Consider the following 54,318-nt stretch of genomic DNA (forward strand, 5'->3'; position numbering starts at 1 on the left):
CTCACTTTCACCCCCGAACAGCCACTGGACTCCAGTGGCCGTCGGGGGTTTCTGCATTTATAGCGTACTTCGATCCGATACAAGTGCTGATCCGTACCGCTATGCTTAAACGAACGCAGTAACAACGCTAAAACGCGCCAAGGTGGCAGAGTCCGGCCGAACGCAGCGGCCTGCAGAGCCGCCCACCGCCGGTTCAAATCCGGCCCTTGGCTTTTCCGTTTTCAACGATGGCAGCTATCGGTTCGACCCGTTCATATGACGAGTGATTTCCTTCGAACAGTCGGGTCTCTCGTACTCGCTTCACGCAGAAGACTACGATCACTCTACATACAGAGCCGTCGGTCCAGTTGTTAGTAGCAAAACACCTCACAGTCTGGGCCGGGCACGATTTGAACACACGATCCCCGCTCCGCTCGTCACGAACTGTTCCTCGCAGAAGCGGGCCGGGCGCGATTTGAACACGCGACCGTCTGGTTAAAAGCCAGACGCTCTGCCAAACTGAGCTACCGGCCCTGTGTTCCCTACTTTCGGTGAGGAGCGGTTAAACGTTTCTTTCTTCGTCGCGCGGGACTGCTATTCGAAGTACTGTTCGAGTGCTTCGGTGACGATCCGGCCCGGATCGACGTCATCGACCGATGCACGACGGCGGAGGTCGCGATAGGTCGTTGGCGAGAGGGTAAGACTGAGTTCGCCGAGGGTAACACCGTGATCCGCGAGGGCATGTTCGATGGAGTCGCCGTCGTTGATCATACTGGCGACGCTTCGGACGTCGCGGACTGTAAGGTCGCCATCGAGTGTTGCCCAGGCCAGAAGCAGCCGTGCTTCGCCGCCGACGCGGGCAATGTGTTTGGCAGCTGTCGGCGCGATTTGTCCGATCGCGACCTGTTTACGTACCGAGCGCGGCAGATCGTGGACTCGAGCCCACTTCCGAATAAAGGAGACGGTCGCTTCGCCGCCAGCACGTTCGGCGGCTGCCTTGTAGGATCCCTCGCCGCGAACGAGTGCCGCGCAGGCGGCTGCCCCGCGGAGCATGTACAGGTGATCGTCATTGGTTGCACCGCCTGCAAACTGGCGGACGATCTCGGCGGCGTCCGCGAGGCTCTCGGGATCCTCGGGATCGAACTGGACGGCCTCGCGAGCGTGTGTTCCCGCGACCGACTCGTCGCCCCGGATGACCGGTGCGCCGACGGGTGATTCTCGGTCCGTTGGGATCGAACGACCGTTTTCACCGCGGCGGGAGGAACGATCTCCGGACCGGTTGTCAGTCATGCACCTGAATACGGGAGTGACGGTCAAAAAGGTCGTTGCCGTGGCGAAATTCTCGCACTACTCTTCGCGCTTCTCGGCGAGGTGTTCCCAGATTTCCGTACAGCCGGCTCCTTCTTCGATGTCGTCGAGGTGGGCGTCGTCGCGCTCTTTCGTCTCCTGCTCGAGCAGCTCCGGTTTGCATTCGGCTGCGTCTGTCATGGGACCCCCTTTGGACCACGACGGGATAAGTATCGCTTCGGCTGCAAGCGATACCCGCGCTCTGTCTTATGGGGTGATTATGCCGCTATCTCCGACGGGTCGGTCGATCGAAACCGATCGTGAGTCACCGAGCGATGTGGTGCTGCGGGGCGATGATGTACTCGTCTTATCCCGTGGCTCGAGTCACCACCAGTGCGGAAGGGGAACTAACGGCTCCGCACTGGGGCCACGAACGCGAGTCTAGGCGGTCACAACGAGAGCGATAGCCGTCTCGGATGGGAACTCCCGGATCTCGACAGCGGCCGAGCGGCGGCCGTCGTGGACCGTCGGCCGCAGTATCGCTCGTTTCTAACCGAGTCGGCGTCGAGTTCTCTCGAGCCGTTTGGGGCAAAAACGGCCGGTAGGTGAGGCACGAACGCCGTCTCTGGTCGATGGTTCGTGGTCGGGCTGGTGGCTTTGGCACTGTTCGGCATTCGATCGAGGTCGACGACCCGGCTGATCCGTCGGGCGGTGGCTCCCAGCAGCTCTCGCGCGCGGTGGGTACGCGGCCGGATGGAACGGTCGGTGAGTGGGTTCGGTTCCGGCCCTTCGGAGGCGGTGGCCGAACCCCGAGATCGATACGGTGGACGAGTAGTATAAGTCGACTCGGCGAATTGACCCGACTGACATGTCCGATCGATTGCTGTCGGTCACTGAACGCACGACGCTCGATTACGTCGAGGGGAAGGCAGTGGGCGAGACGTTCGAGTGGGAGTCGGTCGCCGTCGTCGACGCGACGGCCGATCGGGAGGATCCCGGGCGCGTCCGGCTCCGGTTCGAATTCGACAACCTCTCGGAGGAGTACCTCCCGAAGCATATGGTGGATCTCGAGTTGACGGCCGAACAGGCCCGGACGCTGGCCGCGGACCTCGAGAAACACGCGACTCGGGTCGAAGAGGCGACGAAAACGGAGTCGTGAGCGCCTGCCGTCGCAGGCTCTCGGCTTTTTCGCCCGGCGGGTGAACGAGCGACTGGTTCACGATGAGTATGGAGACGATCCACGACCTGTTCGAACACGGCCTCGAGGACATCTATCACGCGGAACACCAGCTGCTCGACGCGCTCGAGGAACTGGAGTCGAATACCGATCGCGACGAGATCGCACAGGCGTTTGGGGATCACCGCGAGGAGACACAGGGACAGATCGATCGGCTCGAGGAGGTCTTCGACAGTTTCGGCGAGCCGCCGGAGAAAGAGGAGTGTGAAGGGGTCGAAGGGCTGCTCGAGGAGTACGAGGAGTTCACGGCGATGGAGCCGGACCAGGCGGTGATGGACTATCACAACATGGCGGCCGCCGAGAAGACCGAACACTACGAGATCGCGGCCTACGGGAACCTGATCCCGCTGGCCGACCAGCTCGGGATGGACGAGGCGGCCGATCTCCTCGAACAGAACCTCCGTGAGGAACAGGAAGCTCTCGAGGAGTTGAAAGAATTGACCGAGGAGTTCGAGATGGGTGCGATCCCAGCGGAGTGAGTCCCGTGACGGACGACGCCGCCGCGGACGACGAGCAGACCCAGTACGGCGGTACCGAAGACGCGGAACCGACGACCGATTTCGACGGGGACGACGAAGACGCCGAGGAGTAGGCGGTCGGCCCCGGCTCGAGCCGGTCGTATCGTCGGCTCGCTTCCGGGACGCGTACGGCTTTTACTGTTCGGCGTGTAACTTCTGGTTGTGACGACGTTCGCGCCGGAGGACGGCGAACGGGTATCGATCCGGCCCGCGGAGCGGGCGGACCTGCTCGCGGTCGTTCGCATCGAGAACGACTCGTTTTCCCAGCCCTGGCCCTACGACGCCTTCGAACGCTTTCTCGGTAATCCCGGGTTTCTGGTCGCCGAAACCGACGGCGAGATCGCTGGCTATATCGTGGCCGACGTGACCCAGCAGATCGGCCGCGCACTGGGTCACGTCAAGGACATCGCCGTCCATCCCGACCACCGCGGTGCCGGCGTCGGTTCCGCACTGTTGTCCCGATCGCTCGGCGTCCTCGCGGCCCAGGGGGCAGGGACGGTCAAACTCGAGGTGCGCCGGTCGAACGACGGGGCGAAACGACTCTATCGGGAGTTCGGGTTCGAGCCGCTCCGCCGGGTGCCGGCGTACTACGGCGACGGCGAGGACGCGATCGTGATGATCCGGAAGGTGGAGTGAACGGCGGAGTGTAGCACGGCCCTCCCCCGAAATCAGTGGTTGACAGATCGTTCTTCGTCTTGTGTCGCGGTGATTTCGAGGGATTCATCGAGTTCGAGCCGCCGAGTCGCATCACCACACGATAATTCGACTGTGAGCGACCACGGCCCTGTCGACCGTACCGAAACCGCTTCCGGATCGACGCAAACGTCCACTTCCCACAGAGGCCGATCCAGAATGTCGATCCCGTTGTTGTGATAGAACGCGATGACGGCAGGGTGGAACAAGAGTATTTCCCCCACGGTCGTCAGGATATACGATCCGCATCGATCGCAAACGTGTTTGACGAAGACATCGTGTGCGAGTTCTGCGTCTTCTTCGAGATCCGTTTCGGCGTCCACTAACTCGAACGAAGTCGGTCCGACACACCATCTGCAAATTCCGTTCGCCACCAGCCATAATTGCGCCCGAGTTCGTTTCTCGAACGCTTCGAATACGCCGTCTGGATCGCGATGAGCTACCTCCGTCGGGGGAAAGGCAAGGTGGTAGAGGAGCGAGTCACAGGCGTTGCACTTGATTGTGAGAACCTGATCCTCGTACGCACCGACGAGTTCACCGTCACACCGTCCACAGGATCCATTGACTGATCGCGTATTCATTGTCACATTCTCTTCGGAGAACAGCGATAGATACCGTAGAAAGAGGAGATTAGCGGACGGGAGAAGTTTGTACATATCCTGTTCCGGCGCGTAGACGTAGACGTTCTCGAGGTCTTCGAGGCAGTCTCGAACCGTCTCGGTCGAGTGGGGAACAGCTGAGATGAGTTCATCCTCGGTGAGTTGAACTCCGGACGCTTCCCAGAGCGTATAGAGCGTATCACGGACAGGGCGGGAAGAGAGTAACGAGAGGGCGCGTTCGACGTGTCGGACATCGTCGGTTAGTTCGTCTGGATCGTTCATACCGGTACCACCACGTCTTCAACAACAGAGTATAAAGTTAATCCATCTCGGAAAACATATAACTAACTTAAGTCCACACATAAAATACTCATTTCGAAATTACGGATAATATCTGGTTCGGCAATAGTTATTACGGTGGGAAGGTATGATGAAAACGCATGTCGATAGAGAATTCGACAGCGTTAGACGCGTTTAGTGCCGGAGACCTACCAATCGCAATCAATATCGGTGGAACCGGTGAAGTGAACGATACTGCGTTCGAGATGGACGGGGTCGGGAAAATCGTCTCACCCGGTGTGTATCAGGCCTCGATTCACTTCAGTGAGATTCCGGACGGACTGTATCCGACGCCCATCGCAACCCTGGCGATCAGCTCGTCCTGCGTGGGCGTCGCTTCCACCCGAAACGGTGCGATGAACATGGAAGAGCGCGGCGTCACCGGTTACGAGTCCACTCGAACGATTACCGCCGACGACGTCTCGCTGAAGGTCGGCGCTAAATCGACGTACGGTGCCGACTGCCTCTCGATGGACGTCCGCGTTGACGGTGAGGCTGACCTCCCCGAGGACATGATCGGCCATTCCTCTTATTTCGTCAAACTCGAACCGACCGAGGCTGGGGTCGCGGGTGTCGGTGATCTCACGCTCTCCCGCGATGAAAATCTGAACCTCGAGACGCGACTCGATTCGGAGTATACAGACCTCGAACCCGAAAAACTTCGACATCCGTTCACGGACACGCAATACCGCGTTGTTACCGAAAGTGGTAACCTCGACGGGAACACGTACACGTCGACTATTCATACGACGCTACAGGGCACCGATCCGATCGAAGCCATCGAAGACCTCGAGTCGGAGTTCGTGTAGCTGTCATCTTCCTATATTTTATATCAAGGGTAATGGATAACCGAACGAATGAATCTCGAACCGATCGAGGACTTTTCGCGGTCACGCGTCGAGGAACTTCACGGGTTACTGACCGGGTTTTCCGGCTGGGAACACCGCGAACTCGCCGATGTCGAACGGGCCGTTGAACACAGCGATCTCGTCGTTGGTCTCGTCGACGTCGAGACCGATACGCTCGTCGCGGCAGCCCGGGTACTCACTGACCGGACGTACTACGCGAAGATTTACGATGTCATCGTGAGTGATGACCACCGTCGACAGGGGATCGGCAAACGGCTCATCAGCGAAGTCGTTGAACATCCCGCGGTTGCGAACGTGTCAGTGCAGCAGCTGGCGTGTCGGGACGGGCTAGTCCCTTTCTATCGTCAGCTCGAATTCGAACCGGTCGACACGGTAGCCACGGTCAACGGTGATGCCGAGCGATTCCGCGTCCTGCAGCGGTCACCGTGAGTCCGGCGTCGCCACGACCGATCGCGGTGTGGAACCACTCCGGCGGTAGCGAGTCACGAAACTCCGCCTCACCGGTGAGAATTCACCCTCCCGCCGATCGGTGATGCGAGAACCGGGATGGAACGGTGTTTGCCGGCGCTGAGATTCAGCCGGCCGTATGTTTGATCGCAGTTAGCGAGTCCAGTCGGCGGAGTTCCGAATGAGCCGCGAAGAACACGGCAACGAACCCGAAGCCGGCACTGAGCGCAAGCAGCGTCGGTCGAGTCCCGATAACGCTCACGACCATACCACCGAGTAGGGAGCCGATCGGTAGTGAGAGCATCGAGATACTCATCGTGAACGATCGAACGCGACCGATGGTGTCCTCCGGAACCGTCTTGAGGAGAATCGTATCTTCGATGACGTTGTAGATTCCGGGTGAGATCCAAGCGATACCGAACAATACGACCGTGACTACTGTCCAGGGGACGATCATAGAGAGAACCCAAGCGATGGTACTGCAGCCGAACGTCCAGATAACCGTGATCCCGGACCGACGCTCTTTGAGGAACGGAGTCACGATAGACCCTATCAGCATTCCCGCACCCATCGCGCTATAGAGGAATCCGTACGATATCGCAGACCCATGTTCGGCAGCAAACGCCGGAAGTATCGCGGCGGTGGCTCCAATCGCCAGATTCGCGACGATCGCCGGGATCATCAGCGGGAATATCACCGACGAGCGCAAGAACTCGAATCCTTCTCGCAGGTCCTCGAGATATCCTGAAAGATCGAGCGTATTGTTTGGGGATGAGTCCGTCTCGACGTCCAGATCACGGATACTGAGGAACAGAACCATGGCGAGGACGAACGTGAGAGAGTCGACGAGGTAAACGGCGGTGACTCCGATGAATGCGATCAGGAGCCCACCAATCGCGTTGGCAACGAAATCGATCGCTTCGGAGGCGGTTGCGAACGCTGAACTCGCGCTAGTGTACTGTGATTCGCTTGTGATTCTCTGTAGCGCCTTCGTCTGTGCTGGTCCTGTGACCTGATTCAGGAACGCGAGCGTCGGCAGGATGGCCAGGATGATCCAGACGGAAAAGACGCCCGCCCAGATCGAAATCGGAACAAGCAGAACCACGACCGCCTGAACGAACTGGCTCGCTCCCAAGAGGGAGCGGATGTCTGCCCGATCGACGAGGGGTCCGATAGCGAACTGAAGCGTGGTCGGCAGAAAAAATGCTGCGCTGGCGACGCCGGTGAGAAATCCGGATCCACTCACTTCGTAGACCAGCCACATCGACGCGATGAAGTAGAAACTGTCCCCGATGTTCGTAATTATTCGTCCGCTGTACAGCTTGAGGAAATCAATGTTATAAATCAGTGGGTTCATGACACCACTCATCAATCACTTACAAACTCCATTATTGTAATATAGTATAAAACTTTTCTAGATGAAACAAACTGGTCGGTTGGGGATCGACTGGTCAACTCTTGACCGACCGTGGTCACGTCCCTGAGTCGGAGCAAGGGGACGGCGTTTTAGAGTTCCGGTTCCAATGAATAGATATGGGATACGCCTGTCCGGTCTGTGACGCCGAGGAGGCCGACGCGGTCCATCTCGCGAACCATCTCGCGATCACCGCGTCGCTGGGCCGCGAGGAACACCGCGAGTGGCTCGAGGAGTACGCGCCCGACTGGGCCGACTGTAGCCCCGAGGAACTCGGGGCGCGTGTCAGTCCGCACGCCGAGGAGATCGACACGCCGGCGTTCGAGGGTCACGATCACGGCCACGGTCGCGAACCGGGCCGTCCCGACTCGCTCGAGGGGGCGGTGAGTCGACAGAGCCGCGGCCCCGGTCGCGGCGACCTGACGGCCGAAGCGGCGGGCGTTCTGCAGGAGGCCGCCGAGTTGACCCGCGAGATGCAGACCTCGGACGGGGACGAGGGGGCCGACTCGGCGGACGGCGCCGACGGGAACGAAAACGCGTAACTGCCAGTCGGTCGACCGTCCGAATATGCACTCCGAGGGGACGTTCAGTTTCGAGTCGGCCGCCGAGGCGCGGGAACGCTACGAGTCGGTCGGGCCCGCGGCACAGACGGTCGTCCGCGAGGTCGCGAAGGCCATGGAATTCGATCGTGAGGAGTACGACGACCGGGTCACCGGCGACGTCGTCGAAACGGCTCGAGACGCTCTCTTCGCCAATCTACTCGAGGTTCACGTCGGATCTCGCGAGGAGTACGAGGAGTGGCGCGAGGGGTACGACGGCGAGGTGACTGAAGTCGGCCACGAGGACGTCGACCGCGTCGTCTGGCACGCGGGACCGGACGGTACGGCCGTCGCCGCGACCTTCCAGAACGAGCCCGAGGCGGCGGTCGCGACGCTCCGTCGGCAGGCGTTCGGGCGGGTGTACCGGGACGTAGTCGACCGGTCCTGAGACGGTTCGTGGCTCGACGAACGACCATCTATTACGGCCTCGAGTCCGCAGTGGTAGCCGATGACTGTACCCGACGAGTGGGCGTTGCTCGAGGAGCGAACCGAGTACGAGACGAGTTGGTACGACGGCGGTTACGACTTGCTCGAACAGCCCGACGGAACCGAAAAGCGCTACTACTGGGCCCAGCTGCCGGACGCGGTGGTCGTGGTCGCGCGGGTCGACGGGAGCGTTCTCGCCGACGCGGACGGCGACGGCGATCACCTCCTGTTCGTCGAGCAGTACCGGCCGACGATCCGCGAGACGCATCTCGAGTTACCGGCGGGGATCGTCGAGGACGGCGAGTCCTACACGACGGCGGCGGCCCGCGAACTCGAGGAGGAGACCGGCTTCCGGCCCTCGAGTACGGCCCTGCTACAGGAGTACGCCGTCGCGACGGGCGTGTTGCGCCACGACCGCGGAATCGTCTACGCCGAGGGACTCGAGCCGGGTGAGCGGGAACTGGACACCAACGAGTTCCTCGACGTCCGGACGATCCCGGTGAGCGAGGCGCTCGAGCGCGTCCGCGAGGGACCGACGAACGACGCGACCCTCTCGGGGTTGTTGTTGGCGAAGGAAGACGGCGTCCTCTGAGACGGCCCGTCGAAATCGGTACGACGGGCGATTGCCGGGGATCTGTCGGGCCGTCGAGGGCCCAAACCCCGGTTCTTATTCGCGTCGACGCCTATCGTTCCGGTAATGGACGGCGAAATCTCCCCGGATGAGGTCAAGGAACTCGTAGAGGACGACGCGGACGTTCGGATCGTCGACATCCGCGACGAGCGGAGCTTCGACCACAGCCACATCCCCGACAGCGAGAACATTCCGTTCGATCGGCTCATGGACCGGCTCGAGGAACTCGAGGGCGAGGATCACATCGTCACGGTCTGTCCACACGGGAAGGCGAGCGTCCAGGCGGCCCAGCTCATCGGCACCTACGAGGGGACTGCCGACGCTCGCGTCGAGAGCATGGCGGGCGGGCTGGACAAGTACGGGATGAAGTTCGGGCTCGTCCGCGAGGACGACGGCGAGGACGACGAGGCCGAGCGGGAATCGCCCTTCTAACGCGGTCTCGATCGTCTCGACTCGACCGATAGCGGTGGCTCTCAGTGGAGCGACGCGAAAAACGGATACTGAAGCGGCGACGCGGTCGTGGGTTCGGAAGTCGTCTCAGAGCATCGCGGGCATCAGGCGACGTTGAAGCCGCGGTCCCGAAGGAACTCCTCGATGCGGCCGGTGTGGTTGCCTTGGAGTTCGATCTGGTCGTCCTCGACGGTGCCACCACAGGCGAATTTTGATTTGAGATCCGACGAGAGACTGTCCAGATCGACGTCCTTCGGATCGAATCCTTCGACGATCGTTACCTCTTTCCCGTATCTGCGCTCGTCAATGCGGATGTTGAGTTGCTGTTGGCCCTTGGCCACGTCCTCGCAGACGCAGAGTTCCTCGGGCAGCCCGCACGTCGAGCAGACTTCCGACATTACGTTCGTTGGTATGAAACGGGCATATTAAACACTATCGGGACCCGCATGCCTTCGCGTGGTTCTTTTTGAAGGGGCGAGCCGGAGACGCGGGGAAATCGCGGTCGCTCTCCCCGCTTCCGGAATCATCTGACCGTGGACTCCCGGAGACGCTGTCACTCTCGACGGCCGATCACCGGGAGCCGATCCCGGGCGAGATCGTCGACGACTGCGATCGCTGCGTCGGCCTCCGCCCTGTCGACGCCCCCGCCGTAGGTCGCCCGTTCGTAGGCCTCGAGGACGCGCTCGAGGCGCGGATCCGTCGGTGGCTCGCCTTCGGCGGCGGCCGCGGCAAGGGCCGTCAAATACGCCCGGGCCGATTCCGAGCGTCGTCGGGGCCGGTACTGTCGAGCCAGCAGGCGCTCGAGGCGCTCGAACGCGCGTTCGGCGTCCCGGTCGGGATCGCGCCGGGGGCCGTGCCAGTAGACGCCGACCCCGCGCCGGAGTCGCGCCAGCGCGCCGGTCCGACGCGCCCCCGCAGCGAGGCCGACGAGCGCCACCACCCCGAGCGCGACCGACTCGCGTGCGATCGCCGAGAGGCGCTCGAGCCAGGATCGCTCGTCCCCGCCGTCGACGGTGGTGCCGTTGAACGACGTCTCGGGGTCATCGGTGTCGTTCGTAGCGTTGTTCTCGGGTTCCGTGTCGTTTTGGGGCTCCTGCACGTCGGACGGGTCGTTCGGTTCGGTTCCGTTCCCGTCGAAGGGGTCGGATCCGTCCCCATCTCGCGGCTCCTCGTCCGTTCCGGGATCGTTCCCGTCGATTGGCACGTCGGCGCTCTCGTCGGTGTCGGCGTCGTCGTTCCCGTTTGCGCGGGCCTCCTGCAGGCGGTCGGTGTGGACGTCGCTCCGAGTACTGCTCGGCGTCGGATCGAACCGGACCCAGCCGTGGTCGGGGAAGTAGGCCTCGACCCAGGAGTGGGCGTCGAGCCCGCGAACGACGTAGGTGTCGTCGTCGACCTGCTGGCCGGTCGTATACCCCGTGACGTAGCGGGCCGGAACCCCCTCTTCACGGAGCATCTGGGTCATCGTCGTCGCGAAGTAGACGCAGTAGCCCGCATCCATCTCCAGCAGGAACTTCTCGGCGACGTTGCCCGAGGGCTGGGACACCTCGAGCGAGTAGCGCTTCGTCGACTCGAGGGCGTCCTCGATCGCGACCGCTTTGTCGTAGGGGGTGTCGGCGCCGGCAGTGATCTCGTCGGTTCGGCCGCCAAAGGCGCTCGAGGTGTCTTCGGGCGTCTGGAGGTACGTGTCGGTGATTCCGTCCGGGTAGTCGGTTCCCGCGGCTCGAAGCGCCGCCGGGCTGGGGTCGACGACAGCGCTCTCGACCGTGTAGCTCTCGCCCGGCTGGAGTGGCGTTTCGGGTCGGGGTTGGCCGTGTCTGGAGACGGTCGTCCGCCGCGCGATCTCGCCGCCGAGTTCGACCGGCTGGGGTGCGACGGGCATGATCCCGAGTTCCGTTTCGGCGGTGACGGTCTGTTTGACGGTCTCGGTGCTGTCGGGTGGCGAAGCCAGCCGTCCGTCGTACCGCTCGTCCTGTCCCGTCCGGACCCACTCGTCGCCGGTGAACCGGTCGTAGACTCCCGTCCGCCAGTAGGCGGGCTCGTCCGATTCGACGGTAAAGCGCACTTCCGGCGAGAGATCGACCTGGCCGGAGATCCCCGAGCGCTGGGGTGCCGAGTCGATCGTCGCCTCGAGGGTCCCGGGTTCGCCCTGTGTCAGGTGTGTCGGCCCCGTCGGCTCGCCGGGGACGACCGAGACCGACAGCGAGAGCGCGACGGTCACCGCGAACAGGACCGCGAGCAGGTCCGCCTGTGCGATCGAGCCGCCACGGTGGCGGAGGTCGCCGAAGGCGACGGCACCGATGGCTGCGAGAGTGCCGGCGAGCGCGGCCGGTGTCCCCGCGTCCCCGGTCAGAACGAGAAAGCCCAGCGCCGCGCCGCCGGGGACGACGCTGGCGGCGTACCGGCCCCGGGCGGCGAGATACCACGAGAGGAACACGGGGGCGGGCGCGAACCCGAGCGTCCAGGTCCCCGCCTGTACCATTCGAAGCAACGGGAGCCCGGTCGCGAGCGCGACGGTATCGGAAACGAGCTGGTCGGTCGCCGTGAGAACGGTACCGAGTTCGACGCCGGCCGACGTGAAGTAGTAGGCGAACCCGATCCCGGCCCCGACCGCGGCGACCATCGCCGCGGTCCGTGGGCGGATCAGCCCCGCGAGGACCGTCGCCGCGGCGAGGCTCAGGCCGACGATCGCCAGCAGTGATCGACTACCGCCGACGACCTGTGTCACGCCGTACAGGACCGAGACGTACGACGCCGTCAGGACCAAGACACAGCCGAGTGCCAGCCAGCGGGCGACATCGACCGTCCCGTCGGTATCGATCGCGACTGTCCGCTCGCCGGCGTGGCTCGCGGTCTCCGTCCTCATACGCTCACCCCCGATCGATTGCCGGGGTCGGGATCGACCGGCCCGTCGTCTCCCATCCGGTCCGAACGATCCGTGCCGAACAGCCGATCGAAGGGGATCTCCCGGCCGTCGACCGTGATCGTCGTCCCGGTCGACTCGGTCCGGACCACGACGTCGGCGTCTCGGCGCTCTTCTTCGGGGAGTTCACCCGGTTCGGCGACGGCGAGCAGTCCGAGCAGGTCCCGGTGATGGGCACGGCCCGTTCCCGGTGGCTGTGTCGCGTCGGGCGTGACGAGCCCGACCGTCGCCCCCTGCTCGAGGAGGGCGGTCGCGACGCTGGCGGCGGCCGACGCCATCTCGTCGACCCCGTCCTCGCGGTCGGTCGGGTAATCGGCGGCGATCGTGATGGCACCGACCGCGTCGTCGTCGGCGTACTCCGTGACGACGAGGTCCTCGTCGGGGCGTTTGGCCGCGCTCTTCCAGTGGACGTCGGCCATCGGATCGCCCCGTTGGTACGTCCGGAGATGGTCGAACTCCTCGCGGGTCCGTCGGTCGGCGACGCTGGCGAGCGTCCGCCGATCGACCGCGGGGCCGCCGTCGAGGGCCCGAACCCGGGGATAGACCAGGACCGTCGCCGTCTCCTCGTATTCGAACCGCCGTTCGACCAGGCCGACGACGTCGCTGACCACGATCGAGAGCGGCCCGACCCGATGGCGGCCGCGCGCCTCGAGCCGCAGGTCGTAGGCGAACGTCGCCTCACCGTCGAGGGTCATCTCGGCGTGGGGTGCCGTGATCGCCGAGAGGCCGTCGCCGACGGTATCGGATACCGTCGCTGCGACGGCCCCGTCGGTTTCGATCGCGACCGAAACCGTTCGTTCCTCGCCGATGAACCCCTCGGCGAGCGGACGGCGAGTCACGCGGGGCCGTTCGGCGCGGGCGACCACGACGGTGCCGGCGAGGAGGACGACGAGCAGCGGGACGACAACGGCGTTCAACGCACGCGGTCCGAACCGCCAGCTCATCGCGGCGGCCGCGAGGACGACGGCGACGGCGACCCAGCCGCGGCGCGTGAGTCTCATTCGACGGGGACGCGCTCGAGTGCGTCCTCGACGACCGCGATACCGTCGCGGTCGCGACCGTTCGTCTTGATCCGATGGCCCATGACGACCCGCGCCTCGGTCTCGACGTCGTCGGGGATCACGTACTCCCGACCGTTGGTGACCGCCCGGGCCTGGGCCGCCCGCAGCAGCGAGATCGTCCCGCGGGGACTGACGCCGATGTGGGCGTTCTCGCGGGTGTACGCCGCCAGCCGCGTGACGTACTCCCGGACCGGCTCGGCGACCTGTACCGTCGAGACGGTCTCGCGGGCGGCGACGAGGGTCTCGCGGTCGGTCACCGCTTCGAGGGACTCGATGGGGTGATCGCCGACGGTCCGGCCGAGCAGTTCGGCCTCCTCGTCGGGGTCGGGATAGCCCAGGCGGAGCTTCTTCATGAAGCGATCGACCTCGGCGAAGGGCAACTCGTAGGTCCGGTTGGGCTCGACGGCGTTCTGGGTGGCGATCACGGTAAACGGCGTCGGCAGCTCGCGGGTCCGGCCGTCGGTGGTGACCTGCTGCTCCTCCATCGCCTCGAGCAGGGCCGCCTGCGTCTTCGGCGGCGCGCGGTTGATCTCGTCGCCGAGAACGATGTTGCCGAAGACAGGGCCGGGCTGAAACTCGAACTCGCGGGTCTTCTGGTTGAAGACGTTGACGCCGGTCACGTCCGTCGGGAGGAGATCGGGGGTGAACTGGACCCGACTGAACGAACAGTCGACGGATCTGGCGATCGAGCGCGCGAGCATGGTCTTGCCGACTCCCGGCACGTCCTCGAGCAGGACGTGGCCGCGGCCGAGCAAGGCGGTGACGACGTGTTCGACGGCGTCGTCGTGCCCGACGATGACGTCGGCGACGTTTCGCTCGATGTCGTCACAGAGCCGTTCGACGGTGTCGATCCGGAGGGTATCGCCGTCGGTCGGCGGATCGGTACTCGCGTCCGGCGTCGGATTGGCATCGGTCATACTCTCGTCACTGGCCGCGGGGAGGCGGGCGACTCGGCCGTTACTACGACATCCGGCGCTCCGAGACATATGTTTTGTGTCACGGGAATTAATACTCGTATGAGACGTATCGGCGGCCGGTCGACCGATCGTCGCTCGAACCCGTTGATCGACGGTGCCGAAGCTATCCGGCTAGCAGTCGGAAAACGATACCTCCGTTCGGGACGACCTAGAGCCGCTCGACGTTAGTCGCGCGTGGCCCCTTCTCGGCCTCCTCGATCTCGAACTCCAGCTCCTGCCCCTCCTCGAGGTCAGGACCGCCGATGTCCTCCATGTGGAAGAACACGTCCTCGTCCGCGTCGTCAGTTTCGATGAAGCCGTAGCCGCCAGTGTCGTTGAAGAAGTCGACCGTACCTTTCGCCATTGCACGTGTACAAAGCCGCGACGAAGATATAAAACTTCGGGAGCCCGCCCGCAGGACACCCCCAAGAAGCCGGTCGTTACCGCCGGCAGTCGCCGATTACCATGATTTGCAGTCCGGACAGACGAGGTCGCCGTCCGCGCGCCAGACCCGGTCGACCGCGGTCTCACAGTGGCTGCACGTGTACGTTCCCCACGCGTACGTCGAGCGGACGCTCGCCCCATCGCCGGGACTCGCGTCGTCGCTCCCTGACTCCGTCTCGGCTCCGGCCCCGTCGCCGCCCGACTCGGTGGCCGTTTCCTCGTCGCCGAACGCCGAGAGCGTCGCGTCCTCAGTCACGGGCCGATGTTAGAGCGGGAGCGGCTTAATCGCTCCGACGATGCTGTGTGGTCGACCGGCCGGGCGGGACCGGCACGGACAAGTAGCCCCGATAACAACCCCCGCATATGGACACCATCACACCGTCGAACATCGTCGTGGACAACCTCACCGAGATGACCGAACTCTTCAGTGACGTCGCTGCGGGGGACGGGCTCGCGCCGTTGCTGGTCCTGATCGGTGGCCTCCTCGTCGTCTTCTCGCTGGCCGTCTTCGGCGCGCTCACCCTCGGCGCGGTCGGTGACCTCTTTACCGCGAACTGACTGCGAATCGCTTTTCAGCCGTCGGTACTCACCCGCGCCAGCGCCTCGCTCGCCCGTTCGACCGCGTCCTCGAGGTCCGGCCCCAGTGGCGAACCGACGACGATCCCGTCGACGTGTTCGAGTGCCGCCCCGAACCGGTCGGCGACCGTCTCGGTCGTCCCGGCGATACAGAAGGCGTCGATCATCGCCGGCGTGACGCGGCCGAACGCCTCGGGCAGGTCACCCTGCTCGAGGGACTCGCTCACCGCGCTCGCGGCCTCCCGGTCGATGTCGTGGCGCTCGAGGACCGGCTCGGCGGCCCCGCCGACGATGAAGGCGACGGGTGGCCGGGCGGCCTCGCGTGCCTCGCTCTCGTCGGCGGCGACGCTGACGCTGGCGAACGCGAGCGACTCGAAGTCGCCGTAGTCGTCGGGCCGTTCCGCGAGCCCCTGTTCTACCTGCCCCGCGGCCCACTCGAGGTCCCGCGGATGGGCGGCGTTTATCAACACGCCGTCGGCGTGTTTCGCGCTCATTCGGAGCATGTGCGGGCCCTGTGCGCCGACGTAGACCGGTATCTCCCCGGCCGGCTCGAGGTTCAGCGAGGCGTCCCGCGCGGTGAAGGTCCCCTCGTGGGTGACCGTCTCGCCGTCCCAGAGGTCCCGCGCGAGGTCGAACGTCTCGAGGACGCGCCGGAGCGGGCTGTCGCGCTCGATACCCAGGTTCGACAGCGACGAGCGATCGCCGGCACCGACGCCGAAGACCGCCCGCCCGTCGCTGACCTCGTCGATCGTCGCGGTCTGTGAGGCGAGTTTCACGGGGTGGGTCTCGTAGGGGTTGACGACGCCCGGGCCAAGCTGCAGGTCGTCGGTGGCGTCGGCCATCCGCGAGAGGACGACGAACGGATCGCGGTTGAAGTAGTGGCCGCTCGCGAACGCGACGTCGAACCCCTCGTCCTCCGCGAGCCCGGCCAGATCGGCGAGCCGCTCGGGCGGGTGTTCGGGCGTGAGTTCGATCCCCCAGGTCGGTTGGCTCGAGTCGTCGCTCATGCGTCGACCCTCCACTCCCGCAGCGCCTGTCGAATCAGGTCGTCGTCGACCGACCGGAAGAGTTCGTCGCTCCCCTCGTGGTCGCCGAACTCCCAGTCGCGGACGACGACAGCCGGGGTCCCGCCCGCGCCCTCGCCGGTCACGAGGTTCGCGGCGGCGGCGAGTTCGTCGATCACCGACTGGACGGTGACGCCGAGTTCGTGGCCGTCCCGGTCCGCCTCGCCGCGCCAGTCCCGGCTGGCGGGCAGTCCGGCCCAGCCGATCGCGACGCCGGTCTGTCCGTGCCGGAACGGTCGCCCGCAGGTGTCGGTCACCACGACGCCGACGTCCTCGTAGCCCCGCTCCGCGAGCCCCGAGCGGATCCGCTCGGCGCTCTCGCTTGGTTTGCGCGGCAACAGGAGGATGTCGTGATCGGGCACGTTCGAGCGGTCGATCCCCGCGTTCGGCGCGATGTGGCCGAAGCGCGTCTCGGCCAGCAGGAACGGACAGTCGATCAGCAGCTCCGAACTCTCCTCGATGACCGCCTGTGCGAACCGCGGGTCCTTCTCCTCGCCCGCGACCGATTCGATCCGGTCGGCGATCTCCTCGGCTCGCCCGCTGACGGGATAGTCCTCGAGATCCGCCGTCCGACCCTCGGCCTTCGAGACGATCGTACTCGCGACCGTGAGTACGTCGCCGGGCTCGAGGGCGGCCCGATCCGCGACGAGGGCGGCGATGTCGTCGCCGGGGCGGACCTCGGGTAGGTCCGCCACGCCGTTGAGTTCCATACCGGTGGGTGGGGAAGCGGCGTCAAAAGGGCACCGTCACCGGAGAATGGAGTCACTGATGGTTGGCTCGAGAGCGATTCTGACATTTTCCACGGGGAAGCCGACACCGTCGGCGCGCTCTCCGGTCTCATCGCTATACTGCTGATAGAATAATCGACATTCTCTATAGGAGCGGTTTAATATCTGAAAGTACGACATCAATATCAAAAAGATGGTTCCGAACGCGGTACGCTTCCCTCATATCTTGGCTTCCCTGTTCCTTCTAGCGAGTACCGCTATTCTCTACGAGCCGTCACAACCGCTCTCTCTCAAACTGCTGTATTCGGGGCTGGTGATCTCGTCTCTCCTGCTCGCAATAGAGGGGCCGAAAAAACATCACATGCATTTCTCACTGGGAATTCCCGTCGTACTATCCGGCGGCGTCATTCTCTACACGGACGAATTACCAGCGGTATATGCTCTTCTCTCTATCGTAGTCGGTGCATATGCGATAAAGTTGGGACGGGACGCTCTGAAGCGCAGTTCCGACGCGAACCGGTCGTCCGCTTGACCTCTCTCGGAATCTCCTGCGTTCGCGAACGCGTTGACAGCGGTCGGGCTGCCGTTCGACTCCCCGACCGCTTTCGGCCACTTGGAGGCGTACGATACTCGAACCCCTACTCCTCGCGCTCCTCGGGGTCGCCGTGCCCGCCGCCGCCGGGCGTCCGTACGGTGACAGTCGTCCCGGCGTCGACGTCGACCGTCGTCTTCGCGGGCACCGCTTCGCCATCGATCAGGTTCTCGCCGGTCGCGCCGTCCTCGCCGCCCGCGACGCCCTTCGGCGCGTGGCGGCGGCGCTCGGTCAGCAGCGACACCGTCGCCGGCGTTTCGACGGTCACCGAACGCTCGAGGCCCTCGCCGCCCCGATGGCGGCCGCGACCGCCGCTGCCCTCACGGAGCGCGTAGCGCTCGACCCGCAGCGGGTACTCCGTCTCGAGGGACTCGACGGGCGTGTTGAGCGTGTTGGTCATGCCGACCTGGACGCCGTCCATGCCGTCGCGCTCGGCGCGCGCACCGAAGCCGCCGCCGATCGTCTCGTAGTAGGCGAAGGAGCCGTCCCGCGCGCCGATGGTGAGGTTGTTCATCGTGCCCTGTCCCTGCGCGGGGACGCGATCGGGGGCGGCCTCGGCCAGTGCGGTGAAGACCACGTCGGTGACCCGCTGGCTGGTCTCGACGTTGCCGCCGACCACGGCGGCGGGCGCGTTCGGATTCAATAGCGATCCCTCGGGCGCGCTGACGCGCACCGGCTCGTAACAGCCGTGGTTCGGCGGAATCTCGGGGTCGGTGAGACAGCGCACCACAAAATAGACGGCACTCGTCGCGACCGTCAGCGGTGCGTTGAGGTTGCCCGCGACCTGCGCGGCCGTTCCCGAGAAGTCGACGTCGATCGACTCGCCGTCGATCGTCACCGCGACCGCGATTTCGACGTCCTCGTCGGTCACGCCGTCGCCCTCGAGGACGTCGGTTGCCTCGTAGGTCCCGTCGGGCAGGGCTGCGATCTCGTCGGTGAGCCGCTCGCGCGAGTAGTCGATCACGGCGTCGAACCCCGCGAGGACCGTTTCGCGGCCGTGGTCGTCGAAGAGGTCGGCGAGTCGCTTCTCCGCGCGTTCGTTGGCGGCCTGCTGGGCGCGCAGGTCCGCCCGGCGCTCGTCGGGGTTGCGGACGTTCGCGAGGACGAGCGACCGGACCTCCGTCCGGGGCTCGCCGCCCGCGACGAGCCGGGTCGGCGGGAGCCGGAGCCCCTCCTGGTAGATCTCCTCCGCGCCGGCGGGCATGCTGCCGGGGGTCATCCCGCCCACGTCGGCGTGGTGGGCTCGCGACACCGCGTAACCGACGATCTCACCGTCCCCGTCTTCGCTCTCGGCACCGTTCCGATCGGGGGCGATCGGCGAGACCATCGTCACGTCCGGCAGATGTGTGCCGCCGGTGAAGGGGTCGTTGAGGACGAACACGTCCCCGGGCTGTGGGTCGCGCTCGCGGACGGCCGCGACGGCGGCCGGCATCGCGCCCAGATGGACCGGGATGTGTTCGGCCTGTGCGACCATCCGCCCATCGGCGTCGAACAGCGCCGTCGAGCAGTCCCGCCGTTCCTTGATGTTCGGCGAGTACGCGCCCCGGATCAGCGTCTGGCCCATCTCCTCGGCGACGCTCTCGAGTTGGTTACGCAGGATCTCGAGGGTCACCGGATCGATACCCCCGCTCGCGTCCGTCATCGCGACTCACCTCCGCTTGTCATGACGAGCGTTCCGTCGGCGAGGATCTCGCCGTCCCAGTTCGGGGGGACGACCGTCGTACTCTCCGCCTGCTCGAGTACCGCCGGCCCCGGGACCGACGCGCCGGTCTCGAGTCGCTCCCAGTCGTACACCGTCGTCTCGCGTGCGCCGGCCTCGGGGAAGTGTGCCTCTCGGGTGCCGGCGACGGCAGCACCGCTGCCCTCGTGGCTGAGCCCCGGTTCGGTCCCCGGAATCGTTGCCGTCGTACGGAGGTTGACGACCTCGATCGATTCGTCCATCGCGTAGCCGTAGGTCCGCTCGTGAGCCTCGTGGAAGCGGTCTGCGACCGCCGCCGCGTCGAACGTCTCGCCGACGGGGACCGTCAACTCGAAGCTCTGGCCCGCATACCGGCAGTCGGCGGCCCGCTCGACTCGTGCCGCGTCCCGATCGGACGCGTCCGCGAGGACGTCGGCCACGAGGTCGTCGTAGACGGCCTCGAGCGTCGTCGGGTCCGCGCCCTCGAGGTCGACGCCGACCGTTCGTACGGCGTCGTAACTTTCGTCGGCCGCGAGCAGGCCAAAGGCCGACAGCACCCCGCCCGGTCGCGGAACGACGACGCGGTCGACCGACAGCGAATCGGCCAGTGCCGCGGCGTGCATCGGTCCCGCACCACCGAAGGCCACGAGCGCGAACTCGCGGGGGTCGTGGCCGCGCTCGACGGTCACCGAGCGGATCGTCCGCGTCATCGTCGCGTTCGCCACCCGGTAGACGCCCTGTGCCGCCTCGAGGGGTCCCTCGAGGCCCGCTTCGTCGGCCAGTCGGCCGAGCGCATCGCGGGCTGCCTCGACGTCGAGGGTCATCTCGCCGCCCAGTGCGGTCTCGGGGCCGATGTAACCCAGTACGACGTTGGCGTCCGTGACGGTCGGTTCAGTCCCGCCACGGCCGTAGCAGGCGGGGCCGGGCCGGGAGCCCGACGATTCCGGGCCGACACGGAGCGCGCCGCCCGAATCGATCCACGCGATCGAGCCGCCGCCCGCGCCGACGGTGTTGACGTCGACCATCGGCGTCCGGATCGGCAGTCCGTCGATTTCGGCATCGGTCGTCCGTTCTGCCCGACCGTCCCGGACGAGGCTCACGTCGCTCGAGGTGCCGCCCATGTCGAAGGTCACGAGCCCCTCGACGTCGTCGTCGTCGACGGTCGCCGCGGCACCGACGACGCCGGCGGCGGGGCCTGATAGCGTCGTCGTGACGGCATGTTCGCACACGGTTTCGGGATCGGCGATCCCACCGTTGGCCTGCATGATCCGCGGTGCGGGGATGCCGGCGTCGCCGGCCTCGTCGACCAGCTGGCCGACGTAGGTATCGATCGCCGGGCGGACGTAGGCGTCGACCGCGGTCGTCGACGTCCGCTCGAACTCGCGAAACTCCGCGAGTACTTCGTGGGACGCCGAAACCGGCACGGCAAGTTCCTCGCGCAGCGTCTCGGCGACCACCCGCTCGTTTTCGGGATCCGCGTAGGCGTGCAACAGTGCGACTGCGACCGCCTCGACGTTGCGCTCGCGCAGCGTCGCTGCCAGCTCGCGGACCTCGCTCGCGTCGACCGGTCGCTCGACCCCATCGGCGGTCGTCCGTTCGTCGATCTCGAACCGCCGGTCGCGGGGCACCAGCGGCTCCGGCTTTTCGGCCTCGAGATCGTACAGATCGGGCCGGTCCTGCCGGCCGATCTCGAGGACGTCACGGAACCCCTCGGTGGTCACGAGCGCCGTCTCCGCGCCGCCGCGCTCGAGGAGGGCGTTGACCGAGACGGTCATCGCGTGGGCGAAGCCGTCGATCTCGCCGGGCTCGATGCCGGCGTCGTCGCAGGCCTTCTCGATCCCCTCGAGGACGCCGACGTGCTGGGGGTCGGTCGAGGGCACTTTGGCGGTGACGAGCCGGTCGTCGAGCGAGAGCGCCACGTCGGTGAAGGTGCCGCCGACGTCGACGCCGATTCGGGTGTTCGGTCCGGAATCGGCGGCCGTTCGTTCGGGAGATCCCATCGATACGCGTCGGATTGTGCTGCCGTCGGTTTATACTCCGCCGTCTCCCGGTCGAGATCCGCGCTTTCGTTCCCCGGGTCGGGCTTATTCGGTTCGACGCTCGACCGTGAGAGTGCCGTCGGTCACGGTGGCGACGAACATCGTCTCGCGAGTCGTGGGCGCAGCGCCCGTGGCGCTTCCCGGATTGAGTACCCGGACGCGACCGGCTGCGCGGCCCTCGTCGAACGCGACGGTCTCGTCGACCACCGCGTGGGTGTGACCGGCGACGGCGACGAGGTTCGTGTCGGCCGTCGCGTCCGCGTTCTCGCGGGCCGTTTCGACGACTCGCTCCCGCCAGCTACCCGACGATCCGTCGCCGTGAGTGACGACGAACCGCACGCCGTCGACCTCGAGCGTGGCCGTCTTCGGCACGTCGAGCGTCGCCGGATCCACGTTTCCCAGCACGGCAGTCAGCTCGCCATCCGTGCGGTCGACGATCCGCTCGTAGGCCCCGAACGACTCGAAATCGCCGGCATGGATGGTGTGGTCGGCGGCCGCTATCTCGGTGACGACCCACGCGGGAAGCGCCGGCTCTCGAGTGGGTACGTGGGTGTCGGAAACGATCGCGATACGTGTCATGGCCGTGCGTTCGTCGGCAGTCTGGAAAAGCGTTCGTCAGCGGACGACGAAGGGGCGTCCGTCTCGCTCGCTGACGGCCGGTTTCGGGTCGTATGCCTCGTCGTTCCCAACGTCGCGTTCGAAAGCGACACGTTCCCGGTCGTCGTGGGCCATCGTATGTGCCCGGACACCGACACCACGAGCGGCGATTCGGCTCACGTCGTCACCGCGTTCCTCCGCCATCGGAGTGACGTTCTTTGCTTGCGCCGCAGCGATGCCGTCGGCACCTACCGGGGCCAGTGGGGCGGCGTCTCCGGGTTCGCGGAGGGTGACCCCGACGAACAGGTCCGCACGGAGATCCGCGAGGAGACCGGCCTCGAGCCCGGCGAGACGGTCTCGTTCGTTCGGTCCGGACGGCCGGTCAAGTTCGAGGATTCCGATCTCGAGCGCGAGTGGGTCGTCCATCCGTACCTGTTCGACTGTGACACCCGCGAGGTCGAGTTGAGCGAGGAACACGACACCGCCGAGTGGGTCCCGGCGACTGCGATCCTCGAGGACGACCGCGAGACGGTCCCGAAACTGTGGGCCGCCTACGAGCGGGTCGCACCGACGGTCCGGTCGATCGCGGCCGACGACGAACACGGGGCCGCTGCCCTCTCGCTACGCGCGCTCGAGGTGCTGCGCGATCGCGCGGGGCTGCTCGTCGCGGAGCGCGAGGAATCCGGAGCGGATCCCGCGGGCGAGCGGGACGAACTCGCCGAACTCGCCGGCCGACTGCTCGAAGCCCGCCCGTCGATGGCCGTCCTCCGGAACCGGGTCAACCGGGCGATGGCCGGCGCTGCCGGGGCCGACGGCGACGACTGGGGCGCGCCCGCCGTCCTCGAGTCGGCGCTGTCGACGATCGAGCGCGCCCTCGCGGCCGACACCGAGGCCGCGGCGAACGCCGCCGACCGGCTCGCCGGGAGCGTCGCGACCCTCTCGCGGTCGGGGACCGTCCTCGAAGCGCTCGAGACGGGCGATCCATCCCGGATCTTCGTCGCGGAGTCCCGCCCCGCCCGCGAGGGGATCGACGTCGCCGAACGGTTGGCGGCGACGACCGATTGCACCGTGACGGTCCATACCGACGCGGCCGTCGCGGCCGTCCTCGCGCGTGAAGACGTCGACCGGGTCGTCGTCGGTGCCGACACCGTCCTCCCCGACGGCTCGGTGGTGAACAAGACCGGGACCCGCACGCTCGCGGTCGCCGCCGCTCGCGAGGGGGTCCCGGTGTCGGTCGTCGCCGCCACGGCCAAGGTCTCGACCAGCGAGGCCGTCAACCTCGAGTCCGGCGACCGCTCGGCCGTGTACGACGGCGACGCCCCGATCGACGCCCTGAACCCGACCTTCGACGTGACGCCGGCCGACTGCGTGACCGAGGTGGTGACCGAGCGCGGGGTACTCGAGCCCGCCGAAATCGAGACCGTCGCGGACGAACTACGCGATCTCGAGACCTGGCGCGACGACGGGGCGTCGACGGAGCGGGAAACGACAGACCGAAACCACTCGGTGGAGTAATGCCAACCGGCGGCCGTGACGAAGAGTTACCCCCTCCGAGCCCCTTGTGACGAGGGTTTTTCCCCGAGCCGCCACTCATTCGTTCCGAACCGCCTTCCGGGTGCCAAACGTTCAACCCCGATTCTCACGTAGCGACGCCCATGAAGTTCGAACTCGAGCGACTCGGGATCCACGAGTCCGTCGGCGACGTATTTCCCCCGGTGGAACTGGTCGACTACCTCGCCGACCTGCCGGTCGCGGTGTCGGTGATCGGCGACGACGGGATCACCGCCTGCGACGCGGTCGTCACCCTCGAGTATCGCGAGGCCGTCCTCGAGGTCGACTGGGTTCACTCGATCCAGGCGGGGGTCGATCGGTTCCCGTTCGACGCCTTCGAGGATGCGGGCGTAGTCCTGACCAACAGCACGGGGATCCACGACCGGACGGTCGGCGAGACGGTCGCGGGCTATCTGCTCATGTTCGCCCGCCGGTTGCACGATCACGTCGCGAACCAGCGGGAGCGGCGCTGGGACCGCCCCGAGTGGGACGCGGCGTTTACCCTGCCGGGTTCGACGGCCTGCGTCGTCGGGACCGGCACCCTCGGGAAGGGCGTCGCGGAGACGCTGGGAGCGCTCGGCGTGGACCTGCGGGGGGTCCGGCGCTCGGGCGATCCGGTCCCCGGCTTCGACGAGGTCTACGCCAACGACCGGCTGCTCGAGGCGATCGCGGACGTCGAGTTCGTGATCGTCACCGTCCCGCTGACCGACGAGACGCACCACCTCTTCGATGCCGCGGCGTTCGACGCTATGCGCGACGACGCCTATTTCGTGAACGTGGCCCGCGGGTCGGTCGTCGACGAACCGGCGCTGATCGACGCGCTCGAGGCAGATGCCCTCGCCGGCGCAGCGCTGGACGTCTTCGAGGAGGAGCCGCTGCCCGAGTCGTCGCCGCTGTGGGGGATGGACGAGGTGATCATCTCACCCCACTGTGCGGCCTATACCCGCGACTACTTCCGGGACATCGGCGATATCGTCCGCGAGAACGTCGATCGGCTCGAGACCGGCGAGGCGTTCCACAACCGCGTGGTCTGATCGCGATTACGAGGTCGATGGCCGAGAGCGCGGCTCGAGCGACTGCGAGAGTCGCGTGATCCGGGGGAGGGCAGGCGCTTACCCGATACCCACCGTGAGCGAACCCGAAGGGTGAGCGAGCGGGCCGACGACTGATTTGAGTGACTGAAAGGAACGAACGGAAGGAGGAGTGCTTTTGATCGAAATTTTGCCGAGGGCGCGGCTTCGGCGCGCCCGCAGAGCAAAATTTCGTTAGAAAAACTTGAACAGGTCGTCCCGCTGTTGCTCGTGGAGCTGGTTCCGGACGGCGTCGTTGAGCGGCTCGAGTTGGCCCTTTTTGGCACTGATGGGGGCGATGGTGTCTTGCCACTGTTTCCACGGCGGGTAGAGGCCGAGCCGATCACAGAGCGCGTCGAGGCGCTCGTCCTCGTCGTCGACCTTGTCCATCTTGTTGACGGCGACGACGGTGGGGATATCGAGATCGCGCAGGAAGTGAAACATCTCGACGTCGTAGGGGATCTCGTCGGGGCCGGAGTGGCGGTCGATGATGTCGATGACGCTTTTGCCGTCGACGACGAGGACGGCGACGAGGATGTTGTCGGCGTAGTCCTCTAAGTAGTGGACGATCTCGGTCTTGATCTCCTCGCGGAGGTCCTCGTCGACGCCGCTCATGAAGCCGAAGCCGGGGAGGTCGGTGATGACGAAGTCCTCGGGGGCCCAGTCGTAGTGGTTGGGCGAGCGGGTGACGCCGGGTTTGCCGCCGGTGTCGAAGCTGTGGCCGGTCAGTTCGCGCATGAGCGTGGACTTGCCCACGTTCGAACGACCGACGAGGGCCACCTCGGCGTCCCGGTTCGGTCGCGTATCGAACTCGATCATGGCCATCCGTAGGCCGGTGTGACGTTTATAGGCGTTGTAACTGGGCCCGGCCACTCTCGGGACCCGTCCGAGGCGTAATGGTCGAGACTACACGCTCGTCGCAACGAACGCCCCGATGCCGAACGAGACGGCGACGAGGGCGGCGATCGCGACGAGTCGGCGACTCGAGGGCGTCGCCTCGAGGTCGACGTGGCGACTGTCGCGGGCGGTCTGGACGCCGAACCAGGCCATCGACGTGCCGCCGGCCAGCATCGCCGCGGCGAAGACCCACGACGCCGTGTCGCCGTCGACGAGGGCGGACCGGACCGCCGACAGCGTGACGACGGCCGCGAGGAGGACGTCGCCGACGCCGACGACGGCGTTCCACGAGAGGGTTCGGTCGCCGACCGGTATTGAGTCGACGAGACCGCCGACGATCATGAGAACCGCCGAGAGGACGAAGCCGGCCAGGAGGGCCCCGGCGAGCGGTCCGGTGAACACGCGCGGACCGAACGCGGCAACGTATGCACTGACAAGCCCGAGCATGACGATGCCCAGCGGGAGGGCCATCCGGCGCTTCATACCGGGGATTGTTGGCTGTCCTACAATAACCTTTTGCGGTGATCTGGCCGTCGCTCGAGTCGATCCGACCGACGGGATGGGGCGGAATGCCCCGGAGTTATGGGCCCGGGGTTCGTCAGAGCCTCCCGTGCGGCTCGTACAGTTGACGATCCCGACGGGCAAGCGGGAGACGATCCTCTCGATCCTCGACGATCGGGGGATCGACTACGTCGTGACCGACGAGACCAGCAGCCGGTCGTATACGGGAGTCATGTACTTCCCGCTGCCGGACGCGGCCGTCGAGCCGGTGTTGGACGAGATTCAGGATGCGGGGATCGAGGAGGACGCCTACACCGTCGTCGTCGACGCCGAGACGGTCGTCTCGCGGCGGTTTCAGGCGCTACGCGACGAGTACGAGAACGGCGATGTCGGTTCGGACCGCATCTCCCGGCAGGAACTGCAGGCCGAAGCCGACGATCTGACGCCGAGTTTTCCCGTCTACGTGGTGATGACGGTCATCAGTGCCGTCGTCGCGACCGCCGGGCTCTTGCTCGATTCGCCGGCGGTCGTCGTCGGCTCGATGGTGATCGCCCCCCTAATCGGGCCGGCGCTCGGCGCGAGCGTCGGGACGGTAATCGACGACGAGGACATGTTCGTCGAGAGCGTCACCTACCAGTTCATCGGCGTCGTCGTCGCGATCGTGGCCGCGGCGATCTTCGCGTTGGTCGTCCGGTCGCTGAACATCGTCCCGCCGGACCTCGTCCTCTCGAGCGTCGGGGAGATCTCCGAGCGGCTCGCGCCGGATCTGCTGTCGCTGGCGATCGCGCTCGGGGCCGGTGTCGCGGGGGTCGTCAGCATCGCGACGGGGACTGCGGTCGCCCTCGTCGGCGTCATGATCGCGGCGGCGTTGATCCCGCCGGCCGGCGTCGCGGGCATCGCTATCGCGTGGGGTCAGCCGACATCGGCGATCGGTGCGACGGTGCTGGTGTTGGTCAATCTGCTGTCGGTCAATCTCGCCGGGCTGGTGACGCTGTGGTATGCTGGCTACCGTCCGGAAAACCTGTTCTCGCTCGGCGAGACCGAACAGCGCCTCCGTAAGCGGATCGCCGGGCTCGTCGTCGTCGTCCTCGTCTTCGCAGTCTTTCTCGGCGGCATCACCTACGCCTCCTACGAGTCGGGGAACTTCGAACAGGACGCCCGCGACGAGGTCGAGGGAGTCCTCTCCCAGGAGCAATACGAGGACTATCAGCTGCTCGAGTTCGAAGTCGTGATGGACGATAATTACCCGTTCCGGAATCCAGAACGGGTGATCGTCACCATCGGCGGGCCACCTGGCGAGTCCGCGCCCGCACTGGCCGATACCCTCCACGAGCGGATCAACGACCACGCCGACGGCTCGGTCGCCGTCGAAGTCAGGTACGTCGAAGTCACCGAACGGGGCACCGGCTGACGGGCGGCGAGGCGGGAACCGCTGGCGAGTTCGAGTGCTGGAAACCCTTTCGGTACTCGCCCTCGTAGCGCGAATATGCCCACGACCGTCACGACGCCGGACGCGAACGAGGAGTGTGCCTACTGTGGCTCGCGGATCTTCGATCACGATCCGATCTGCGTCCGCGACTGCACCGACGACTGCGGCTCGCCGACTCACTTCTGTAACTACGCCTGTCTCTCGGCACACATCGAGGAGAACGACCTGACGGTGGGCGACGCCTGCGAGTGGTCGCCCGACGAACCCGGCTGCTCGTGACCGGGGTCCGCGGCGACGCCGCGACCGTCGTCACGACGGGTCCGTTCTCGAGCGAGCCGTTCGCTCACGGTTCACCGAGTCGAGGGACGTGCAGTCGAAGATCGGTCCCCGCGTTACCCGTCGAACGGCAGTTCGGGCTCGTAGTCGATCGCCGCGACGGCTGCGTCGAGTACTGTCTCGACGTCGTCGCCGGTTTCGACGCTCATGGTGTAGTCGGCGTCGAGGGCCTCGAGCGACTCGTTCCAGACTTCCTTCCGATCGATCTTGTTCGCGACCGTGAGGACGGGGATCTCCTCGAACCGGGCCGCGATCGCGTCCCGTAGCTCGAGCTGTGAGCCGATCGGGTAGCCACACTCCCCCGAGGGATCGAGCATGACGAGCATACAGTCAGCGAGGTGTTCGATGGCGCTGACCGCCTGCGATTCGATCTCGTTGCGCTCCTCCGGCGGCCGGTCGAGCAGCCCGGGCGTGTCGACGATCTGGTAGCGGATGTGGTCCCGTTCGAAGTGACCGACGCCGATCCCCTTCGTCGTGAACGGGTAGGAGGCGGTCTCGCCGCGGGCGCTGGTAACGTCGTTGACGAACGAGGACTTGCCGACGTTGGGGTAACCGGCGACGACGATCGTCGGCTCGTCGGGGTTGATCTCGGGCAGGTCCCGCAGGTCGTTGCGCGACTCGTTGATGTAGAGCAGGTGGTCCTCGACCTGTTCGACGATGTCGGCGAGTCGGGCGAAGGCCTGTTTCCGGTGCTTGCGCGCAGTGTCCACGTCGGTCTTGCGCAGGCGTGGCTGGTACTCCTCGTGGATCTCGCGGGCCTTCCGGCTGGCCCACATCACTTCCGATAGCGCCTGTCGGAGCCGGTCGACGTCGACGATCGCGTCCGCCAGCTCGTAGTAGAACGGGTGGGCGTCGTACTCGAAGTCCGGCCACGCCGTCACCACGTTCTCTAAGTTGTCCGAGATGATGTTCGCCGCCGTCTGGAGCATCGACTGCTGGGCCTCGAGGCCGCCCTTGGCCTTGCCGGCCCGCGCCGCCCGCGAGAACGCCTTGTCGATCAACTCTTCCGACGTGGGCGTCGTCGGAAGGTCTTCGAAAATCATGGGCAGCAGTAGGAGCCGCGACCATAAAAGGGCGTCCGTTGGCCGCCGTCAGCTTATCCCTGCCGCCTGCCTACGGGGAGCCATGACAGATTGGCGCGCGGTGTTCGTCGGCTTCGTCGTCGTGACGGTGGTGGGAATCGTCGGCCTCGTGGTCCCCGGGATCGGCCAGATCGTCGCGGGGCTGGCCGGCGGGTTCGTCGCCGGCTACATGGCCGGCGGCGGGCTAGGACGTGGCTTCTGGCACGGTCTGCTCGCCGGCTCGCTGGGCGGAATCATCGGCGGCCTGTTGATCGGGGTCGCCGTCGGTCTGGCCGGGCTGGCGCTCGGTCCCGTCGGCGGCGCGATCTCGGGGGCCGCCGGGATCGGGATCGTCGCGCTCGCCGTCGCCGTCTCGCTCGTGATGGCCATCGAGAGCGCGATCGCGGGGATCGTTGGCGCGGCGGTCAGCGACTGATAAAAAAGCCGTCTCGAGTCCCCCTCAGGCGGCCATCTCCCGGCAGCTCTCGGCACACTTCGGCAGGACCTCCGCACAGGCCTGACAGTGGTCGTGGTCGTGCTGTTCGCACTCCTCGGCACACTCCTCGCAGAGGTCCGCACAGATCTCGCCAAGCTCCCCGTGGTAGCCGGAGTTGCGGGCCATAAAGCGTGCGTGAAGCGAGGCGATATCGGCCACGTCCCGACAGAGTCGGATACAGCGGGCCATGTCCTCGCCCTCGCCCGCACAGGCGTCGGCACACCACTCACAGACCTGCGCGGCCTCGAGGCAGTTGTCGATACATTCCTGCATCTGGTCGTCCGAGTGCGCGTTCTGTAGTTGTTGGAGCGCCATCGATCGAACGGACACCGGACAGGAGAATGAAGCTGTGTTCGGCGAATGCAAGTAACCGGCGATGGCGCGGTCGCGGGCTCAGCGCCGCGCCTCGAGTTCGGCCTCGAGATCCGCAAGCTCGACGTCTTTCATCGCCAGCAGGACCAGCAGATGATAGACGATATCGGCGCTCTCGTGGGCGATCTCCTCGCGGTCGTCGTCTTTCGCGGCCAACACGAGTTCGGTCGTCTCCTCGCCGAGTTTCTCCAGGACTGCGTTCTCGCCTTTCTCGTGGGTGAACAGCGAGGCGGTGTAGGAGTCCTCGGGCAGGGTCTCTTTCCGGTCCTCGATCACGGCGAACAGCTCCTCGATCGTCTCCTCCATCTACATCTCACCCGACACGTTACGGATGTCTTCGAGGTCGGCGAACTTCTCCCTGTCGTCTCGGCTGTCCGCGAACACGTCCTCGGTGATTTCGATCCCGGCCTCGGTCCGGGCCGCAAGCGCAAGCGAGTCGCTCGGCCGGGCATCGACGACTGTCTCCCCCCGTGGCGTCTCGAGGTGAAGGTCGGCGATGTAGGTCCCGCCCTGCCCGTTCTCGCGTTGTTCGATCTCGGTGACGACGACGCGGTCGATTCTGCTGCCCAGTTCCTCCATAACGTCTAACAGGAGGTCGTGGGTCAGCGGCCGTCCGATATCCTCGGCCTCGAGCCCACGGGCGATGCTGGTCGCCTCGCTGAACCCAATGAAGATCGGGACGACGTCGTCTTCGCCCTCGACGGTAAGGACGACGACCGGGACCGGTCCCTCGGGGGTCCCTGCGACCCGAACCGCGTCGATGGATGCCTGCATACCCCTACCCTCGGGTAGGAGGGAGAAAACAGGTCCGGTCGCGAATGCATGCACGGCGGGATCGGCCGACGGCTCCGACGCCTCGCCTCGCGACGAAAGTCGGAACGATACCAGGTCTCTCTCACTGGTCCACAACGACATCGTTCCCGCGTCCGCGCTCGACGTTGAAGATTCGCCAGCGGTCGTCTTCCGGGCGCAGTTCGTAGGACTGCGGCGTTCGATTGCCGTTCAGTTCGCGGTCGAACTCGAGGACGACGCGGTCGTGATCGTCTCGGATGCGGTCGATTTCGCCGGCGATCGAGAGGTCCCCGTGGGCGATCATCGCCAGTTCCTTTTGCGAGAACTCCGCGGCGAGGGTCCGCGAGTGATACAGTTCGTGGGCACGGTCGCCCTCACCGGCGTCTACCAGTTCGAAAAACCGGCGAACGACGTCCTCCGGTGAGCGGACGATGGCCTCCTCGTCGGCGTCGGACGACTGCCCGTCGGTCCCCGCTCGGTCGACGTCCACGCTCCGGAGGTGGCGACGGTACTCGCCGAAGTCGATCGAGCGCAAGCGCTGTCCCCGCGTGCCGAACTCCTGCTCGAGCGCGCGGACGACGTGTCTCATTTCGATGCGCCGGTCGTCGCCGGCCGCGAGGATCGCAGCCGTCTGGCCGATCTTCCTGATCTGGCCGCCGGTGAGATCGAGCGACGAGAGGAACTCGTAGTCGAGGTTGCCAAGCGGCGCGTCGTCGGGGAAGACACCCGCCCAGATCGCCTCGCGGATGGGCTGCTTCGGGTGCGTGAACGTTACCGTGTGATCGATCCGGCGCTCGAACGCGGAGTCGATGTTCGAGGCGTGATTGGTGGTGAGCAAGACGACGCCGTCGTAGCTCTCGATCCGCTGGAGGAGGTAGTTGACTTCGACGTTGGCGTACCGGTCGGTCGCGTCGGACACCTCGGCTCGGTCGCCGAAGATCGAGTCGGCCTCGTCGAACAGCAGGATAGCGTTGGACTGGTCGGCCGCTTCGAAGATCCGTTCCAGGTTCTCCTCGGTCTCGCCGATATATTTCGAGACGACGCTCGAAAGGTCGATCTTGTAGAGGGCCATCCCGACGTCGTCTGCCAGCACCTCCGAGGCCATCGTCTTCCCGGTCCCCGATTTCCCCTTGAAGAGGGCGACGACGCCGGTCCCGCGGGCGAACTCCTCGGCGAAGCCCCACTCGCTGTAGACGCGACCCCGATTTGCGATGTGGTCGCGGATCAGCCGGAGTTGTCGCTCGGTCTTCTCCCGGAGCTGGATGTCGTCCCAGTCGCTTGCCGGTTCGATCCGCTGGGCGAGTTCGCCGAGCCCGTCCGCGGACTGGGCGCGACAGCCCTCGTAGACGTCCGCGGCGGTGAGGGCCTCGTCTCCCGCCAGCGATCGGGCGGTCGACAGCGCCGCCTCGAGCTGGCTCCGCGTCAGTTCGAACGTGCCCGCCAGCACCGCCGGATCGACGTCCGGGGGTAGCTCGTCCGCTCGCCCCTCCCAGAACGCCTGCCGTGCGTCGATCGAGGGGCGTGGAAACTCCACGATCGAGTCGATCCCGACGGTCGTCCCCGTCGGTCGCCACTCCTCGGTACCGGTCACGAACAGGTCGGCCCGGAGGTCGTCGAACCGATCGAACACGTCCTCGAGCGAGTACTCAACGCCCCGCTCGGCGAGCGCGTCGGCGTCGGTGAGGTGGACGGGACAGTCCTGCAGGAGCGCCTCCCGGTGGAGCCGCTCGAGCGCGTCGGCCTCGAGCGCGGCCGGCAGCGAGGCACGGAGCAGCCGGTCGTCCGCCAGCGCCTCGATCGCCGCCTCGCGCTCGTCGGCGTCCGGCCCGTGGCAGTAGTAGCGGCCGCTGGATTCGGTTTCGATGCGCTCGAGTCGGTCGTGGAGTGGTGGCTCGAGTTGGAGGTCCTCGAGCGTCCGATCGGGGGTCGGGAGGCTGGCCACGTGCTCGAGCGCGGGGTCGAGTCCGTCGTGTCCCTCGAGATAGGAACGAATGTGATCTGTGACGACGAGTTCGTGATCGAGCGCGGTCGTTCCGCGATCATCGGGATCGACGAGTTTCAGGAGGCCGTGCCGTCGAAGCGGTGACTTCGGACCGACGAGTTCCGTGGCGACTGGTCGCTGCTCGTCGGTATGGGCGAATAGCTCGGTAATTAGACCCACCGTCGGCCGAACGACGGTCCCCCCGTCGCAGAGCAGTCGATACCGGCGTTTGTAAGACGAGTCAATGTCGGGTGCCAGCGCCAGTAACAGCACGTCGCGGTGAAATTGTGAGAGCGAGAACCGCTCGACGAGGACATGCAGGCGAAGGCGTACATCGTCGGGCGTGTCCTCACGACGTTGGCGGATCTCGTCCGCGTGTGTCGTTGCGTGGTCACGATATGGTTGCGGGATCGTCAACGAGAGGGCCGACGAATCGGACGTGATAGCAGTCGACGCGTCGGTTGGGGGACCATCGGAACCGACATCGTCCTCGCGGAGCGCGACCGCGCCGTCAAGGATCGTCCCGATGCGCTCGAGTTGCTCGAAAAGGTGTTGGCGTGTCGTGGAATAGGTCATAACTGGGGTGGTTCGTTTCTCGTTAATTCGTTTTTACGGGAGCAATAGTTGCTTCTATGACTCATTCATAATAATTATATGGGTCGGCGCGAATAGACCGGCGTATCAATGGGGTTTCGGTCAGAGCGAACGCAGCGGAACCCGACGACGGAGTCCGAGTCAAAGACGGCGACGGTCCCCGACGTGAGTACCGCTCGCGCCGACGACGTGACGGTGGTCTCTCGAGCAACGGAGTCGCGGGGACGCGAGCCGAACACGGGGGTCGAAAACGAGTCGATACCGGACGACATCGACCTGCAAAACGGGCGATCCCTGCGCCGTAGCACCGTCGCCGCCCACGACTCGAGTCCAGCCGGGAACACGCAGGTCCCTGACTCCGTCCGGGACGTGATCTCCTCACCCGGTCGCTCGTTGGATACGTCCATTCAGCGAGCGGTCGAGGACCGCATGGGCGATTCACTCGGTGACGTGCGGATTCATACCGGGCCAAAGGCTGCACAGGCGTGTGACCAGATCAATGCGCGGGCGTTCACCGTCGGCAATCACGTCGCGTTTAATGCCGGCGAGTACGATCCGTCGTCGCCGGAAGGCCAACACGTACTAGCCCACGAACTCGCACACGTCCGGCAACAGACCGGCGGTGCGGTGTCGATGCTTCCCCAGGAGAATCTCGGCCTCGAGATCGATCCGGATCCGCAATTAGAGCGGGAGGCCGAGGAGACCGCTCAGCGAGTCATGGAAGGTGAGGAACTGGGAATCCAGCGGCTGGGACAGACTGAAGTTCACGTTCAGCGACTGGAGGAGTCGAAGGTGTTCGACGCGCTGGCGATGTTCGAGGGGGAGTTGGAGGATGGAGAGCTGAGCGAGGTCCGAGAGCGACACAACCGAAACCAAATCGGTCATCTCCACGAGATCGCCAATGAAGTCATCGACAAGAACGACGAGCAGGCCAAGGTCGACATCAAACAGGAAGTTCAGCAGTCGGCCAATCCGGATGCGGTAGCCCAGGAACTAGCTCAGCGGTGGGAGTCGATGGCCGATCTGAAGTCCCAGGTCAATGACCTCAAGAACAGTATCGACGCCGACCTCGAAGACGTGGCGCTGACAGAGGACCAGCGACGGGCGTTGCGCGGTAACGCCGAGACTGACGGCTGGGACAACGTGGCTTGGGGCACCGTCAAGAAGATTCTCGGCGGAACCACCCTGCCGAATCTGCTGTTTTTGGCGACCCAGGGATCGAAGCTCGCGTCAGCAGATATCGACAAGCGTGGTGTTCAGACTGTCGCACAGGCACGCCGCGGTGAGATTACGAGCCTCGACGACCTGCGGGACATCTGGAAGCAGACCAACGGCTCACTAGAGGATCGTGCGGCGCAGATCGAACAGGAAATTCGTGAAGGGACGTGGCTTGAGGAGAATGAGGATCCCTATCCAGGAGGTGGGAAATAATGAATGCGAAAATCGAAGGAGAAAGTGAAGGGTTCCTGAAGATCTATGTGGAAGATAACAAGGGGGCAAAGCACGACCTTACTGTTCATAACACAAGTGGAATCGAATACCACAGTTGCGACGAGATAGCGAACAACCCAGCACTCCGAACGCGCGAAGAATGCGAACGTGTCGACCAAACTCGTCGCTACGCCCGCTGGCACGTCTACCGCGAGCGAGGGTACGACACCGTTCCGCCGACGGAGAATCCCGATCGACTGATGGCGGCACTCCTCGGGAGCGCCACGCTGTCCGAGACGGCATTCGAGGAGCAATTCGGCGACCTCGAGGAGCGCCTCCAACAACACTACGACGGTTCGTCCGTCGACCTGCCGTTCCCGGATGCAGATCCGGACGACGCGATCGTCTACCAGAAGGATGTCTATCTCGAGCCTGATCCGATCAAGCTCGAGCCGCCGGTACTCGAGCAATTCCTCGGACGCTTCGAGGGCGATCCGGATTCTCCTGCACTAGATGATGGCGATATTCCGCTCGATCAGATGGACGATCTCGAGTTCGAGATCGAGGCCGTCTCGGGGATTCATACCCTCCACAATGACGGGCAAGGGACCGAACAGACCGACTATGGCGAGCAGCCACTGGATCGTGAGCCCGACGTGCGAATCGAATTGATGGCGTTTGATCCGGCATCTGTTGACTCGTTCCAGCACTACATCGTCTCGCACCTGGCCTATCAGATTCGGGATCGGTTTCTGCTGATGGGCGTGAAACCGCCGGTTCCGTTCCGGGCACAGGGTTGGGGAACCTATGAAGGGTTCCAGTGTCAGAAGTTCTGTTCGCTGTACGACGAGTACTGGTCCAGTGAAGCGACGATCCAGTCATGGGAACCGTGGTAAGTAGTCTCCGTCTGGCAGTAGGCCAGCGGACGACTGATACGGAACTGGCATCGGCGGACCTGCTCCAGCGGGTGACCGAACAGTCCAGCCCGTCCGTTGGGCGAAAACCAACGGTCCGGATTCCGACGAGCGTTGGGCCGCCGGACCTACCGATCCGACGTCGCTCCAGCGGAGTACGGCAACTGCCCAAAATACGGGTCCAGCCGGTGAGACGCAGGTTCCCGATGCGGTGCGAGACGTGATCTCCTCGTCCGGTCGCTCACTGGACACGTCGATCCAACGGGCGATGGAAGACCGAATGGGTGATTCGCTGGGCGACGTACGGATTCACACCGGCCCGAAGGCCGCACAAGCGTGTGATGAGATCAACGCTCGAGCGTTCACTGTCGGGAATCACGTCGCGTTCAATAGCGGCGAGTACGATCCATCGTCGCCGGAAGGCCAGCACGTGCTGGCCCACGAGTTAGCGCACGTGCGCCAGCAGACTGGCGGGGCAGTGTCGATGCTGCCGCAGGACGATCTCGACCTCGAGATCGATCCGGATCCACAGTTAGAGCGCGAGGCCGAGGAAACGGCCCAACGGGTGATGCAGGGCGGCGAGTTGGGCATTCAGCGGTTGGGACAGACCGAGGTCCACGTCCAGCGATCGGTGAAGGGAGCGTTGTCGTCGGTGAAAGACACGATATACGGAGGGAGCGGCGAGTCAGACCTGTCGTTGAGCGACATCAGTGACGCATCCGGTATCGACGAGCGCCTCTATGCGCTCGCGGAGAATCAAAACCAATTGCGGGCCAAAGTCGAGGAGCTCTCGACCGCACTCGAGGGGAACCTTTTCCAGAAGGTCGGTGACGCCGGGACCAGCGAAGCCATCAAAATCGGGATGACTGAAGCCGGCAAGGAGTCCGGGCTTCCCTTCGGCCAACTCATCGGATCGCTTTCCGGTGCTGCACTCCAAGCGATCTACAATAACCGCGAGAAAGTACTCGATCTCCTCGGACTCAAATCCGAGGCAAAAAGCGAGACAAAAGATAATACTGGATCGGGTAGCGATCCGACTGGAGTGAGAGGACAATGAAGGGAGAGATTATTGGTGAAAATGAAGACGGAATTGGAGTTGATATCGATGATAATACTGGCGTAATTCACGAAATCACGATTGAGAAAGGAAGTTGGGAAATTGTATATCACGAACAAGATGGCTATCCGGATAACGCAGATAAGCGATCGAGCAAAGGCAACGAGATGGTTCGGCAGGCTCGAGATTATGCCAAGTGGTACGTGGCCCAAGAGACCGACTACGACACGATGCCGTGGTATCTCGGCACTGCGAGCCTGAAAGCAATCCGAACCGCAGTCGGGAGTTGTTCGGACGAAGCCGTCGAACAGCATTTCGGTGAGTATTATCGACAGCTAGCCGGTGCGTACGACGACGATATCACCCAACCGCATCCCGACCCGGTCCCCGCCGGGGTAGCGATGAACGAGTACCGCGAGCAGAAACTGGACATCTACCTCACTGAAGACCGCAGTGAAATCGATGCGACCTCCGGCGTCCACGTAATGTACTACGCCGGCGTCGACGACGAACGGTTTATTCGGAGCGACGATCCGTATCCTGACCGTGAACCCGACGGTCGCCTCGAGCACGTGGTCATCGATATCGACCGGGATCAGTTCGAGACGTTCCTCGATTACCACCTCCGGTGTCAGATCCGCGATTCGTATCTCGCTCGCGGGGAGGAGCCGCCCGAACAGTATCGGGTTCTCGGTCCCGGAACCGATTACATGATGGGGCGGTGTATGACTCGCGATTGGCTTCCGGAGTATCATAACTACAATGCTTCCATCGAGGGCTATCGTGCAGAAGACACGTTCAACGCCGGTGTCTTCGGCCAGCTACTGAGCCTGTTTTAAACCGAATCGGGGTACATTCACAGATGGGAGTTCTGCCACAGCACAATCACGGCCTCGAGATCGATCCGGATCCACAGTTAGAGCGCGAGGCCGAGGAAACGGCCCAACGGGTGATGCAGGGCGGCGAGTTGGGGATTCAGCGGATGAGTACGACGGATGTTCATGTCCAGCGGCTGGAACTGGGTTCGCTGTTCGGTAGTAGCGGTTCCCAGTCCTCGAGTGGCGGGGATAGCGGCGGTGCTGAGTTGAATTTTGGAAGCTTCAATGACGGGAACCTCGGGGAGACGATCGCAACGCTGATACAGAACCAACAGCGGATCATCGAACACATTGGCGGGCAGATGGGCGAGAGCGGTCAGACGGCGGTAGCCGAGGCGGGTGCCCAGGAAGCGTTGAAAGTCACCGCTGGGGCAACGGCTGCCGAGACCATGCCGGAGAGCCCAGGCGATGCGATGGAGGCGGTACCGACGAATCTTCAGGAGGCCGAATCGCTCATCGCGGATATTGCGGGCGGCAGTGCCGACCTGATAATCAATGCGGTCAAAACGATGGGCGACCCCCAGCAACTCCAGAGCGTGGCTGGCGAGATTCTCGCGCAGGGCGGGGGCGAAACCCTTCAGTTCATGTGGACGAACGCGCCGAAGGTCGCCGCTGCTGTCACCCTCGCCTATGCGGTCCAGAAAACCGGTGGCGGTCTCATCGAGTACCTCAACCGTAAGGGATCGGATATTGCATCCAAGGTCAAGTCGGTCTTCGAGTCTGGTGATCGCGAAGGGTTCGAGGATAGGCAGACTGAACTGGAAACCGACAAAAACGATTTCTAACCATGAATGCAGAAATAAAGAAAGAAACTGATGATGGATTTGGTATTCTAGTAGTAGACAATGAGAATGTCGAGCATAAGGTCGGAGTCTGTTATGATGGAGAAATTGATGGACATCTGCAAGACGCCTACCCGGATGATCCTGAGAAACGGTCCAGCCACGAAGATGAGATGATCTCACAAGTTCAAAAATATGCTCAGTGGCATGTTTATCGCGAGCGTGAGTATGACACGCTCCCACCGCGGCGAAACCCCGACCGCATTGCCGCGACGCTGGCGGCCATCCGCGAGATGGACGACGCGGAGTTCGAGCGTCACTTCGGCACACTCGTCCAGCAACTCAACAGCTACGGCGATGACACGGTTGATCGGCCGATCGAACTCGAGGACGCAGTCCCGCACGAAGAGGGTGTAGTCTACAAGCAGGATGTCTATCTCGATGCGACGATCGAGGACGTTCGTGGGCATCACGAGGAGTTTGCCGACGATGTTGAGTCCTTCGCGACGGCGGTCGTCGGCAGATTGCAGGAAGCGGGCGTGTTCGGAACGCTTAGTGATCGGTTTGGCGAATTCCTCGAAAGCGACGGGAGCGACGATGTAGACAGCCAATCTACGGATACAACTCCGTCTGAACACCTCCGTCAGTTCGGGTTTACCCACGTTTCCGAGCCGTACTACATGTATCACCGGAAGAACAAACCAGCCCGTACAGTTGGTGGCGAGGATGCCTATCAGCGAGCGCCTGATACTGTTATTGAAGTGATTCCGACGCCAACACTAGCGGAATCTGTCGATTTCTTCCGGGCGTTCCTCGTTCATCATCTGCTCTGCCAGATCCGAGATACCTATATCGGAATAGGTGTGGAACCGCCGACCCCATACCGAATGCTCGGTGCAGGAATTCATCACTACACGATCAAGTACAAACACTTCGAGATGTACCCAGAATACTTCGACACCGAGGCTGATATCGACGGCTACGTCTACTACTGACCTCGAAATCGATGGGCGCAATGAACTCGTCGGCGGAGCTGCTCCAGCGAGTGAGGGAGGGATCCGGACCGGTTTCCGGTCCGATGATCGGCGATCGCCCTCTCAGTGAACGCCGGGAAGCCGGGCGAAGTTCCCCGAAATCACTCCAGCGGAGTACAACGGCCGGCCGGGACGCGAGTCCAGCCGGTGAGACGCAGGTTCCCGATTCGGTCCGGGACGTCATTTCCTCGCGTGGCCGCTCGCTCGAGACGTCGATCCAACGGGCGATGGAAGACCGAATGGGTGATTCGCTGGGCGACGTGCGGATTCATACCGGGCCGAAAGCTGCGCAGGCGTGTGATCAGATCAACGCTCGAGCGACGGCACCGACGCCGCCTCGTTTTCGAAGAAGGCCAGCCCGTGGATCCGGCTGTCGGGGGTGAGTTCCGGATGGAACGAGGTACCGACGACCGGGCCGTCCCGGACCGCGACCGGACGACCGTCCCACGCGGCCAGCACCTCGGCGTCGCCGACCGAATCGATGGCCGGCGCGCGGATGAACACCGCCGGGTAGGGCTCGTCGAGCCCCGCGACCTCGAGGGGCGCTTCGAAGCTGTCCTTCTGGCGGCCGAAGGCGTTGCGCTCGACGCTCACGTCGAGCAGGCCGAGCTGATCGACCCGGTCGTCGTTCGGGTCGCTTGAGGCGACGATCAGGCCGGCACAGGTCGCCAGCAGGGGTTTGTCGGCGGCGACGTGGTCCCGAATCTCGGGGGCGATCCCCTCGTCACGGACCAGCCGCGATATCGTGGTCGATTCGCCGCCGGGCATCGCCAGCAGGTCGCAGTCGGGGACCTGCCCCGATTCGCGGATCTCGCGGACGGTGACCTCGCGGTCGTGGGCCCGCGCGGTGCGTTCGATGGCGGCCGCGTGTTCCTCGACGTCGCCCTGGACCGCGACGACGCCCGCAGTCAGTGACATGGCCGCGGCTACGGAGGGGGGAGTCAAAAACGTCGCGCCACCGACTCGGCCGCGGCGTCCGCTTCGACCGATCGTGACATGTCTGCCCTATCCTTACTGCCCTCGGACACGTGTGACGAACCGGAGATGAGCCGATCCGACGCGCGCCGATGGGAGTACAGGACGCTCAGGCCGTCCCGCGGCGAAACGAAAAAGGAGGCCGAGGACCCGCAAGCGGCGCTGAACGAGTACGGTACCGAGGGCTGGGAACTCGTCGAGACGATCGACTACACGGGTGGCGGGACCAAGTATCTGGTATTCAAACGCCCCGCCGAGACGACTACCGGTGCCGATGACGGGTGACTCGCCGTGACCGGCACCGATGACGCCGAAAACGGAATGGTCGGCGACTCCGACGTCGAGACGGCCGGCGACTCCGACATCGCGACGGCGAACACGATGCGCGAACGCGCCGGCGAAAGTCGGCTCAAAATCTGGCTCCTGCTCAGTGCCTCTCGGCTGCAGGTGACCGCCGTCCTGGCACTTGGCGTGTTCGTCTCGTTCGTGGCGTTCGTCACCCTCACGCCGTCGCCTCTGTACCCACAGCTGCAGACCGGCGACACTATCGAGACGATGTTCTCGACGATGATCGGGGCGATCATCACCGGTACCACGCTCGTCGTCACCATCGGCCAGCTGGTACTCTCCCAGGAGAACGGTCCGCTCGGCGACCAGCGCGACCGGATGGAGAATGCGATGGACTTCCGCGATTACACCGAGGAACTCATCGGGTCGCCCAGTCCGGCGGATCCGTCGGAGTTCCTCCGCCAGCTCGTCTTCGTGGCCGAACTGCGGGCGAAGACGCTTCGCGAGGGTGTCGCCGACACCGACGACGACCGGCTCCGCGCGGAGGTCGACGAGTTCACCGACAGCCTCGTGGGTAACGCCGAACTGGTCATCGATCAGCTCGAGGGCGCGACGTTCGGGGGCTTCGACGTCCTCTCCGCCGCGCTGAACTTCAACTACGGCTGGAAGATCTTTCAGGTCGAACGGATCGCAAACGAGTTCGAAGACAGCTTGAGCGACGAATCGCTGTCCGATCTGGACGATCTGAAGACCTCGCTCAGCCTGTTCGGGCCGGCGCGAGAACACGTCAAGACGCTGTATTTCGAGTGGGAACTCGTCACGCTCTCGCAGATGATCCTCTATGCGGCGATTCCGGCGCTGGTCGTCGCCGGCGTCATGCTTACCGTCGTCGACGCGGGCACGTTCCCCGGGAGAACGCTCGGCGTGGCGAACGTCACGTGGGCGATCGGCGCGGCGTTTACGGTGACGCTCGTGCCGTTTCTGCTGTTCGCGGCCTACGTCATCCGAATCGTGACCGTCGCCAAGCGAACGCTCGCCATCGAACCGCTGATCCTCCGCGACTCCCAGCGGTAGCGACCGTTCGGCTGCCGAGCCCAGTTTGGCCACCGTGGCCGATCGCGTCCCGTCCGCGAGGGGTCCCGGCGGTGCCACGGCTACTCGAGGCAGTGCTGAAAGAAAGCGGGCAGCGCGCTACGAGACGAGCGTCAGCAGCTGGACTACGACGCCCAGCATGACGCCGAAGGCGATGACCGTCTTCGGGTCGATTCGGATGGCGTTCGAGTCCTCGGAGTCGAAGTACCGGACCAATCCGGCACTGGACATCAGCCCGCCGGTGTTCTGTCCTTTGTCCATACCCGTTCCTATGTCCCCCCGGAACTAAACCTTTCGACCGACTCCGGCCCGCGCTTTCGGGCGGGTTCGCTCGAGGCAGGGATTCCGTCTCTCGGCGGCTGCCCGCTCCGGTTCCGGCCGATGTCGTCCTCGCTCGCGTCACCGATCCCGGCAATCGGTTATCGGTGGGAAACCCTTATGCGCGGCGCGTGGCAACTAGCGATGACCGCATGACTGTCACACTGAAGGATTTCTACGCGGACTGGTGTGGCCCCTGCAAGACCCAGGACCCGATCCTCGAAGAGCTCGAGGACGACTGGGAGGGCCGATTCGAAGTCGAGAAGGTAAACGTCGACGAACAACAGGACGTCGCCAACGAGTACCAGGTTCGCTCGCTCCCGACCCTGATCATCGAGAACGACGACGGCATCGTCGAGCGCTTCGTCGGCGTCACCCAGCGCGACGACATCGAGGACGCCCTCGAGTCGGCCGGCGCGTAGGGACGATCACCGGTTTCTCGCGGCTTCGACCGCCGATAGTTCCGACTCTCCGCTCGTCTCGGTCGAATCCAGGCGTCACACCGAGCCGCTGGCGGCCCAGCTCAGATCCACTTGACGCCGACGTCGTGCATGTCCTCGTTGTACTTCGCGATGTTGATGACAAGCGGCGTGACGCTCTCGACTTCCGCGGCGTTGGCAAGCGGCCCGGCCTCGAGCGCGCGCAGGCCGTCAATCTCGTTGGCGACCGTCAGGACGGTCGCTTTGGCGTCGTCGTCGTCGGCGACGACGAGCGTATCGAGGTCCAGATCGTCCTCGAGGTTCGAGAGGGCGTCGGCCGCGAGGTTGTGGAAGGCACCGACGACCGGCACCTCGTCGGGTGCCCGCTGTGCGACGAGTTCGGTGACGCTGCCGGCGTCGGGCGGGTGGTAGTGCAGGCCGTCCTCGTCGCCCTGCATCCCGACCGCGGGGGTCACGAGGATCGAGTCCGAATCGAGGCTGTCCGCGACCGCCTCGACGGTGTCACCGACGTAGTACGGCGGGACGCTGAGGATGACGATATCGGCGCGGTCGGCCGCCATCTCGTTGTCGAAACCCTTCAGCTCGGCGTCAGCATCGCGGGCTTCGAGTTCGGCCTCGTAGTCCGCGACCGCGTCGCGGGCCTTTTCGGGGTCGCGCGAGCCGATGAGGATCTCGTGGCTCGTATCGCGTGCAAAGCGCAACGCGAGTCCTTCGCCGATGTCGCCCGTGCCGCCAAGTAGTGCGATTCGCATACCAACGTCTCCGGACGGCACCCGAATAAAAGGGCCGGAGCGCGGCCGATCTCGCCGGGTTCTCGGACGCCGGCGAGTCCGCCGTAGACGGCCGCAATCGCACCGCTACGGCGCGTCGTCTTCTGCCGGGTTCATCGCCGACCCCAGCCCGCCGTCGTAGGCGTCGCGCTCTCGCACCTCGCGGATCCGCTGTGCGAGGCGGCGCTCGAGGGCCGTCCGCCGGTCCTCGTCGACATCGGGGTTGTTCGCCAGGTCCCGGACGTCTTGCCGGTCGGTCCGCAGGACCGACACGGCGTCCTCGGTCTCGAGGTCGGCGGCGCGCTCCAGCGCGCGTTCGACGTCCGCAAGCGTGGGTTCGGTCATACCGGCGATTGGCGGGGCACACGCATCAACGCCGGGCCGGGAACTGCCACGTCGTCCCGTAGCGCAGTTTACATTAGCCGCCCCGTTCACGATTCGGTATGGTCCGCCCTGCCGTCATTGCCCACCGCGGCTACGCCGGCGTCGCGCCCGAAAACACGATCGCCGCTGCCGAACGCGCCGCCGAACGCGACGAGACGGCAATGCTCGAGATCGACGTCCGACCGGCCGCCTGTGGGACCCCGGTCGTCGTCCACGACGAGCGCCTCGACGGGACCCGCGACGGCCGCCCCCTGACCGACGCGACCGGACTCGTCCGTGAGACGCCGCTCGAGGACCTCCGAGCGACGCGAGTGCTGGGAACCGACGCGACGATCCCCTCTCTCGCCGCCCTGCTCGAGGCGGTCCCCGAGTCGGTCGGGGTCAACGTCGAACTGAAGAGTCCGGGCACCGCCGATCTGCGAACCGGCGAGGCACTGTCCCCGGACGAACGCGACCGGCGTCGCCGGACGTGGCGGCCGTTCGTCGAACGCGTCGTCGCCGACTGCGAGGCCTTCGGCGGCGACCTGCTGTTTTCCTCGTTCTGTGAGGGCGCGATCGCGGCGCTGCGCGAGGTCGCCGACTACGCCGCCGCCCCGCTTGTCGGCACGGACCTCGCGGCCGGCCTCGAGATCGCGAGCCGATACGACTGCGAGGCGATTCACCCGCCCCACACCGCGATTCTCGACCCCGAGTCGGACGAGCCGGCGACGGTCGGGGACGCGAACGACGGCTCCGGGGTCGCCCTCCTCGAGCGGGCCCACGAGGCGGGGCGGGCGGTCAACGTCTGGACGGTGCGAACCTGGGTCCAGTTCGACCGGCTCGCGGCCGCCGGCGTCGACGGGATCATCGCCGACTACCCGGGGTTGGAACCGGCCGCCGACGACCGATAGCGCCGTCGTCCCGCGAACGGCCGTCGACCGCTACAAGTATCGCCTGCAGGCGCACCGGACACTTTGATACGACGAATCGTACTGAGGTAGCGGTATGGTCTCCGTCGCGCCCTCGCCGTTTCGTCGGTTCCGGCACGTCGCGACCGTTTTCGATCACGTCGCCGTCAGTGATACCGCCCGACGGATCGATCGGGAGGTGACCCGATGAGCGATTTCCCGCCGCGAACGACGGTCAAGCGGTGGCTGGTTACGACCAACCACAAGGACGTCGGCATCCTCTATCTGGTGACGGCGATTTTCTTCCTCCTGGCTGGCGGGATCCTCGCGTTGCTGTTCCGCGCACACCTGTGGAAAGCCGGCGGTACCGGCCTCCTGACGAACACCCAGTACAATCAGTCGGTCTCGATCCACGGCCTCCTGATGGTGTTCTGGTTCATCTCGCCGCTCGGCTTCGCGTTCGCGAACTACCTCGTCCCCTTACAGATCGGCGCGAACGATCTGGCGTTTCCCCGGCTGAACGCGTTGAGCTACTGGTTTTACCTGTTCTCGGGACTTCTCGTCCTGTTCTCGTTCTTCCAGGGGACGACGTGGGCCAACGGCTGGTATATGTATGCCCCGCTGAACGTCCCGATCTACAACCCCGGCTACACGCTGACGATGGGTGGGAACACGACGATCCTCGCCCTGACGCTGTTCGTCATGTCGACGACTCTTAGCACGGTGAACTTCCTGACGACGATCCACACCCGTCGCGCCGAGGGGCTCGGGCTCTGGAACATGCCGCTGTTCACGTGGGGGACGCTCCTGACGGTCTGGATGATGCTGTTTGCCTTCGCGGCGCTGTTGGCCGCGCTGATTCTGCTGTTGACCGACCGGCTCCTGTTGACCCAATATTTCGGCACCGATCAGGGCTCGAGCCTGCTGTGGGGCCACATCTTTTGGTTCTTCGGCCATCCGGAGGTGTACATCGTCTTCTTCCCCGCGTTGGGGATCATGTTCGAGACCGTCCAGACGTTTACGGGCCGGCGGTTAGTCGGCCGCAAGTGGGTCATCATCGCGATGGTGCTGGTCGCGGTCCAGTCCTTTCTCGTCTGGATGCATCACATGTTCCTGACGACGATCAACCTCCCGATCAAGACGCTGTTTATGGCCACGACCATCGGGATTTCGCTGCCGTTCGATCTGATGGTGTTTTCGTTGATCTACACCATGGTCAAGGGCCGCGTGCGGTTTACCACGCCGTTTCTCTTCACGATGGGGGCGCTCGTGTTGTTCATCATCGGCGGCATCACGGGCGTGTTCCTCGGTGCGGTCGTGTTAGACTACGAGTTCCGTGGCACCTACTGGGTCGTCGCCCACTTCCACTACGTGATGGTCGCCGGAGTCACGGCGCTGATCGGCGGCCTCTACTACTGGTGGCCGAAGATGACCGGGAAGATGTACTCCGAGCGACTCGGGAAACTCAGCTTCGCCGTCTACTTCTTCGGCTTCAACCTGCTGTATTTCCCGATGTTCATCGCCTGGGAGACGCCCCGGCGGGTCTTTCACTACGGCGAGGGCGCACAGCTCTATCACCAGCTGGCGACCGTCGGCGCGTTCGTCCTCGGGACGTCGGTCCTGTTGGTTCTCGTCACGCTCGGGAAGAGTCTGATCTCGGGGCCCGACGCGCCCGATAACCCGTGGGCGTACGCCCGGACCGCCGAGTGGGCGACGACCTCGCCGCCGCCGCTCGAGAACTGGCCCGACCGCCCCAGCTACGCCTCCGGCACGCTCGAGTTCGTCGACGACACGACGGCGGCCGATGGCGGGGCAGCCACCCACGAACGGGCCGATCAGATCGACTCGCTCGAGGGGGATCACGAGGACCACGCGAGCATCTGGCCGTTCGGAATCGGCCTCGGGATGTTCGTCACGTTCCTGGGATTGTCCGGGCTGACGCCGTATGTGGCCTCGTTCGCGGCCGAACGCGGGGCGGAGTTTTCCGGTTCGGTTGCCGGCTCACAGACCGTCATCTACCCCGTGGTCTCGGTGATCGGCGTCGCGATCCTCGGCTACTCGCTCTTCGAGTACGGCCGCGAGCGGTTCGACGCACCCGAGATGGTGATCGCCGAACGCTGGCCGTTCGAGGGCGTCGGGACGACCAAGACCGGCGTCTGGTTCTTCCTCGCCTCGGACGTGGTCGTCTTCGGTGCCGTCATCGGGGCGTATATCTTCATGCGGATCCACAACGGCTGGGGGAGCTTCGAGACCGTCCCGCCGTCGGCGACCATCGGCCTGGTCAACACCTACGTCCTGCTGACCTCGAGTTTCACGGTCGTGCTGGCGCTGGTGATGGCCGAACGCGAGAACAAGCGCGGCCTGCTGGCGTCGATGGGTGCCACGCTCGCGCTCGGGCTCCTGTTTCTCGGCATCAAGGGCTACGAGTGGAGCTACGAGTTCTCCCACGGGATCTACTGGTTCTCCGATCTCGAGTACTCGCTGTATTTCGTCACGACCGGGCTGCACGCCTTCCACGTCATCCTCGGGCTGCTCATTGCCGCGTTCATGATCTATCGGACCCTCTCGGTCGACGCCTACCTCACGGATCACCGGCCGGTGGAGTACTTCGGGCTCTACTGGCACTTCGTCGACATCGTCTGGGTGTTCCTGTTCCCGATCTTCTATCTGCTGTAGCGGGCCCCGCCGACTGTTTTCGATCCACACTCGATCCGCCCGACTCGAGCCGGGGTCCGCTGTGGGACGGTCGGAACCAGCCGGATACAAGGCGATCACCGCCGAACGAACGGCTATGCAACTCTCGAGCGTCGTCGATCGACTCGACGAGGAACTGCGCACCGCCGACTACGCCGACGTCGACGCCAGCGCGAACGGACTCCAGATCGGCCCCGAGGAAGCCGAGATCGAACGGGTCGCGTTCGCCGTCGACGGCGTCCAGGAGACGTTCGATCGGGCGATCGACGCCGACGCGGACCTGCTGGTCGTCCACCACGGGCTCTCGTGGGGCGGTTTCGACCGCGTGACCGGCCGGACCTACGACCGGATTGCGCCGCTGATCGAGAACGACCTCGCGCTGTACGTCTCCCATCTCCCGCTGGACGGCCACCCGGAACTGGGCAACGCCGCCGGCGTCGCCGACCTGCTCGACCTCGAGAACCGCGCGCCCTTCGGCGAACTCGGGCCCGAGCATATCGGCCAGCGCGGGACGGCGGCCGACCCCTACGCGCCTGCTGACCTGCGGGACCGCCTCGAGTCGGCCCTCGAGACCGGCGGCCAGTCGGTCCAGCACCTCGACTTCGGCCCCGACGAGATCGCGGACGTGGCGATCGTCACCGGCAGCGGCACCGACTGGCTCGACGAGGCCGTCGCCGCCGGCGCGGACGCGCTCGTTACTGGCGAGGGGAAACAGGCGGTCTACCACGAGGCCCGAGAATCGGGGATCCACGTCGTACTGGCGGGCCACTACGCGACGGAGACGTTCGGCGTTCGGGCCGTTCAGGAGCTGGTCGAAGAGTGGGGCCTCGAGACGACGTACCTCGAGGTCCCGACGGGGCTCTGACCGCCGTCCGTCGATAGGAGACCCGCACCTGTCGGAACCAATGCGTGAGCCGACGAACCGATCCCAATCGGCAGTTGCGAACGCGGACGCGGCCATACTTTTTCGTTCGAGCGGCCGGCATTCGTGTCTATGGAGATTCATATCGAGGAGTTCTTTTCCGAACCGGGCGGCTGGGAGGAGGCGCGGGTATCCATCGGTAGTTCGCTCGCCTTCTTCGGGATCTATGCGTGCTTCGAACTCCTGTACGACAGCGGTTCGCTCCCGTTGCTGGTTCTCGGTGGCGCGACGGCGCTGTCTGGTATCGCGGAACTGTTGCCGACGAACCGACGGCGATCCGCGATCGTCCTCCGGGTAACGGCGATCGTGCTGCTCGTCGCGCTGATCGCGACGGCGCTGCGCTCGCTGCTGTCGTGATTCGACTCGAGGCCGGTCGACGCGTCCGGGATGGGTAAAATCCCTCTTTCAGGTATCCCTACCGTTATGTCACGACCGTCGAAACGACGCCTCGTGACTTCACCATCGACGCCACTCTCGGTTTCGACCTACGTGGAAGACGGTGCCAGAATCGCCGCGATCCTCCTCCTCTGGGGCGCTATCGCCGCCGTTTTCGCCTACGGAATCGGCAACGTCGGCGGCCCCGGCAGCCTCTTCACGGCGATCGGCCCGCAATTCGGTGCGCTCTTCGCGCTGACCGGACTGCTCAACGCCGTTCTCTATCTCCTGTATCGCACCGTCGACTACTGGCAGCGGGTCGCCGCGTAGCCCCTCGAGTCCGTGGACCGCTAAAGGGAAATTGCGGCCACCTCTCGAGCCGTCGACGGCCCACGAAACGACGCGAATCGCGACGTTGAAACCGCTGGCCCGCGGACGCGTGGACATGAGCGACGACCACGATCACGACGGCGAGGCGGACGGTCACCACGAGCCCGAGCGGGAGACGTTCTCGCACGACCCTGTCGGCCACGCCGAGGTCCGGGCGGGGATGACCGTCGGCGAACTCGCCGACGAGTACGGGGACGCCGGCGTCGGCGCGGCCGATCTCCACGAGGCCGTCGACGTCACCGAGTCGATGTTCGACGACGACGTGACCGTCTTCTTCGGCCTCGCGGGCGCGATGGTTCCGACGGGGATGCGCGCGATCGTCGCCGACCTGATACGGGACGGTTACATCGACGTCCTCGTGACGACCGGCGCGAACCTCACCCACGATTCCATCGAGGCCATCGGCGGCAAACACCACCACGGCGCGGTCCACGCCGAGGGCAAAACCGAGCGCGAACACGACGAGACCCTGCGCGATGAGGGCGTCGACCGCATCTACAACGTCTATCTCCCACAGGAGTTCTTCGCCGACTTCGAGTCGCATCTCCGCGAGGAGGTCTTCCCCGTCCTCGAGGCCGAGTGCGAGGAGGAGGGGGCCGTCTCGATCCAGCGGCTCACCGAGGAACTCGGTCGGGCCAACGCCGAGATCAACGAGCGAGAGGACGTCGACGAAGACGCTGGCATCGCCGCCGCGGCCTACGAGAACGACGTGCCGATCTACTGTCCGGCTGTCCAGGACTCCGTGCTGGGCCTGCAGGCGTGGATGTACTCCCAGACCGGTGCGTTCACCTTGGACGCGCTTGCCGACATGACGCCGCTGACCGACATCGCCTTCGAGGCCGAGGAGGCCGGCGCGTTCGTCGTCGGCGGCGGCGTCCCGAAGAACTTCACCCTCCAGACGATGCTGGTCTCGCCCGACGCCTACGACTACGCCGTCCAACTCACGATGGACCCCAAACAGACCGGCGGCCTCTCCGGCGCGACGTTAGACGAGGCCCGCTCGTGGGGCAAACTCGAGAAGGACGCCGACAACGTCTCGGTCTACGCCGACGCGACGATCACGCTGCCACTGGTAGTCGCGGCCGCGCGGGAACGGCTCGAGAGCTAGTGACGCAACTGCCGGCGCTCACTCGAGGTCGTCGTCGTAGGTCCGGACGGTCGCCGAGCCGACGTCGATCCGGACGAGCCGGTTGTCGGCGTAGGCGTCCTGATCGGCATCGTACTTCGCGTTGATCCGGCGGCGGGCCGCGTCGGTTTCGTCTGCGTCCTCGACGACCGTCGCCGTCCCCAGCAGCGTCACCATCCATCGTGCGTGACCCCCCTCGTCCTGCTGGATCGAGAGCGCGACTCGCGGGTTCTCCCTGACGTTCGCCAACTTCCGTCCCGTCGTGACGAGTTCGACGATTTCCTCGTCGGCGAGATAGTGGTACCAAACCGGGGCGACGTGCGGTCGTCCCCCGACGCAGGTGCCCAGATGGGCCATCAGCGGCTCGCTCTCGAGCAGTCGCTCGGCCGCCGGTGAAACGGTAGACACGCCCGAAGTGCCTACCGAGAGCGACATAAGGGGGCCGCATGGCGGTGCCGGGTGCGGTCCGGTCGTGCCCTCGATTGCCACACCGCTTATTAGCTCATCGTTCCTTGACGGTACGTATTCAGGAGCCTCTGTCATGACCCGACCGACCGCCGCTGCGGCCGAGGCGGAGCCAGCGACCGCCGAGATCACCGTCTGCTACGTCGACCCGGAGCCGACGGCCACCGAAGTCCCGACCGCACTCGAACGGGCGAGCGACCGCCTCGTCGTCGAATCCGTCGCGTCCAAGGACGCGGCGCTGGCCCGACTCGAGTCGGCCGCCGTCGACTGTCTCGTGTGCCGATCGGCCGGAGACGATGTCGGCGACGACACCTTGCTCGCCAGCGCCCGAGCGGAGTGGCCGACGCTGCCGATCTTTCTCGTCGTCGATACGTTCGACGAGGCCGACGCCAGTGCCGCGCTCGAGGCCGGCGCGACCGGCTGTGTCTCCGTCCCAACCGCGGAACACGGGACGCGACTCGCGATACGGATCGAACGCGCGGTCGACGCGGCGACCGAACGTCGCGACCTCGAGGCGGCGGCCGTCCGGTTTCGCGCCCTTACCGAGAACGCTTCCTTCGCAGTAATCACGGCGGGCGATGACGGGACGATCCGGTACGCGAACGACGCGGTCGAGTCGCTGTTCGGGTACGCGAACGACGACCTCGTCGGCGACCGTATTTCGACGCTCGTTCCGGCGAAGTATCGGAACAGCCACCGCGATACGATCGCCCACTACCTGCGGACCGGCGAGCAGACGCTCGACTGGAACTGGGCCGAACTCGATGCGCTCCACGCCGACGGTCACGAAGTACCCGTCGGGGTCTCCTTCGGCGAGGCCGCCGTCTCCGGTGAACACTTCTTTACCGCCGTCATCCGGGACCTCTCCGATCGCAGGCGACTCGAGCGGGAGCGTGAGGCCACGCTCGAGCGGATCGGCGACGCCTTCGTCTCGATCGACCCCGACTGGGCGTTTACCTACGTCAACGACCAGGCGGTCGAACTGTTGGACCGCCCTCGCGAGGAACTGCTCGGGCAATCGCTCGGAACGGCGTTCGAGGCCGTCGCGGGGACCGAGTTCGAGCGCGAACTCGAACACGCCTTCGCCGAACAGACGACGGTCAGTTTCACCCAGTACTTTGCCGCCCTCGAGCGCTGGTTCGAGGTCCGGGCCTACCCCTCCGCGGACGGCCTTTCGATTTTCTTTACCGACGTGACCGATCGGGTGCGGGCCGAGGCGGAACTCGAGGCCAGCATCACGGCGCTGCAGGCCCTATACGACATCTCGACCAGGGCCGACGCGTCGTTAGACGAGAAGGTGCCCGAACTGCTGGAGTTGGGCTGTGAATCGTTGGACCTGTCCTACGGGTTCCTCACCCGGATCGACCTCGACGAGCGGACCCAGACCGTCGTCGAGTCCCGCGGCGATCACCCGCTCCTCCAGCGGGGCGAGTCCTGCCCGCTCGCGGAGGCATACTGCCGGAAGACGATCAAGACCCACGAGCTGGTCACCGTCGGGAACGCGCCCGACGAGGGGTGGACCGACGATCCAGCCTACGACCTGTTCGAACTCGGCAGCTACGTCGGCGCGAAGGTAACCGTCGACGGCTCCATCTGGGGCACCCTCTGTTTCGCCTCGAGCGAGCCCCGCGAGGACGACGGCTTCTCCGAGGCCGAGCGGACGCTGGTCAAGCTGATGGCCAAGTGGGTCAGCTACGAGACCGAACGCCAGCAGTCCCACGAGACCTTGGAGCGTCAGAACGAGCGACTACAGGAGTTCACCAGCGTCGTCTCCCACGACCTGCGGAACCCGCTGAACGTCGCCCAAGGCTCACTCGATCTCGCGCTCGAGGGTGACGACACCGGGCTCGAGGCCTGCGAGGAGGCCCTCGAGCGGATGGAGCAGTTGATCGACGAACTGCTCTCGCTGGCCGAACAGGGTGCGACGACGGCCGACCTCGAGCCGGTCGCGCTGCGCGACCTCGCGACGAAGGCGTGGTCGATGGTCGATACGGGCGACGCCACGCTGGCGTTCGACGGTGCGGGTCGGATCCGGGCCGACCCCGAGCGGCTCCAGCAACTGCTCGAGAACTGCTTTCGGAACGCGCTCGATCACGGGGTGCCCGCCGGGGGCACCAGCGCCGATCTGACGGTGACCGTCGGCGACTGCGAGGGCGGGTTCTACGTCGCCGACACCGGACGCGGCATCCCCGCCGAGGAGCGCGAGTCGGTCTTCGACATCGGGTTTACCACCGCCGAGGAGGGGACCGGGTTCGGGCTGGGAATCGTCAAACGGGTCGCGGAAGCACACGACTGGGACCTCCGGGCGACCGACAGCGACTCGGGCGGCGCACGCTTCGAGATCACCGGCGTCGATACGCCGCGTCCTGCCGGCTCGAGGTGAGACCCCGGCGTCGTCGCCGTTCGCGTTCACTGGGCCGCTCGAAGCCGCTCGAGGTCGAGTCGCAGGTAGTGGCCCAGCGTCCCGGTCAGCCCCAGGTCGGCGATCCGGCGGCCGGAGTTCTCGACCAGCACGGTCCGCCGGTAGCCGATCGGATAGCGGGCGGCCAGCAGCCGGCTGAACGCCGTGTCCTCGTTTGGGACGTCGGGAAAACCGCCGACGTCCTCGAACGCCCGCCGGTGGACCAGACAGCTGAACCCGGGTAGGATCGGTCGCTCGAGCCGCGAGAAGCCGTGGTTGATCGTCGCTTCCATGAGCTTCGCCCGCCGCGGCCCGGTGATCCGGCAGTAGGAACTGGCCGCCGCCAATCCCTCGCGTTCGGCGAATCCCAATAGCTCGGTCAGATACGTCGCCCGGACCCGCGTGTCGGCGTCGATGAAGGCCAGCCACTCGCCGGCGGCGCGCTCGGCCCCGAGGTTCCGGGCCGCGGCGATGCTGTCGCCGCCCTCCTGTAGCACCGCCGCGTCGTACTCGCGGGCGATCTCGGGGGTGTCGTCGCTCGAGTCGCCGTCGACGACCAACACCTCGTACTCGTAGGCGGTGTCCAGCGCGGCCAGACTCGCGAGGGCTCCCCGAAGATAGTCGCCCTCGTTTCGCGCCGGTACCACGAAACTGACATCGACCGCGTCGTCTCCAGCGCCCGTCATCGTGCTACTCGAGCCCTCTCTGGGGCGGCTTCTCAAGCTATCGGAGTCCGACCGCCCAGTGAGTGCCCTGGGAACACGCCCCGCGAGGGTTGATTTCACTCTTCGGCTCCCGGAGAGCAGGTCTATCACGAACTTTTATAATCATGGGGTTGGTATGGTGGGGTAAGCAATGTCGGTCGTACACGTACGCGCCTGAATCAGTCGCTGCCGACGAGTACCGATTTTCGACGACATCCACAACCCGACCGACATGAGTACCCAACACCTCACCCAACCCGACGCCGAACCGACGCCCAACCGCACCCGACCCACACCCTCGAGTACGCTCGAGGACCCCCGGACCGCGACCGACCGCGCCCCGCGGACGTTCTCCCACCGCGACGGGGGCCGACTCGAGAACCTGATCGACGAGTGGAACTCGGCCTTCGCCAACGCCGGCGGCGACGAAGCGGCGTAACCGCTCGAGCGAACCCTAATCCAAACCGTCTTTGAAGCGACGCGCGTAGCCTCGCGTGGCCGATGACGATCCACTCGCTCCGAACCGGACTCGGCACCCGGTGGTGACGAGCCCTATGAGTGCCGAGGCCATCGATTTACATGTAGCACTTCATCAAATTCATCAAATAACTCTTCTGTCTCTTAGATGATTTTCAATTTACTTGACGGCGCGAGCAATCACATCGATACTGTATCTATATACAACTCGTCTATGCCAGTCGAGTAAGAGTCGTAATTATATTCGCCCGGGACAGAGTATGTCATCTGAACCTCAAAATGGTCTCTGGA

At 65.0% G+C, this 54,318-nt stretch carries 60 protein-coding genes, 2 tRNA genes and 2 pseudogenes (1 of these 64 only partly in view); 34 read left to right on the forward strand and 30 right to left on the reverse strand.

Annotation, left to right across the window (positions count from 1 at the left end):
- The first annotated feature begins 136 nt into the window (after positions 1-136).
- A tRNA-Cys gene (locus tag ACERIM_RS04155) sits at positions 137-212 on the forward strand.
- Between the two features lie 227 nt (positions 213-439).
- On the opposite strand, the gene ACERIM_RS04160 is transcribed toward ACERIM_RS04155, so the two are convergent.
- The 3 genes from ACERIM_RS04160 to ACERIM_RS04170 all read right to left on the reverse strand — a co-directional run bounded on the left by ACERIM_RS04160 (position 440) and on the right by ACERIM_RS04170 (position 1,467).
- Positions 440-513, reverse strand: a tRNA-Lys gene (locus ACERIM_RS04160).
- Positions 514-573: 60 nt separating this feature from the next.
- A complete protein-coding gene (locus ACERIM_RS04165; protein WP_373631412.1) occupies positions 574-1,269 on the reverse strand; it encodes a hypothetical protein in 696 nt (231 codons plus the stop codon).
- Between the two features lie 57 nt (positions 1,270-1,326).
- The gene (locus tag ACERIM_RS04170) at positions 1,327-1,467 is read right to left on the reverse strand and encodes a hypothetical protein (RefSeq protein WP_373631414.1); all 141 of its coding nucleotides are present in this window, start codon (positions 1,465-1,467) and stop codon (positions 1,327-1,329) included.
- Between the two features lie 667 nt (positions 1,468-2,134).
- Here ACERIM_RS04170 and ACERIM_RS04175 point away from each other — a divergent pair.
- The 3 genes from ACERIM_RS04175 (at position 2,135) to rimI (ending at position 3,657) form a co-directional block, all read left to right on the forward strand.
- The gene (locus ACERIM_RS04175; RefSeq protein WP_373631416.1) at positions 2,135-2,425 is read left to right on the forward strand and encodes a DUF6360 family protein; all 291 of its coding nucleotides are present in this window, start codon (positions 2,135-2,137) and stop codon (positions 2,423-2,425) included.
- A gap of 62 nt (positions 2,426-2,487) precedes the next feature.
- Positions 2,488-2,982, forward strand: coding sequence for a DUF892 family protein (locus ACERIM_RS04180; protein WP_049965583.1), 495 nt, complete (start codon positions 2,488-2,490; stop codon positions 2,980-2,982).
- 201 nt (positions 2,983-3,183) lie between these two features.
- Complete coding sequence (gene rimI, locus ACERIM_RS04185; RefSeq protein WP_006648115.1) at positions 3,184-3,657, forward strand: ribosomal protein S18-alanine N-acetyltransferase; 474 nt, start codon at positions 3,184-3,186, stop codon at positions 3,655-3,657.
- Between the two features lie 32 nt (positions 3,658-3,689).
- Here the strand turns inward: rimI and ACERIM_RS04190 are convergent, their stop codons facing one another.
- A complete protein-coding gene (locus tag ACERIM_RS04190) occupies positions 3,690-4,595 on the reverse strand; it encodes a hypothetical protein (protein ID WP_006648114.1) in 906 nt (301 codons plus the stop codon).
- Between the two features lie 242 nt (positions 4,596-4,837).
- On the opposite strand from ACERIM_RS04190, the gene ACERIM_RS04195 reads away from it, so the two are divergent.
- Together ACERIM_RS04195 and ACERIM_RS04200 are read left to right on the forward strand one after the other, a co-directional pair.
- Entirely contained in the window at positions 4,838-5,461 is a 624-nt protein-coding gene (locus ACERIM_RS04195) for a hypothetical protein (RefSeq protein ID WP_006648113.1), read from the forward strand.
- A gap of 48 nt (positions 5,462-5,509) precedes the next feature.
- Positions 5,510-5,950, forward strand: coding sequence for a GNAT family N-acetyltransferase (locus ACERIM_RS04200; protein ID WP_006648112.1), 441 nt, complete (start codon positions 5,510-5,512; stop codon positions 5,948-5,950).
- A 145-nt stretch (positions 5,951-6,095) separates the two neighbouring features.
- Here the strand turns inward: ACERIM_RS04200 and ACERIM_RS04205 are convergent, their stop codons facing one another.
- On the reverse strand, positions 6,096-7,337 hold the full coding sequence (locus ACERIM_RS04205; protein ID WP_049905391.1) for an MFS transporter: 1,242 nt from the start codon (positions 7,335-7,337) through the stop codon (positions 6,096-6,098).
- Positions 7,338-7,501: 164 nt separating this feature from the next.
- Here ACERIM_RS04205 and ACERIM_RS04210 point away from each other — a divergent pair, with 164 nt between their 5' ends.
- The 4 genes from ACERIM_RS04210 to ACERIM_RS04225 all read left to right on the forward strand — a co-directional run bounded on the left by ACERIM_RS04210 (position 7,502) and on the right by ACERIM_RS04225 (position 9,470).
- Positions 7,502-7,924, forward strand: coding sequence for a DUF5810 domain-containing protein (locus ACERIM_RS04210; protein WP_373631418.1), 423 nt, complete (start codon positions 7,502-7,504; stop codon positions 7,922-7,924).
- 25 nt (positions 7,925-7,949) lie between these two features.
- On the forward strand, positions 7,950-8,369 hold the full coding sequence (locus tag ACERIM_RS04215) for a DUF5809 family protein (protein WP_006648109.1): 420 nt from the start codon (positions 7,950-7,952) through the stop codon (positions 8,367-8,369).
- A 60-nt stretch (positions 8,370-8,429) separates the two neighbouring features.
- Positions 8,430-8,999, forward strand: coding sequence for an NUDIX hydrolase (locus ACERIM_RS04220; protein WP_373631419.1), 570 nt, complete (start codon positions 8,430-8,432; stop codon positions 8,997-8,999).
- 105 nt (positions 9,000-9,104) lie between these two features.
- On the forward strand, positions 9,105-9,470 hold the full coding sequence (locus ACERIM_RS04225) for a rhodanese-like domain-containing protein (RefSeq protein WP_373631420.1): 366 nt from the start codon (positions 9,105-9,107) through the stop codon (positions 9,468-9,470).
- Positions 9,471-9,592: 122 nt separating this feature from the next.
- On the opposite strand, the gene yciH is transcribed toward ACERIM_RS04225, so the two are convergent.
- From yciH to ACERIM_RS04255, 6 genes are all read right to left on the reverse strand, one after another.
- Entirely contained in the window at positions 9,593-9,886 is a 294-nt protein-coding gene (yciH, locus tag ACERIM_RS04230) for a stress response translation initiation inhibitor YciH (RefSeq protein WP_006180453.1), read from the reverse strand.
- A 155-nt stretch (positions 9,887-10,041) separates the two neighbouring features.
- A complete protein-coding gene (locus ACERIM_RS04235; RefSeq protein ID WP_373631421.1) occupies positions 10,042-12,351 on the reverse strand; it encodes a DUF3488 and transglutaminase-like domain-containing protein in 2,310 nt (769 codons plus the stop codon).
- Positions 12,348-13,409 (reverse strand): DUF58 domain-containing protein, encoded by a 1,062-nt coding sequence (locus ACERIM_RS04240; RefSeq protein ID WP_373631422.1) that lies wholly within the window; start codon positions 13,407-13,409, stop codon positions 12,348-12,350. Before ACERIM_RS04240 ends, ACERIM_RS04235 begins: the two co-directional genes overlap by 4 nt.
- Positions 13,406-14,386: an AAA family ATPase gene (locus tag ACERIM_RS04245; RefSeq protein WP_373631424.1), complete on the reverse strand. Its 981-nt coding sequence runs from the start codon at positions 14,384-14,386 to the stop codon at positions 13,406-13,408. The genes ACERIM_RS04240 and ACERIM_RS04245 overlap by 4 nt, the downstream gene beginning before the upstream one ends.
- A 208-nt stretch (positions 14,387-14,594) precedes the next feature.
- Positions 14,595-14,789: a cold-shock protein gene (locus ACERIM_RS04250; RefSeq protein WP_006648103.1), complete on the reverse strand. Its 195-nt coding sequence runs from the start codon at positions 14,787-14,789 to the stop codon at positions 14,595-14,597.
- Positions 14,790-14,885: 96 nt separating this feature from the next.
- Positions 14,886-15,125 carry a hypothetical protein gene (locus ACERIM_RS04255; RefSeq protein WP_006648102.1) on the reverse strand — a complete coding sequence of 80 codons (240 nt, stop codon included), beginning with the start codon at positions 15,123-15,125 and terminating at the stop codon, positions 14,886-14,888.
- 107 nt (positions 15,126-15,232) lie between these two features.
- On the opposite strand from ACERIM_RS04255, the gene ACERIM_RS04260 reads away from it, so the two are divergent.
- Positions 15,233-15,427: a hypothetical protein gene (locus ACERIM_RS04260; RefSeq protein ID WP_006648101.1), complete on the forward strand. Its 195-nt coding sequence runs from the start codon at positions 15,233-15,235 to the stop codon at positions 15,425-15,427.
- A 14-nt stretch (positions 15,428-15,441) separates the two neighbouring features.
- Here ACERIM_RS04260 and ACERIM_RS04265 read toward each other — a convergent pair whose 3' ends face one another.
- The 5 genes from ACERIM_RS04265 to ACERIM_RS04285 form a co-directional block, all read right to left on the reverse strand.
- Positions 15,442-16,452 carry a 5,10-methylenetetrahydromethanopterin reductase gene (locus tag ACERIM_RS04265; RefSeq protein ID WP_373631427.1) on the reverse strand — a complete coding sequence of 337 codons (1,011 nt, stop codon included), beginning with the start codon at positions 16,450-16,452 and terminating at the stop codon, positions 15,442-15,444.
- Positions 16,449-17,219, reverse strand: coding sequence for a coenzyme F420-0:L-glutamate ligase (locus ACERIM_RS04270; RefSeq protein ID WP_373631429.1), 771 nt, complete (start codon positions 17,217-17,219; stop codon positions 16,449-16,451). Before ACERIM_RS04270 ends, ACERIM_RS04265 begins: the two co-directional genes overlap by 4 nt.
- Positions 17,220-17,875: 656 nt before the next feature.
- A complete protein-coding gene (locus ACERIM_RS04275) occupies positions 17,876-19,471 on the reverse strand; it encodes a hydantoinase B/oxoprolinase family protein (protein ID WP_373631431.1) in 1,596 nt (531 codons plus the stop codon).
- Positions 19,468-21,507, reverse strand: coding sequence for a hydantoinase/oxoprolinase family protein (locus ACERIM_RS04280; RefSeq protein ID WP_373631432.1), 2,040 nt, complete (start codon positions 21,505-21,507; stop codon positions 19,468-19,470). The genes ACERIM_RS04275 and ACERIM_RS04280 overlap by 4 nt, the downstream gene beginning before the upstream one ends.
- 84 nt (positions 21,508-21,591) lie before the next feature.
- Positions 21,592-22,125, reverse strand: a complete 534-nt coding sequence (locus tag ACERIM_RS04285) for a metallophosphoesterase family protein (protein ID WP_373631434.1) — start codon at positions 22,123-22,125, stop codon at positions 21,592-21,594.
- Between the two features lie 156 nt (positions 22,126-22,281).
- On the opposite strand from ACERIM_RS04285, the gene ACERIM_RS04290 reads away from it, so the two are divergent.
- Together ACERIM_RS04290 and ddh are read left to right on the forward strand one after the other, a co-directional pair.
- On the forward strand, positions 22,282-23,658 hold the full coding sequence (locus tag ACERIM_RS04290; RefSeq protein ID WP_373631435.1) for an NUDIX domain-containing protein: 1,377 nt from the start codon (positions 22,282-22,284) through the stop codon (positions 23,656-23,658).
- A gap of 140 nt (positions 23,659-23,798) precedes the next feature.
- On the forward strand, positions 23,799-24,728 hold the full coding sequence (gene ddh, locus ACERIM_RS04295; protein ID WP_373631436.1) for a D-2-hydroxyacid dehydrogenase: 930 nt from the start codon (positions 23,799-23,801) through the stop codon (positions 24,726-24,728).
- A 231-nt stretch (positions 24,729-24,959) separates the two neighbouring features.
- Here ddh and engB read toward each other — a convergent pair whose 3' ends face one another.
- Both engB and ACERIM_RS04305 read right to left on the reverse strand, forming a co-directional pair.
- Entirely contained in the window at positions 24,960-25,583 is a 624-nt protein-coding gene (gene engB, locus ACERIM_RS04300; RefSeq protein WP_049966877.1) for a GTP-binding protein EngB, read from the reverse strand.
- An 87-nt stretch (positions 25,584-25,670) separates the two neighbouring features.
- A complete protein-coding gene (locus ACERIM_RS04305; protein WP_373631438.1) occupies positions 25,671-26,144 on the reverse strand; it encodes a hypothetical protein in 474 nt (157 codons plus the stop codon).
- Positions 26,145-26,271: 127 nt separating this feature from the next.
- Here ACERIM_RS04305 and ACERIM_RS04310 point away from each other — a divergent pair, with 127 nt between their 5' ends.
- Together ACERIM_RS04310 and ACERIM_RS04315 are read left to right on the forward strand one after the other, a co-directional pair.
- Positions 26,272-27,573, forward strand: coding sequence for a TIGR00341 family protein (locus ACERIM_RS04310; protein WP_373631439.1), 1,302 nt, complete (start codon positions 26,272-26,274; stop codon positions 27,571-27,573).
- 75 nt (positions 27,574-27,648) lie between these two features.
- Complete coding sequence (locus ACERIM_RS04315) at positions 27,649-27,870, forward strand: hypothetical protein (protein ID WP_373631440.1); 222 nt, start codon at positions 27,649-27,651, stop codon at positions 27,868-27,870.
- Positions 27,871-27,983: 113 nt separating this feature from the next.
- Here ACERIM_RS04315 and ACERIM_RS04320 read toward each other — a convergent pair whose 3' ends face one another.
- Positions 27,984-28,970 (reverse strand): GTPase, encoded by a 987-nt coding sequence (locus ACERIM_RS04320; RefSeq protein ID WP_006648089.1) that lies wholly within the window; start codon positions 28,968-28,970, stop codon positions 27,984-27,986.
- An 82-nt stretch (positions 28,971-29,052) separates the two neighbouring features.
- On the opposite strand from ACERIM_RS04320, the gene ACERIM_RS04325 reads away from it, so the two are divergent.
- On the forward strand, positions 29,053-29,424 hold the full coding sequence (locus ACERIM_RS04325; protein ID WP_373631441.1) for a DUF5518 domain-containing protein: 372 nt from the start codon (positions 29,053-29,055) through the stop codon (positions 29,422-29,424).
- A gap of 24 nt (positions 29,425-29,448) precedes the next feature.
- Here the strand turns inward: ACERIM_RS04325 and ACERIM_RS04330 are convergent, their stop codons facing one another.
- From ACERIM_RS04330 to ACERIM_RS04345, 4 genes are all read right to left on the reverse strand, one after another.
- The gene (locus tag ACERIM_RS04330) at positions 29,449-29,799 is read right to left on the reverse strand and encodes a four-helix bundle copper-binding protein (protein WP_373631442.1); all 351 of its coding nucleotides are present in this window, start codon (positions 29,797-29,799) and stop codon (positions 29,449-29,451) included.
- 78 nt (positions 29,800-29,877) lie between these two features.
- A complete protein-coding gene (gene hisE, locus ACERIM_RS04335; RefSeq protein WP_373631443.1) occupies positions 29,878-30,162 on the reverse strand; it encodes a phosphoribosyl-ATP diphosphatase in 285 nt (94 codons plus the stop codon).
- Positions 30,163-30,630, reverse strand: a complete 468-nt coding sequence (locus ACERIM_RS04340; protein WP_373631444.1) for a bifunctional nuclease family protein — start codon at positions 30,628-30,630, stop codon at positions 30,163-30,165. It lies immediately after the preceding gene.
- A gap of 121 nt (positions 30,631-30,751) precedes the next feature.
- Entirely contained in the window at positions 30,752-33,205 is a 2,454-nt protein-coding gene (locus tag ACERIM_RS04345) for an ATP-binding protein (protein ID WP_373631446.1), read from the reverse strand.
- A gap of 312 nt (positions 33,206-33,517) precedes the next feature.
- Between ACERIM_RS04345 and ACERIM_RS04350 the strand changes: the two genes are divergently transcribed.
- The 7 genes and pseudogenes from ACERIM_RS04350 to ACERIM_RS04380 form a co-directional block, all read left to right on the forward strand.
- Positions 33,518-34,654 (forward strand): DUF4157 domain-containing protein, encoded by a 1,137-nt coding sequence (locus ACERIM_RS04350; protein ID WP_373632005.1) that lies wholly within the window; start codon positions 33,518-33,520, stop codon positions 34,652-34,654.
- Complete coding sequence (locus tag ACERIM_RS04355; protein WP_373631447.1) at positions 34,654-35,550, forward strand: hypothetical protein; 897 nt, start codon at positions 34,654-34,656, stop codon at positions 35,548-35,550. The genes ACERIM_RS04350 and ACERIM_RS04355 overlap by 1 nt, the downstream gene beginning before the upstream one ends.
- A 160-nt stretch (positions 35,551-35,710) precedes the next feature.
- A pseudogene (locus ACERIM_RS04360) lies at positions 35,711-36,625 on the forward strand (DUF4157 domain-containing protein); the annotation flags it as partial.
- Positions 36,622-37,464 carry a hypothetical protein gene (locus ACERIM_RS04365; RefSeq protein ID WP_373631449.1) on the forward strand — a complete coding sequence of 281 codons (843 nt, stop codon included), beginning with the start codon at positions 36,622-36,624 and terminating at the stop codon, positions 37,462-37,464. The pseudogene ACERIM_RS04360 and the gene ACERIM_RS04365, both read left to right, overlap by 4 nt.
- A gap of 23 nt (positions 37,465-37,487) precedes the next feature.
- Complete coding sequence (locus tag ACERIM_RS04370) at positions 37,488-38,288, forward strand: hypothetical protein (RefSeq protein WP_373631450.1); 801 nt, start codon at positions 37,488-37,490, stop codon at positions 38,286-38,288.
- A gap of 2 nt (positions 38,289-38,290) precedes the next feature.
- Positions 38,291-39,280 (forward strand): hypothetical protein, encoded by a 990-nt coding sequence (locus ACERIM_RS04375; RefSeq protein WP_373631452.1) that lies wholly within the window; start codon positions 38,291-38,293, stop codon positions 39,278-39,280.
- Positions 39,281-39,411: 131 nt separating this feature from the next.
- Positions 39,412-39,639: pseudogene (locus ACERIM_RS04380) on the forward strand (DUF4157 domain-containing protein); the annotation flags it as partial.
- Here the strand turns inward: ACERIM_RS04380 and pdxT are convergent.
- Entirely contained in the window at positions 39,626-40,237 is a 612-nt protein-coding gene (pdxT, locus tag ACERIM_RS04385) for a pyridoxal 5'-phosphate synthase glutaminase subunit PdxT (protein WP_006648081.1), read from the reverse strand. The pseudogene ACERIM_RS04380 and the gene pdxT sit on opposite strands and share 14 nt — an antisense overlap.
- 126 nt (positions 40,238-40,363) lie before the next feature.
- Between pdxT and ACERIM_RS04390 the strand changes: the two genes are divergently transcribed.
- Both ACERIM_RS04390 and ACERIM_RS04395 read left to right on the forward strand, forming a co-directional pair.
- On the forward strand, positions 40,364-40,579 hold the full coding sequence (locus ACERIM_RS04390; RefSeq protein ID WP_373631454.1) for a DUF4177 domain-containing protein: 216 nt from the start codon (positions 40,364-40,366) through the stop codon (positions 40,577-40,579).
- 36 nt (positions 40,580-40,615) lie between these two features.
- Entirely contained in the window at positions 40,616-41,656 is a 1,041-nt protein-coding gene (locus ACERIM_RS04395; RefSeq protein ID WP_373632006.1) for a hypothetical protein, read from the forward strand.
- 117 nt (positions 41,657-41,773) lie between these two features.
- Here the strand turns inward: ACERIM_RS04395 and ACERIM_RS04400 are convergent, their stop codons facing one another.
- On the reverse strand, positions 41,774-41,935 hold the full coding sequence (locus tag ACERIM_RS04400) for a preprotein translocase subunit Sec61beta (protein WP_006180413.1): 162 nt from the start codon (positions 41,933-41,935) through the stop codon (positions 41,774-41,776).
- Positions 41,936-42,144: 209 nt separating this feature from the next.
- Here ACERIM_RS04400 and ACERIM_RS04405 point away from each other — a divergent pair, with 209 nt between their 5' ends.
- Complete coding sequence (locus tag ACERIM_RS04405; protein ID WP_006648078.1) at positions 42,145-42,414, forward strand: co-chaperone YbbN; 270 nt, start codon at positions 42,145-42,147, stop codon at positions 42,412-42,414.
- Positions 42,415-42,515: 101 nt separating this feature from the next.
- Here ACERIM_RS04405 and npdG read toward each other — a convergent pair whose 3' ends face one another.
- Positions 42,516-43,184 (reverse strand): NADPH-dependent F420 reductase, encoded by a 669-nt coding sequence (gene npdG, locus ACERIM_RS04410; RefSeq protein WP_006648077.1) that lies wholly within the window; start codon positions 43,182-43,184, stop codon positions 42,516-42,518.
- A gap of 105 nt (positions 43,185-43,289) precedes the next feature.
- Positions 43,290-43,547, reverse strand: coding sequence for a hypothetical protein (locus ACERIM_RS04415; RefSeq protein ID WP_373631456.1), 258 nt, complete (start codon positions 43,545-43,547; stop codon positions 43,290-43,292).
- Positions 43,548-43,645: 98 nt separating this feature from the next.
- Here ACERIM_RS04415 and ACERIM_RS04420 point away from each other — a divergent pair, with 98 nt between their 5' ends.
- The 6 genes from ACERIM_RS04420 (at position 43,646) to ACERIM_RS04445 (ending at position 49,962) form a co-directional block, all read left to right on the forward strand.
- Positions 43,646-44,476, forward strand: coding sequence for a glycerophosphodiester phosphodiesterase (locus ACERIM_RS04420; RefSeq protein ID WP_373631458.1), 831 nt, complete (start codon positions 43,646-43,648; stop codon positions 44,474-44,476).
- 204 nt (positions 44,477-44,680) lie between these two features.
- Positions 44,681-47,149 carry a cbb3-type cytochrome c oxidase subunit I gene (locus ACERIM_RS04425; protein ID WP_373631459.1) on the forward strand — a complete coding sequence of 823 codons (2,469 nt, stop codon included), beginning with the start codon at positions 44,681-44,683 and terminating at the stop codon, positions 47,147-47,149.
- 115 nt (positions 47,150-47,264) lie between these two features.
- Complete coding sequence (locus tag ACERIM_RS04430) at positions 47,265-48,032, forward strand: Nif3-like dinuclear metal center hexameric protein (protein WP_373631461.1); 768 nt, start codon at positions 47,265-47,267, stop codon at positions 48,030-48,032.
- Positions 48,033-48,161: 129 nt separating this feature from the next.
- Positions 48,162-48,446 (forward strand): hypothetical protein, encoded by a 285-nt coding sequence (locus ACERIM_RS04435; protein WP_373631463.1) that lies wholly within the window; start codon positions 48,162-48,164, stop codon positions 48,444-48,446.
- A 93-nt stretch (positions 48,447-48,539) separates the two neighbouring features.
- Entirely contained in the window at positions 48,540-48,794 is a 255-nt protein-coding gene (locus ACERIM_RS04440; RefSeq protein WP_373631464.1) for a hypothetical protein, read from the forward strand.
- Between the two features lie 115 nt (positions 48,795-48,909).
- Positions 48,910-49,962, forward strand: a complete 1,053-nt coding sequence (locus ACERIM_RS04445) for a deoxyhypusine synthase (RefSeq protein ID WP_373631466.1) — start codon at positions 48,910-48,912, stop codon at positions 49,960-49,962.
- 18 nt (positions 49,963-49,980) lie between these two features.
- Here ACERIM_RS04445 and ACERIM_RS04450 read toward each other — a convergent pair whose 3' ends face one another.
- A complete protein-coding gene (locus ACERIM_RS04450; RefSeq protein WP_373631468.1) occupies positions 49,981-50,415 on the reverse strand; it encodes a pyridoxamine 5'-phosphate oxidase family protein in 435 nt (144 codons plus the stop codon).
- A 106-nt stretch (positions 50,416-50,521) separates the two neighbouring features.
- Between ACERIM_RS04450 and ACERIM_RS04455 the strand changes: the two genes are divergently transcribed.
- Entirely contained in the window at positions 50,522-52,828 is a 2,307-nt protein-coding gene (locus tag ACERIM_RS04455) for a PAS domain S-box protein (protein ID WP_373631469.1), read from the forward strand.
- A gap of 26 nt (positions 52,829-52,854) precedes the next feature.
- Here the strand turns inward: ACERIM_RS04455 and ACERIM_RS04460 are convergent, their stop codons facing one another.
- Positions 52,855-53,532, reverse strand: coding sequence for a glycosyltransferase family 2 protein (locus ACERIM_RS04460; protein WP_373631470.1), 678 nt, complete (start codon positions 53,530-53,532; stop codon positions 52,855-52,857).
- Between the two features lie 250 nt (positions 53,533-53,782).
- On the opposite strand from ACERIM_RS04460, the gene ACERIM_RS04465 reads away from it, so the two are divergent.
- The gene (locus ACERIM_RS04465; RefSeq protein WP_006180396.1) at positions 53,783-53,989 is read left to right on the forward strand and encodes a hypothetical protein; all 207 of its coding nucleotides are present in this window, start codon (positions 53,783-53,785) and stop codon (positions 53,987-53,989) included.
- A gap of 218 nt (positions 53,990-54,207) precedes the next feature.
- Here the strand turns inward: ACERIM_RS04465 and ACERIM_RS04470 are convergent, their stop codons facing one another.
- Positions 54,208-54,318: the 3' end of a hypothetical protein gene (locus ACERIM_RS04470; protein ID WP_373631471.1), read on the reverse strand. It continues 864 nt past the right edge of the window; 111 of the gene's 975 nt are visible here — the last part of the coding sequence; the start codon falls outside the window, past its right edge — the gene reads right to left on this strand; the stop codon is at positions 54,208-54,210.

The organism is Natrinema sp. H-ect1 (assembly GCF_041821105.1).
Lineage (GTDB): Archaea > Halobacteriota > Halobacteria > Halobacteriales > Natrialbaceae > Natrinema > Natrinema thermotolerans.

Excerpts from the sequence above, each read along its gene's own strand:
- ACERIM_RS04420 (WP_373631458.1), top strand. The coding sequence starts at position 43,646 with ATGGTCCGCCCTGCCGTCATTGCCCACCGCGGCTACGCCGGCGTCGCG.
- ACERIM_RS04345 (WP_373631446.1), bottom strand. The coding sequence starts at position 33,205 with ATGACCTATTCCACGACACGCCAACACCTTTTCGAGCAACTCGAGCGC.
- ACERIM_RS04375 (WP_373631452.1), top strand. The coding sequence starts at position 38,291 with ATGAATGCAGAAATAAAGAAAGAAACTGATGATGGATTTGGTATTCTA.
- ACERIM_RS04405 (WP_006648078.1), top strand. The coding sequence starts at position 42,145 with ATGACTGTCACACTGAAGGATTTCTACGCGGACTGGTGTGGCCCCTGC.
- hisE (WP_373631443.1), bottom strand. The coding sequence starts at position 30,162 with ATGGAGGAGACGATCGAGGAGCTGTTCGCCGTGATCGAGGACCGGAAA.
- yciH (WP_006180453.1), bottom strand. The coding sequence starts at position 9,886 with ATGTCGGAAGTCTGCTCGACGTGCGGGCTGCCCGAGGAACTCTGCGTC.
- ACERIM_RS04240 (WP_373631422.1), bottom strand. The coding sequence starts at position 13,409 with ATGAGACTCACGCGCCGCGGCTGGGTCGCCGTCGCCGTCGTCCTCGCG.
- npdG (WP_006648077.1), bottom strand. The coding sequence starts at position 43,184 with ATGCGAATCGCACTACTTGGCGGCACGGGCGACATCGGCGAAGGACTC.
- ACERIM_RS04455 (WP_373631469.1), top strand. The coding sequence starts at position 50,522 with ATGACCCGACCGACCGCCGCTGCGGCCGAGGCGGAGCCAGCGACCGCC.
- ACERIM_RS04390 (WP_373631454.1), top strand. The coding sequence starts at position 40,364 with ATGAGCCGATCCGACGCGCGCCGATGGGAGTACAGGACGCTCAGGCCG.
- ACERIM_RS04220 (WP_373631419.1), top strand. The coding sequence starts at position 8,430 with ATGACTGTACCCGACGAGTGGGCGTTGCTCGAGGAGCGAACCGAGTAC.
- ACERIM_RS04265 (WP_373631427.1), bottom strand. The coding sequence starts at position 16,452 with ATGAGCGACGACTCGAGCCAACCGACCTGGGGGATCGAACTCACGCCC.
- ACERIM_RS04340 (WP_373631444.1), bottom strand. The coding sequence starts at position 30,630 with ATGCAGGCATCCATCGACGCGGTTCGGGTCGCAGGGACCCCCGAGGGA.
- ACERIM_RS04325 (WP_373631441.1), top strand. The coding sequence starts at position 29,053 with ATGACAGATTGGCGCGCGGTGTTCGTCGGCTTCGTCGTCGTGACGGTG.
- ACERIM_RS04445 (WP_373631466.1), top strand. The coding sequence starts at position 48,910 with ATGAGCGACGACCACGATCACGACGGCGAGGCGGACGGTCACCACGAG.
- ACERIM_RS04415 (WP_373631456.1), bottom strand. The coding sequence starts at position 43,547 with ATGACCGAACCCACGCTTGCGGACGTCGAACGCGCGCTGGAGCGCGCC.
- ACERIM_RS04465 (WP_006180396.1), top strand. The coding sequence starts at position 53,783 with ATGAGTACCCAACACCTCACCCAACCCGACGCCGAACCGACGCCCAAC.
- ACERIM_RS04285 (WP_373631434.1), bottom strand. The coding sequence starts at position 22,125 with ATGACACGTATCGCGATCGTTTCCGACACCCACGTACCCACTCGAGAG.
- engB (WP_049966877.1), bottom strand. The coding sequence starts at position 25,583 with ATGATCGAGTTCGATACGCGACCGAACCGGGACGCCGAGGTGGCCCTC.
- ACERIM_RS04320 (WP_006648089.1), bottom strand. The coding sequence starts at position 28,970 with ATGATTTTCGAAGACCTTCCGACGACGCCCACGTCGGAAGAGTTGATC.
- ACERIM_RS04395 (WP_373632006.1), top strand. The coding sequence starts at position 40,616 with ATGGTCGGCGACTCCGACGTCGAGACGGCCGGCGACTCCGACATCGCG.
- ACERIM_RS04400 (WP_006180413.1), bottom strand. The coding sequence starts at position 41,935 with ATGGACAAAGGACAGAACACCGGCGGGCTGATGTCCAGTGCCGGATTG.
- ACERIM_RS04460 (WP_373631470.1), bottom strand. The coding sequence starts at position 53,532 with ATGACGGGCGCTGGAGACGACGCGGTCGATGTCAGTTTCGTGGTACCG.
- ACERIM_RS04355 (WP_373631447.1), top strand. The coding sequence starts at position 34,654 with ATGAATGCGAAAATCGAAGGAGAAAGTGAAGGGTTCCTGAAGATCTAT.
- ACERIM_RS04370 (WP_373631450.1), top strand. The coding sequence starts at position 37,488 with ATGGGAGTTCTGCCACAGCACAATCACGGCCTCGAGATCGATCCGGAT.
- ACERIM_RS04270 (WP_373631429.1), bottom strand. The coding sequence starts at position 17,219 with ATGGAACTCAACGGCGTGGCGGACCTACCCGAGGTCCGCCCCGGCGAC.
- ddh (WP_373631436.1), top strand. The coding sequence starts at position 23,799 with ATGAAGTTCGAACTCGAGCGACTCGGGATCCACGAGTCCGTCGGCGAC.
- ACERIM_RS04165 (WP_373631412.1), bottom strand. The coding sequence starts at position 1,269 with ATGACTGACAACCGGTCCGGAGATCGTTCCTCCCGCCGCGGTGAAAAC.
- ACERIM_RS04180 (WP_049965583.1), top strand. The coding sequence starts at position 2,488 with ATGAGTATGGAGACGATCCACGACCTGTTCGAACACGGCCTCGAGGAC.
- ACERIM_RS04275 (WP_373631431.1), bottom strand. The coding sequence starts at position 19,471 with ATGACGGACGCGAGCGGGGGTATCGATCCGGTGACCCTCGAGATCCTG.
- ACERIM_RS04215 (WP_006648109.1), top strand. The coding sequence starts at position 7,950 with ATGCACTCCGAGGGGACGTTCAGTTTCGAGTCGGCCGCCGAGGCGCGG.
- ACERIM_RS04330 (WP_373631442.1), bottom strand. The coding sequence starts at position 29,799 with ATGGCGCTCCAACAACTACAGAACGCGCACTCGGACGACCAGATGCAG.
- ACERIM_RS04290 (WP_373631435.1), top strand. The coding sequence starts at position 22,282 with ATGTGCCCGGACACCGACACCACGAGCGGCGATTCGGCTCACGTCGTC.
- ACERIM_RS04435 (WP_373631463.1), top strand. The coding sequence starts at position 48,162 with ATGGAGATTCATATCGAGGAGTTCTTTTCCGAACCGGGCGGCTGGGAG.
- ACERIM_RS04205 (WP_049905391.1), bottom strand. The coding sequence starts at position 7,337 with ATGAGTGGTGTCATGAACCCACTGATTTATAACATTGATTTCCTCAAG.
- ACERIM_RS04430 (WP_373631461.1), top strand. The coding sequence starts at position 47,265 with ATGCAACTCTCGAGCGTCGTCGATCGACTCGACGAGGAACTGCGCACC.
- ACERIM_RS04425 (WP_373631459.1), top strand. The coding sequence starts at position 44,681 with ATGAGCGATTTCCCGCCGCGAACGACGGTCAAGCGGTGGCTGGTTACG.
- ACERIM_RS04315 (WP_373631440.1), top strand. The coding sequence starts at position 27,649 with ATGCCCACGACCGTCACGACGCCGGACGCGAACGAGGAGTGTGCCTAC.
- ACERIM_RS04305 (WP_373631438.1), bottom strand. The coding sequence starts at position 26,144 with ATGAAGCGCCGGATGGCCCTCCCGCTGGGCATCGTCATGCTCGGGCTT.
- pdxT (WP_006648081.1), bottom strand. The coding sequence starts at position 40,237 with ATGTCACTGACTGCGGGCGTCGTCGCGGTCCAGGGCGACGTCGAGGAA.
- ACERIM_RS04225 (WP_373631420.1), top strand. The coding sequence starts at position 9,105 with ATGGACGGCGAAATCTCCCCGGATGAGGTCAAGGAACTCGTAGAGGAC.
- ACERIM_RS04210 (WP_373631418.1), top strand. The coding sequence starts at position 7,502 with ATGGGATACGCCTGTCCGGTCTGTGACGCCGAGGAGGCCGACGCGGTC.
- ACERIM_RS04260 (WP_006648101.1), top strand. The coding sequence starts at position 15,233 with ATGGACACCATCACACCGTCGAACATCGTCGTGGACAACCTCACCGAG.
- ACERIM_RS04235 (WP_373631421.1), bottom strand. The coding sequence starts at position 12,351 with ATGAGGACGGAGACCGCGAGCCACGCCGGCGAGCGGACAGTCGCGATC.
- ACERIM_RS04280 (WP_373631432.1), bottom strand. The coding sequence starts at position 21,507 with ATGGGATCTCCCGAACGAACGGCCGCCGATTCCGGACCGAACACCCGA.
- ACERIM_RS04450 (WP_373631468.1), bottom strand. The coding sequence starts at position 50,415 with ATGTCGCTCTCGGTAGGCACTTCGGGCGTGTCTACCGTTTCACCGGCG.
- ACERIM_RS04170 (WP_373631414.1), bottom strand. The coding sequence starts at position 1,467 with ATGACAGACGCAGCCGAATGCAAACCGGAGCTGCTCGAGCAGGAGACG.
- ACERIM_RS04365 (WP_373631449.1), top strand. The coding sequence starts at position 36,622 with ATGAAGGGAGAGATTATTGGTGAAAATGAAGACGGAATTGGAGTTGAT.
- ACERIM_RS04250 (WP_006648103.1), bottom strand. The coding sequence starts at position 14,789 with ATGGCGAAAGGTACGGTCGACTTCTTCAACGACACTGGCGGCTACGGC.
- ACERIM_RS04190 (WP_006648114.1), bottom strand. The coding sequence starts at position 4,595 with ATGAACGATCCAGACGAACTAACCGACGATGTCCGACACGTCGAACGC.
- ACERIM_RS04200 (WP_006648112.1), top strand. The coding sequence starts at position 5,510 with ATGAATCTCGAACCGATCGAGGACTTTTCGCGGTCACGCGTCGAGGAA.
- ACERIM_RS04245 (WP_373631424.1), bottom strand. The coding sequence starts at position 14,386 with ATGACCGATGCCAATCCGACGCCGGACGCGAGTACCGATCCGCCGACC.
- ACERIM_RS04175 (WP_373631416.1), top strand. The coding sequence starts at position 2,135 with ATGTCCGATCGATTGCTGTCGGTCACTGAACGCACGACGCTCGATTAC.